The sequence below is a fragment of the Paludisphaera soli genome (assembly GCF_011064595.1).
In the GTDB taxonomy this organism is placed as follows: domain Bacteria; phylum Planctomycetota; class Planctomycetia; order Isosphaerales; family Isosphaeraceae; genus Paludisphaera; species Paludisphaera soli.
The window spans coordinates 519,044-576,714 of the sequence record NZ_JAALJI010000001.1 but is presented as its reverse complement, the minus strand read 5'-3'; the positions used below and the strand labels follow the sequence as shown (position 1 = coordinate 576,714).

Genomic DNA, 57,671 nt, shown 5'->3' with positions numbered 1-57,671 from the left:
GGTCTCGCCGGCCTGCGACTCGCTGAGGACGACCTTGATGAAGACCGCCGGGGCCTTCGCGGCCGGCGACGCGTCGGCGTCGACGACCTGGATCGGCAGGTTGAACAGCCGGAGCCCTTCGAGCTTCTCGCCCAGGCGGCGGGCCTCGCCCTGGACGGCGGCACCCTCGGCCTGGACGCTCAGGAAGACGCGGCCTTCGGTGAGGAGGGCGGGGTTCACCAGCTCGTCGCCGCCGGCCGAGTCGACGGCCTCGACGAACCGCGAGGCCAGGGCCAGCTCGTAGTCGTTGAGGAACTTGGCGTCGCGCGACGCCATGGTCTCGAACGGCACGTCGTCGCAGAGGTTCCACATGGAGGCCTGGGCGACACCCTGACTGGTCCCCAGCAGCGCCAGGCTGCGGAGGCCCTTGCGGATGCGGACGTCCTCCGTGTAGTCGTCCACGTCCATGAGGGTGAACTGGTCGCGCGGGGTCGGGGCGTCGACGCCGTAGTTGAGGCAGACGGCCGGCACGGTGACGTCCAGCGTCTCGCCGACGGGGACCGCGACCGACGGGCGGTCGGAGCCGTCGACGGGCATCGAGCGGAAGCCGGGGGCGCCGGAGCCCTGGAATCGGCCGAAGCTGCCCGGGCGGTTGGTGATCATGCCCAGGCCCATGCTCTGGAACCCGCGGCCGCCCTGGCCGAGGTTGCTGGAGGCGACCAGGCCCGGCGGGACGATCACGTTCAGCCGCTTGCTCGACGCGTTGCGGATGCTCAGGTGGACCTTGTCCTGCCCCTGGCCCCGCGCGGTCACGTCAAGCTCGCCGGCCTTGGCCGCCTTGAGGAGGTCGACCGTCTCGGTCGCCGAGGCCTCGGACGGGGCCGTGCTGGGCTCCGCCTCGTCGGTCGGCCGCGCGGCCGAGACCGGACTTGCCACGAACATCAAGCTGCTGGCCAGTCCCGCGGCCGCGAGGGCCCGGACCAGGTGAAGGCGTCGCCACGGCATGGGGTATCCCTTTCTGGACGAGGCCGCGGACGATGGGGGGCGTCCCCGCTCCCGGCCCTGCTTGCGTCATCGTTTGACCGGAATCCGTCGACCGAGTTCCGCGCGTCCGGGCCGTCATGGCCGCCTCTGGCAGAGACGCCCCCCGGCGCGCGGTTATTCGAACTCGTCACCTCAGATTCTTCGGCACGAGCGACGCCGGGCTTGGGACGAAATGGAGTCGGCGGAGACTTTCGACCGCCCCAGCGTCATTCCTCCACCAGCAGGAGGCACCAGAAGGGCGCATCCTCGGCGTCCCTGGCATAACCGATCCCGACGGCTTCGAACTCGCCCATCAGGGCCTCGTTCCGGCCCTCGTCCCCGGTCATCGCCGCGACGAACGAATCGGCCGTCGGCTCGCCGGCCGAGACGACCTGCATCAGGTTCTTGAAGGAGACGCCCGCGTCCTTCATGAGAGCGGCGAGGTCCGGGACCTCCCGTTCCTCGGCCGGCTTCCTCGACGACGCAGCCAGCCCGATCGCGAGCTTCCGGGCGACTTCGTCGAGCTTGCCGTCGGCCTTGAGCGGCTCCTTGCCGCCCTTCTCGCGGGCCTCGTTGATTTTGGTCAGGGCGTCGCGGGCGGCCTCGACGGGGTCGAGCCTGGGGATCGGCGTCCCGAAAACGACGCACCAATAGGGGCGGCCCTCGTCGTCGTCGACCTTCGCCGCGCCCATCTGGGTGAATTCGCCCAGGATGTTTTTCTTGTGGCCGGGGCTCTCCATCCAGGCTTCCATCACGGCGGGGACGTCGCGCTGCCACATCGCCACGTTCTCGCCGGTCTTGAGATAGTGGTAGCCGACGCGCCTCACCCGCTCGGAAGGGGTCGAGCCGTCGGCCCCCTCGTGGGTCATCTTGTCGTGATCGACCATGTCCTGGGCGTGGAGCCGGGCGGCCTCGTCGAGCTGATCGTCGAGGGTGAGCGGCGGGAGCTTCTCCGCGGCCCGCTCCTGGTTGTGGGCGTCCAGCAGGGTCTGGCGCAGGTCCGGGGCGGCCGGCTGCTCGGCCGGACTCGGGGCGGACGCGGCGACCGCCCCGATCCAGAGCGCGACGAACAGGAGGGTCGGCTTCGGCGCGGCGATTATCTTCATCTCGGACTTCCTTCCGGGGCGAACCGCCAGTTCGCATTGACGTGGGTGGATGAACCCCATTAATTTTGAAGGCCGCGGTTCGGCTTCGACGGTCCTGGCAAGTACGCGAGGGACTTTATGAGCTTAGGAGAAGGCGGCGAGAGCGAGATCGACGTCGAGACGATCCACGGCCGCAACTGGCCGAGCGTGACCCAGTTCTCGGTGTTCCTGGAGAATCGCGTCGGCCAGGTGCTGGAGGTGGTCCGCTCCTTCCACGGCAGCAAGGTCAAGATCGTCGGCCTGACGATCTCCGACTCCGCCGACTGCTCGATCCTGCGGCTGATCCTCAGCCACCCGGAGCAGGGCCGCGAGATCCTCTCGCTGAACAAGCACCCGTTCGCCGAGAACGAACTGGTGGCCGCCGAGCTGCCCTCGTCGTCGGCGTCTCTCGCCGACATGTGTCTGGCGCTCCTGCGGGCCGAGATCAACATCCACTACGCGTATCCGCTGATCCACCAGCCCCACGGCCGGCCGGCGGTCGCCATGCACATCGACAACAACGAGCAGGCCAGCCGTTCGTTGCACGAGATGGGCTTCGAGATCCTCTGCGAGGCCGACCTCTCGAACTGACCCGGCGATCGCGGACAGGTGGCCGGTTTCCGGCCACGTCGACGGTCAGGACGCGGACGGTCGCCGGGCCACGAACATCAGGTTGCTCGCCGCCCGGTTGATCGGCCAGGTCCGCTCCAGTATAGCGTTGCACGCCCAGACCAGCCCGTGGAGCCGGCCGTAAGCGTCCTTCGCGAGACGCGGGAAGCCATTGAGCATGGTCGGCACGACCAGTCGGCGATCCCAGGCCAGGACCTCGAAGCCGGCGGCCCGCAGCAGGCCGGAGGCCGAGGCGATCGTGTACAGCCGGTCGTGGGCGGTGTGGCCCAACCGGCGCTGCAAGGCCTCGGTGTAGCTGTAGCGATTCGGGAGGCAGGCGACCAGGAACGATCCCCCGGGCCGGAGGACCCGGAATACCTCGCGCAGCGAGTTCGCCTCGTCCTCGACGTGCTCCCAGACGCCGTTGCTGGTCACGACGTCGAAGCCGCCGTCGGGCTGATCCAGCCGGTAGGGGTGCCGGATCCTGGCATATTTCAGGCCGCTGTAGTCGTGGAACGGCCGGTAGAAGTCCGCTTCCACGTAGTCGCAGCCGTGGAGGTCGAGCGAGGCTCCGAACCGGCGGCGGTAGATGCAGGAATCGACGGCGTGGCGGCATCCCCATTCCAGGACGCGGTCGCCCGGCCGAATGCCCTTCGCCAGCCAGTCGATCACCGCGAGCCGTCGGCGAAGCGTCAACGGCATGGAGAAGTGGGCGTCGAGGTACGCCTGCTCCTCGGTATCGAGCCCGTTCGCGGCGACATGGGCCTTCTGCTCGGCCCAGAGAGCCCGGATCAGGTCGGCCTCGGCGCGGTGGTCGGCGGGGTTCGGCGAAGTCCCGCGTGCCGCCCGGCGATGGGTCCCCTTCGATCCGAGAGCGGTCATTCGGTCGTTCCTTCTCCGGTCCGGCGCACGGCGGGCCCGACGGGCGTCCAGGTGCCCGGGCGGTCGAATCGCGGGCGGAATCTAACCCGTCCGGCCCGTTCGGGCAAGGTGAACCGGCGCCGACATCAGCCCTTGGATCCCATCCAGGAGGCGGCCCGGCGGAGGGGAAGTCCCAGGACGTGGAACAGGGCGCGGACGTCGTCCACTTCGAAGGGAAGCGGGAGCATCGCGCGCGCCTCGGGGGATTTCTCCAGCACGCGATCGCGCAGCCAGGAATGGGCGGCTGTCAGGACGTCGTCGTGATCGAAGGCCAGGTCCCTCGCCTCGGCGACGGGTCGCCAGGCGGCCTCGTCCGCGTCGTCGCCCCCCTGGATCGGATAATCGCCGGCCGGCAGGACCGCGACGTGGGCCAGGGTGATCGTCCTCCCCCGGGGATCGCGGCCGGGCGCGGCGAAGAAGCCGAGCGGGGCGACCGCGCCGGGGACGACCAGGCCGGTCTCCTCCTCCAACTCGCGGCGCGCGCCGACCTCGGCGTCCTCGTCCATGTCGAGGAAGCCGCCGGGGATCGCCCATCGCCCCGCGTACGGGTCGTGCTTGCGGCGGATCAGGAGGGTCTGGAGCGCGTGTTCGCGCCAGGCGAAGACCACCAGGTCCGTCGTGACGGCCGGCCTCGGGTGCTTGTAGCAATAGGGGGCTGACATGATTCGCGGCCTTGTGCGACGATGACGATTCTGGGGGCGCGGACGGTTGGTCCCGGTCGAGGGTAGCATGGGCGACGAAACGATGCACGGCGGCTTCTGGACGGAGATCGACCCCGAGGAGCCCCGGATCGTCGCCCTGACCGACGCCCTCCGCGCGGCCGACGGCCCGGCCGACCTGGCCGGCGTCTGGCCCGAGGCCATGTGGTCGCGCCTGGTCGAGGACGGCGTCCTGCGCTGGTCCGTGCCGGCGGAGCAGGGGGGCGACGCCTGCCCCCGCCCGCTCGCCGTCCAGCGCTACGCGAGGCTGGCCGAGGCGAGCCTGACGGCCGTCTTCATCCTCTCGCAGCACGACGCGGCCGTCCGTCGCCTGGCGACGGTCGCCGACCGCCCGAAGGCCGCCGAATGGCTGGCGCGGATCGCCGCCGGTCGAGCGATGGCGACGGTCGGCATCTCGCAGCTCACCACCTCGCGACGGCTGGGCGCCAAGGCGCTCGTCGCGACCGAGATCGGCGAGGGCCGCTACCGCCTCGACGGCTCCATGCCCTGGGTGACCGGTGCCGAGCGCGCCGACGTCTTCGTCACCGGCGCGCTCCTGGAAGACGGCCGACAGCTCCTGATCACGCTCCCCGGCGACCGCCCCGGTTTGACCGTCCTGCCGGCGTTCGAGCTGGCGGCGCTGCAGGCCTCGCGCACGGCCGAGGTCGCGGTACAGGGGGTCGAGATCGACGCCGACGACGTGCTGATGGGTCCGACGACGGAGATCTCCACGCAGCCCGGGGCCGTCGGCACGGCCGGGCTGGAGACCTCGGCCCTGGCCCTCGGCCAGGCCGCCGCGGCGATCGGCGGGCTGGCCGCGCTGACCCCCGACCGCATCGACCTGGTCGACCCGGTCGACCTGCTCCGCGAGCAGTGGTCCCAGGCATGGGCGATCCTGATGACCTGCGCCCGAGGCGAGGGAGACGCCGCGACCGCCGCCTCGCTGCGCGCCCAGGCGAACGCCCTGGCCCTGCGCTCGACCCAGGCCCATCTGACGGCCCGGCGCGGCAGCGGCTTCCTCCGGACCGACCCCGCCCAGCGTTGGGCGCGTCAGGCCCTCTTCTTCCTCGTCTGGTCCTGCCCCTCGCCCATCGCCCAGGCCGCCATCCGCGACCTGGCGGGCCTCTGCCCGGCCTGAGCCGCGATCACCCCGGGAACTTGCAGAGCGAGGCGACGTAATCCCTGCCGCCGTCGGTGACCCAGCCGTCGAGCTGCGCCGCGTCCTTGAGCTGCTGGCCGCGGCGGCGGTCGACGGAGAGGAACGAGCAGGGGAGGTCCGGCAGCGAGGTCAGGTCGCTCCAGAGCTTCTCGAACTGGGCGACGGGGAGGACGTCCTCCTGGCCGTGGCCCCAGCGCCTCTTCACGTCCTTGATGGTGACGTAGGTCGGCACCCGCGCGGCCAGGTTGCGGACGGCGGCGGCGACCTTCTCGGGCGAGCGGCCCAGGTCGTCGCGCGACAGGTGGAGGGCCTGCAGGAGGCCGTCGATGCGGACCCAGGTCGTCATCGAGTTGTAATAGCGCAGGGCGAACTCCGAGTCCTCGCGCGGCTGCGCCAGCCCTTCCAGCAGCCGGAGCCGGCCGCCGACGCGCGCCAGGCCGCCGCCCCGGTCGTCGATCCGCCTCGGGATGACCTCGAACGCGAGGGTCGAACCGGCCTCGACGACCCGGCCCAGGATGCCGGGGTCGACGGTCGCCCCCAGGGTGTCGATGTTGTGGACCATCAGCCACTTGAGGTTCGGGTGGGCGACCAGGAGCTTCGCGAGCAGCCCGTTGCGCAGGAGGTTGGGGACCTCGTAGAAGTGCCCGGGCGGGTTGAAGCGCTGGAGCGGGACGTTGTCGGTGTAGTCCGCCCCCTCGCCCTGGGCCTTCGCCCAGTCGAGGATCGCGCGACGGCCGGCCTCGCGGACCTTCTGCTTGTTCTCGTCGAGGGTCTCGTGGGTCGACTCCTCCCAGAGGAACGTCAGGTCGCGGGCCATCGGCACGAGCCGCTGGCCGATCGACTGGCCTCGCGAAAGGTGGACGGGGCCGTCGTGGCCGTAGTTTCCGGTCGTCGCCAGCCGCTTCGCGATGGCCCCGTGGGTCAGGTAGCTCGTCGTGACGACGTGAGGGATCGTCGCCCCCAGGGCGTCCTGGACGGCCTTCGTCTTGGCGAGGTGGACCTCCAGGAAGGAGCGATGACGGCCCTCGAACAGGGCGAACGGATTGATCGCCTTGACCACCCCCGCGCCGCTGGTCCAGCGGCTGCCGACCCCCGCGGCCAGCGAGACCACCGCGACCTCGCCGTTGCGGATCACCCGCTCTCCCAGGGCGACGGCCGTCTTCGAGGGAGCGTCGTGGGCGTCGATCAGGTCGGAGTCGTCGACGTCGTGGATCTGCATGTCCACGGGCAGGCGGTTGCGGGCCAGGCCGATGCGGCCCCGGGCCATGTCCTCGCGGAGGGCCTCGTGCTGGACCGGGTCGAAGCCGTTCTCGCGGCGGATGGCCTCGGCCTCCTCGTTCCACCGGGTCGAGGTGTCGTCGACGCCGCTCCGGGTGACGGGGAACAGCTTGTTGATCATGGTGCGGAAGACGCGGAGCAGCTCGGGCGTCTCGTCGCTGCGGTTGGCGAAGGCGTCGACGTCGGCCTTGCGGAGCCTGTCGAGCCCCGCCGTCCCCTCGGCGATCATCCGGGGGATCTGGAGCGTGTAGTACCGCGCGGGCATCAGGGCGGATGCGTCGGATTCCAGGGTCGCCCAGGTGCCCCGGGGATTGATCCGGAAGTCGTAGACGACCGGCTCCATCGCGAACGGCAGGGCGTCGTCGAGCGACCGCTTGACGCGCCGCATGATCTCGCCGATGCGGGCCTTGAACTCCTCGTGGCGGGACGGGTCGACCATGAACGCCATGCCGCCGCCGGACATGCCGCCGAGCATCAGGAAGCCCCAGAAGTCCGCGCCCAGGGCCTCGCGGGCCTCGCGGATGATCCCCTCGGTGAAGGCGCTGGTGATCCAGGGGATGATCCCCTTGAGCGGGCCGTCCCAGTTGGCGGTGGTCCAGCCGCCGAGGGCCCGGACATCCGCCTTCTCGACGGACTCCACGACCCCTTCGAAGATCCGCAGCGCCTCGCGCCGAGCCTTCCATTCGGCCTCATCGCGGAGGAGGTACTTGGCCGTCACCATGTTGAGGATCGGCCCGACGTTCTGGGCCATGCCGCCGTGGACCAGGACCATGCTGGAGGCGAGCGCCTCGGCGAACGAGCCGCGCGGGCCGGCCGTATCGTCGGCGGACTCGGCCTTCGGCCGGACGTCGACCAGGCGGTGTTCGGGGAGCAGGCGGCCCCGGCTCACGCCCCACTCGGGGTCCGCTTCGCCGGCCGGGACGCCCATGATGAGCTTCACGCCGGGGAAGACGCCGCCGGAATCCTGCCAGCCGCCCCCCGAGCCCCCGAGCCACTCGCCCAGGATCGCGCGGGCGACCACGACGCGAGACTCCTCCAGCTCCAGCGCGCCGGTCAGGTTCGTCGTCTGGCCGGTCGCGCGCATGAGCATGGCGATCAGCGACGCGAGCAGGTTGGTGGAGACGGCCAGGCGCGAGCCCTTGGGGATGTCGTTGACCTTGCTGACGATCTCCAGCCCGTGGCCGGGACGGACGACCCGAGCGAGCAACTCGGCGAGCGACGCCGACGTCCCTTCGAGCGAGGGGGGGACCAGGCCCGAGGCGATCACGCCGGCCTTCACCAGCCCGAGATAGTCGTTGCCGAAGTTGAACAGCTCCTCCAGCGTCTCGACGTCCTTGGTGGCGTCTAGGTCGATGCTGGTCAGTCGGAGGATCGGCTCGGCGATGACGCGGAGGCGGCACTCGATCGGCGGCGTGGGGGCGTCGTCGCGGCCGTGGACGCCCAAATCCACCGAGATGTTCATCACCCGCGCCCCCTCGGGAAAGTCCATCCCGAGGAAGAAGATGTCCGACCAGCCGCTGTGCGAGAGGTCCAGCCGGACGGGGGTCCGCTCCAGCAGGATCGGGTGCAGGCCGTCGGCCGAGGAGCGGTCGAGCAGCCGCGCGTCCAGCTTGAGCGGGTGCTCGTCGACGCCCCCCACGCGGAACATCCAGCGGTTGCCGGAGCAGCTCCTCACCGACCGACGAACCTGGTCGGCCAGCGTCTGGAAGGCGATCTGGTCGTAGGCCTGGGCCAGCGCGCTGCAGATGGCGCCGTTGGGATGGTCGCGCTGGAGCGTCGCCCGGAACGAGGTCACGGCCTGCTCGTAGCGGCGCTCCATCAGGTCCATGTAGCCGTCGAACGGGATCAGGCCGCTGCGGCGGATGGACGGATCCTCCTGGACGTCGTATCGGTAGATTGCGTGCAGGAAGAGGGACGCCCTCACGCGTTCGTACAGGTTCTCGGCGCGTCGGCGGAAGCGTTCCAGCTCCTCGCAGGCCTGGAGCTTCTCGGCGAGGCTCGCGCCGGCGACGAGCGCGCGGGCCGAGCGGTCGCGGATCGCGGGGTCCGAGCCGGTGATGGTCTCGATGAGGGTGGAGCCGAGTGATGCCATGATCGTCCGCGGTTGACGGGTGGGAAATCGGGGGTGTCGCACGTCGACGAACGGTCGGGCGGCTCAGCGTGGGGAGGCCTGCTCGATCCGGGCGGCGGCGTCCAGCAAGACGGCCAGGATCCGGTCGCGGTCGACGCCGGACATCGCCAACGCGACCTGGGCCTCAATGGTCCCAAACTTGACCCCGAGGTTGAACCGCTGACCGCGCGTCTCCAGGGCCAGGTACTTCTCACGCCTCGCGAGCTGGTTGAGCGCCGAGGTCAGCTGGATCGCGCCGTGCTCGCGACGGTCGCCGACGGCCTCGTCGAGCAGCTCGAAGACCGTGGGCGTCAGGACGTGCATCCCGAAGAAGCAGAGGTAATGCCCGGCGCGGAGGCCGGGGACGTGCAGCCGAAGCTCGGCGAGGGTCGGATTCGGCTTCTCGATGATCTCGTCGATGGCGTAGACGTCGGGCCGGTCGGTCAGCCGGCGGCCCGTGAGCGTGCCGTACTGGTGGATCAGATGCTCCTGGGTCGCCTGCACGGCCGACACGGCGCACGACTCGGCCGTCGCCAGCTCGATGAGCTGGCGGGCGCATCGTCGCGGGTCGGACGAGAGGTACAAGTGGTCCCCCAGCAGCAGCAGGAACGGGTCGCCGCCGGCGAACTCGCGGGCGCACCAGACGGCGTGGCCGTAGCCCCGGGGCTCGTCCTGGACGGCGAAGGTCAGGCGCTCCTCCAGGTGCAACAGACGCTGGGCCTGATCGTCCGCCCAGTCGACGTCCCGGAAGGAAGTGCGGAGGTTCCTCGCGTAGTTGCGGAAGTGGTCGCGATAGACCGCTTCGTCGCCCGGGGCGCTGACGACGCAGATCTCCTCGATGCCGCTCTCCAGCGCCTCCTCGGCGATGATCTGGAGGACCGGCTTGGTCAGGCCGTCGCGGTCGACGATCGGCAGCATGGCCTTCTGGACGGTGTCCGACGCCGGATACTGGCGGGCGCCCCGGCCCGCGGCGGTGATGACTGCCTTCGAGATGAACACGTCCCTACCCCTATCGAGCCGGAAGACCCGCCCGGATCGTAATGAAAATCCGCCAGCCCTGGGACCGACGGTGCGTGCGGTCGCAGGGGGTCCCGACGGCGCGAACGGCCCGACGACCGCGAGCCCTCCCGACGGTTGCAGTCTAATCGTCGCGCGGACGCCCGGGAAAGCCGGTTGCCCCTTGCGCGACCACTTCCACCCCCTTCACCGGACCTCCTTCTCGGCCGTCCGAAAACCCGGGGGGCTGGCCCCTTGACTTCCGAACCCGGCGCCACTAACCTGTGACTATCTCAACGAGACGTGCTCGGGAACGATATCCCGCCGTCCTTGGGGATGTAGCTCAACTGGTTAGAGCACCGGCCTGTCACGCCGGAGGTTGCGGGTTCGAATCCCGTCATCCTCGCTTCCTTCCTCCCTTCGGGCTTTCGATGCCCGTCCTTTTCTCTTCCATCCTGAAGAGAGTCACTTGAAGCTTGGTGAAGCTCTCGATCGAGGGCTTTCCACCTTCACCTATTTGGGCTGCGAGCCCAATATGCTCCAGGTTTGCGCGACCTGCGCTTCGCGAATTGATCGACAGGATCCGCGCCGGCATGCCTCGGGTGGGCTTGATGCCGAGCGTTCGTCGGACGATAATTCAAACTTCGTCAGAACGAGCGCGACGTGCGGAGACGACGCGGGCCCATCGCAAGTACTGGGTCGGTCGCGGCTCTTCCTCTACAGAGGGGGCCGGCCGACGCGGGAGGATTCAAGCCAGAGATGTACGTACCAGCGAAGCTGTTCTTCACCAAGGGAGTCGGTACCCACCGCGAAAAATTGACCAGCTTCGAGCTGGCGCTCCGGGACGCCCAGATCGCCTGCTATAACCTGGTGCGGGTCTCCAGCATCTTCCCGCCGCGCTGCAAGGAAGTGACGATCGAGCAGGGGCTCAAGGAACTGAAGCCCGGCCAGATCGTCCACGTGGTCATCAGCGAGTGCGCCACAGCCGAGCCCAACCGGTTGGTCGCGGCGAGCGTCGGGGTGGCCATCCCCCGCGACCGCGACCAGTTCGGCTACCTGTCCGAGCACCACGCCTACGGCCAGACCGCCAAGACGGCCGCCGACTACGCCGAGGATCTCGCCGCCGAGATGCTCGCGACGATCCTCGGGGTGGAGTTCAACCCCAACAGCTCGTGGGACGAGAAGCGCGAACTCTGGAAGATCGCCGACGTCATCTACAAGACGAAGGAAGTCACCCAGACCGCCGTCGGCCACAAGGACGGCCTCTGGACGACCGTGATCGCCGCCTCCGTCCTCCTCCCCTGATCGACGCGCCTTCCCCGGCACCCGACCCCGCACAGGCCCACCGCCGTGATCAAGACGCGGGTCCTCCTCGTGGCTCCCGACGAGCCCGATCCCGACGCCCTCATCGAGGCCGCCGCCGTCCTGCTCGGCGGCGGCCTCGTCGCGTTCGCCACCGAGACCGTCTACGGGCTCGGAGCCGTGGCGACCGACGCCGACGCCGTCCGCGGGATCTTCGAAGCGAAGGGGCGGCCCTCCTTCAACCCGCTGATCGTCCACGTGGCCGACGTCGCCCAGGCCCGATCCTTAACGACCGAGTGGAGCGATCGGGCGGAATCCCTGGCCGGTCGCTACTGGCCCGGCCCGCTCACCCTCGTCGTCCGCCGCACGTCGGCGATCCCGGACGTCGTCACGGGCGGCGGCGAGACAGTGGGCCTGCGCGTCCCCGCGCCGACGGTCGCGCGACGACTCATCGAGCGGGTCGGCCTCCCCCTCGCCGCGCCGAGCGCCAATCGGTCGAACCGGATCTCGCCCACGACGGCCGAGCACGTCCTCGGCGACCTGGAGGGTCGCGTCCACCTGATCCTGGACAGCGGGCCGACCACCGTGGGGCTAGAGTCCACCGTCCTCGACCTGACGACCGACCCACCGGCCGTCCTGAGGCCGGGCCCGATCGGCCGGGATTCGCTGTCGGCCACCCTGCAAGGGCCGGTCGTCGCGGGCGGCCGAGCCGCGCGGGCCGACGAGGCCGATCTTCTGACGAGCCCGGGCCAGTTGTCGGTCCACTACGCCCCCCGGACGCGTGCCGTCCGGGTCGCGACGCTTGCCGACCTGGCCGAGATCGACTGGCCGCCGGCCTCGGGGCTCCTGGCGTTCGAGTCGATCCCGACCGACGCGACGCCGACGGGTGTGGCCCGATCGATCCATCCCCGGGCGGACTCCGCCTCGCGCGAGTTCTACCGGGCGCTTCACGATCTCGACGCCCGGCGGCTCGACCTGATCGTGGCCGTCGAGCCGCCGCCGGGCTTCGAGTGGGAGGCCGTCCGCGACAGGCTCTCGCGGGCGACCGTCCCGTATCAGAGGAAGAGCCGGCGCTGACCTTCGAGCAGGTCGTCCATCACGTCGCGTTGCGGCTCGGTGAGGCCGAGGTGGCGGTAGGCGGCCGAGGTGGCCACGCGCCCGCGGGGCGTCCGGACGACGAACTCGCGGCGGAGGAGGTACGGCTCGACCTCGTCGCGGATCGTGTCGACGGCCAGCGTCATCGTGGCCGCCAGGGCCTCGGCGCCGGTCGGCCCCCCCTTGAAGACGCGGATCAGGGTGTCGAGGTAGCGACGGTCCTGCTTGTCCATGCCCTCGGAGTCGATCTCCTGCATGTCGAGCGCGTCGCGGGCCACGCCCAGGTCGATGGCGCCGTCGGCGCGGGCGAGCGCGTAGTCGCGCACCCAGCGGAGCCGGGCGTTGGCGATCCGGGGCGTGCCCCGGCTGCGGCCGGCCAGCTCCCATGCGGCGTCGTCGCTGATCGTCGCGCGCATCTTGGCGGAGTTGATCGTGATGATCCTCGCCAGGTCGTCGGGGTCGTAGAATTCCAGGTGCTCGTGCATGTGGAACCGCTCGCGGAGCGGGGCCGAGAGCATGCCGCTGCGCGTCGTCGCGCCGATGATCGTGAACCGCTTGAGCGGCAGGTTGATCGTCCGGGCGGCCATCCCCTCGCCGAGGACGACGTCGACGCGGAAGTCCTCCATGACCGGGTAGATGAACTCCTCGACCGCGCGCGGGAGCCGGTGGATCTCGTCGATGAAGAGGATGGACCCTTCCGACGCGTTGGTCAGGTAGGGCATGACGTCCATCTTCTTGTCGAGCGACGCGCCGCTGGTGAGGTTCAGCTCGACGCCCAGCTCATTGTGGAGCACGCTCGCGAAGGTCGTCTTGCCCAGGCCGGGGGGGCCGTCGAACAGGATGTGGGGCAGGGGCTCGCCACGCTTCTTCGCGGCCGCCAGCGCGATCGAGAGCCGCTCGGCCACGGCACGCTGGCCGATGATCTCGGAGAGCCGCTGCGGTCGCAGCTTCTCCTCGACGGCGTCGGCCGGCGACGGGGGCGCGGCGGGTGCGGCCTCGGGCCTCGGCTCGCCGTCGTCGCCCGACTTTCCCTTGATCTTCACTTCTCTCGCCATGGCGTGGTCCCTCGTGTCGCCCGGGGCGGGGCCGGTGATCGGCTCAGTTCTTGTCCTGCTGGTAGATCGCTTCGATCATATCGGGCACCGACTTGAACTTCTTCTTGCCCGCGAGAGCCCGGTCGATGGCCGCGCGAGCCTGCATCTCCGTGTGGCCGACCGAGAGCAGCAGGGCGTAGACGTCGCTCACCACGTCGGGCTCGGCGTTCTCGGCCTTGCCGTTGGTCGGGGCGGGTGCCGACGCGGTGCCGTCGGGATTGACGATCAGGGCGAAGATGCCGACCTTCCGCCGCAGCTTGGCGACGATCCGTTCGGCCATCGCCTCGCCGATCCCCGGGAACGTGGCCAGCATCTTCACGTCCTGGTCCTGGATCGTCCGGGCGATCTCGCGGACCGGCCGGACCATCGCCCGCAAGGCCTTCCGCACCCCCACGCCGTCGACCGAGCAGAAGGTGTCGAAGAACTCGCGGTCGACCGTCGACAGGAAGCCGATCAGCCGGGGGTTCATCCGCCCGCCCATCGCCTGGCCCTCGATGAAGAACGTCGTGTGCAGGGTGACCGTCTCGCCCACCTTCCCCTGGACCTGACGCCGGGTGTGCTCCGGGATCAGGACCTCCAGCTCGAACGGGTCGACCGCCAGGGTCAGGCTCTCTTCGGCCACCGCGCGGAGAACGCCTCGGATTTGAGTGATCACCAGAGCCCCTCGCTCCCTCGAACGCCTGTGTGTTTTTGTTCAGTAATTGTAGACGGCCGCCGGCCGACGGGCAAGAGGATATCGCGAGTCCTGGAATCGGTCGCCGTCAGACTCGTCCCGACCGGCGCCGCGAGGCTCGATGCCAGGCCCTCCGCCTCACGCCTAGGGCCACCCGGTGGGGACGTCCCCCAGGGACGCGAGGTCCTCGGTCCCGTCGTGGCCTCCGCCCGGGCGCGAGCCTCGGTGCCTTCGACGAGACGACCGGCGGACGCACCGAACGGCGCGGCCAGGAGTCGCGCGTCGTCCGGGCCCGACCTCGGTGCGCGCGGACCGGCTCCGAAGGCGATCGTCGGATGCGCGCGGGCTCGACGCTCGTGATCGCCGTCCATCACCACCGCCTCTGGGCGTGTCGCAGCGCGCGAGGCGACGAGCCGCGCGAGCGCCGCGAGCCGGACCCTGGCGAGGCGGCGCGCATCCGTCGCGCGACCTCGGTCGGCCCCCACGAGGGACATGGAGCAAGTGGTCGACCATCGCGTCGAAGGCCGGCGAACGACGGACGGAGCGGAGGGCGCGCCGCCCCCGCGCGGGGCCTCGTCGCGCTCGTCGCGTCGTCACATGGCAGGGCCGGACCAACATCGATACGAGTCCTCTCGACCTCCGCACGCGCGATGATTCGCCCTCCGAGGGGGCTTCGATCGCCTCTTCGCGCGTCGGACGATTTCGAGGCCCTCCAACAGCGCCTCTCAGGCGGTCGCGGCGCGCGGCTGCGTGGGCGCGAGAACGCGTCGACCCTGGAAAACATCGGGCGAAACCGTGATCCATCGACGTTCCAACGTACAAGCTCCTGTTAACAAGGTGATTTCCGAACGTGCGAGCGAACCATGATGCGAAAGGTGCGAGAGGCGGAAAAACCCGAAAAATTCCACGAAAAAGGGCGATTTCGGAGGATCTTCCCCTTCCACTAGTTCAAAGATTTGGTATGAATTGGCGCAGGGACCGCTCAATGAGAGATGGTCCGTCACGAGTTCATGTCCGACGACGAGGTGCCCCGATGGCCACGAAGAAAGCGACACCGAAGAGCAGCGCGCCCAAGGCCGCTCCGAAGAAGGCCGCCGCCCCCAAGAAGGCCGAGAAGGCCATGGCCCCCAAGGCCGCCGCCCCCGCCGCCCCGAAGAAGGCCGCCGCCCCCAAGGCCGCCGCGGTCAAGAAGGCCGCCCCGAAGAAGGCCCCCGCCGTCAAGCTGACCGACTCCCAGGCGAACCTGCTCAAGGAGATCAGCGGGGCGGGCGAGACCGGCCACATCGCCACCAAGAAGATCCAGAAGCAGCTCGACTCGCTGCAGGCGAAGAAGCTCATCAAGAAGGGCAAGAAGGAAGGCGACTTCTTCAAGTACCACGTGACGAAGATCGGCGAGAAGCACCTCTCCACGCAGTCCAGCGGGTCCGCCTCGGGCGCCTCGGCCTGAACGAAGGCCGAGTTCGGACCGCAGCGGAGAGTATGGGCCGAGTCCGCGTCGGAACGGGCTACGGCCCTTTTTGCTGCGCCGAGCCCGACCGCACCGGAGGCGGTGGGGCCGGGGCGAAGACGACCTTGGCGGGACTCGCGATCCCCGCTATGATCCCCGCGACTCGCCTCCCCGCGCGGTCCCGGCGTACCGGCCGGCACGTCTCCGACCCACGACCTTCGGCCAAGGATGGTTCCTCGACCATGGACGATCGAGCACTCTGGAACGGCGCGACGCGACGCGCGGCGGCCCGATGGGTCCTCGCCCTGGCCGCGTGCGCGACGGGCTGCAGCACGTACGTGGGCACCACCGCGCGGAGCTTCCTCGGCCACGTCCGCGACAACCCGGACCCCAACGTCCGCTACGTCGCCTACACCAAGCTGGCCTCGAAGGACGCCTACGACACCGACGACGAGCGTCGCGAGGCGGTCGCGACCCTGGTCGAGAAGTACGAGAAGGGGAACGAGCCCCTCGCCATCCGCGCCATCATCTGCCGGACCCTCGGCGAGCTGGGCGACCCCGCCGCCCGCGAGGTCCTGCTGAAGGCGGTCCACCACCAGGACCCGGTCGTGAAGATCGAGGCCTGTCGCGCGCTCGGCAAGGTCGGGCTGCCGGAGGACGCCACGGTGCTGGCCCAGACGATGACGCTCGACAACCTCGAGGACGCGCGGATCGCCGCCATCGAGGCGCTGGCCGACCTCGGGACCCGCGACCCTCGGATCTTCAAGGTGCTGCTCGACGCGATGGAGCACGACGACCCGGCCATCCGCCTGGCGTCGCTCAACGCCCTCCGGAAGATCACGTCGAAGGACCTCGGCACGGACGTCGCCGCCTGGCGTCGCGAGATGGAGCCGATGATCGCCGCCATGCCTGCGGACCTGGTCCCCCCCGCGTCGGTGACCGCCGCCGCCGACGAGGCCGCCGCCGGATCCGCCGCGGCGAGGACCGCGATCGCGCGCTGATCTGCCGAGACGGCGGCCGTCGCCCTCGACGATCGACGTCTGGGATGGCCTCGCGGCGGGACGTTCCGGCATAATCGAATCACGACGCGAACCCTCGCTCGATCCTGGAGGTCGAGAGGGGGCGCCCCGTCCCGGTTCGTCCGAGGACGACCGGCGGCCCTCCCCACGCGTCGGCATTCGAGAGCCCAGATGGACAGTCATACGCTCGAGCTGCTAGGCGTCTCCAAGATCCGCGCGCTGGTCGCCGCGCGAGCGGCCTGCTCGCTCGGCAAGGAGGCGGCGAGGGGCCTGGAGCCCTCCGGCGACGTCCGCGAGATCCACGCCCGCCAGGCCGTCGCCACCGAGATGGTCGAGGCGATCCGCTCCGGCCTCCGCCCCCCGCTCGGCGGCCTCCACGACATCCGGCCGCTCGTGCGCCGGGCCCAGGTCGGCGCGATGCTCGAGGCCGAGGAACTGGCCGAGGTCGCGGAGACGCTGCGCGCGATCGTCGGGCTGGCCGCCTGGCTCGAACGCATGGGGGACAACTTCCCCCGGCTCGGCGGCATGCGGGCCGACGTCGGCGAGTTCTCGGCCGCGACGAGCGCCATCGAGGGCTGCCTCGACAACCGCGCCAAGGTGCTCGACACCGCGAGCCGAAGGCTCTCGGCGATCCGCCAGGAGATGCAACAGGTCGAGGAGCGGATCCAGGAGAAGCTCCGCTCGATGCTCCGCTCTCCCGAGATCAAGCGGGCCCTGCGCTACTCGAATTTCACGATGGTCGGCCATCACTACGTCCTCCCCGTGGCCAAGGAGCATCGCGGGGAGATCCCCGGCTCGGTGCAGCGCAGCAGCGCCAGCAACGAGACGGTCTACATCGAGCCGACCGCGATCGCCGAAAAGTCCGCGCAGCTCTCCTACCTCCGCGCCCGCGAGACGAAGGAGATCCGTCGCATCCTGAGATGGCTCAGCGCGCAGGTCGGCCTCGTCGCCGACCCCTTGCTCCGCACGCTGGCCGTCATGGCGGAGCTGGACCTCATCTACGCGAAAGCCCGCCTCAGCATCGACTACCAGATGCGGGCTCCCGAGATGAACGAGGAACGCCGGCTCGTCCTCAGGCGGGCGAGGCACCCGCTGCTCGAAGCGATCCTGCGTCGCGACCCGGCCCTGCTGCTGGCCGAGCCTACCCCCGCGCCGGTCTCTCCAGAGCCCGACGCGGGGACCCCCGAAACCCCGACGCCGCCCCCCCTCCCCGAGACCCCGCGCGAGACCGAGGTCGTCCCGATCGACGTCCATCTCGGGCTGCGGTTTCAGATCCTGGTCATCACGGGCCCGAACACGGGGGGAAAGACCGTCGCCCTGAAGACGGTCGGACTGCTGGCGGTGATGGCCCAGATGGGACTGCACGTCCCGGTCGCCGAGGGGACGCAGTTGCCGATCTTCGACGAGGTGCTCGCGGACATCGGCGACGAGCAGAGTTTGGAGCAATCGCTCTCGACGTTCTCCTCGCACGTCCGGCGGATCTCCGAGATCCTCGGCAAGGCCACGGAGCGGTCCCTGGTGCTCCTGGACGAGATGGGGGCGGGCACCGACCCGGCCGAGGGCGCGGCGCTCGGGAGGGCCCTACTGGACGAGCTGGACTCGATCGGCGGGCTGGCGATGGTCACGACGCATATCGGCGACCTGAAGACCTACGCGCTGTCCAACCCTCGCGCCGAGAACGCGGCGGTCGAGTTCGACGTGGAGACGCTCCGGCCCCGGTACCACGTCCACATCGGCGACGTGGGGCAGTCGAACGCCCTGAAGATCGCGCGGCGGCTGAGCATGCCGGAGCACCTCGTCGCCCGGGCCGAGCGTTATCTGGACCAGGCGCAGGGCTCGACGGTCCCGGAATGGGACCTGATCGCCCGGATGAAGCGCGAAGCGGAGGCGGCCCGGCAGGACGCCATCGCCGCCCAGGCCGAGGCCGAGCGGACGCGCGACGCCCTGGCCGAGCGGCTCCAGTCGCTCCAGCTCGAAGGCCGCCGCGAGGAGGACCTCGCCGAGGCCCGGGCCCGGCTGAAGCCCGGCGACAAGGTCGTCGTCCCCCGAATGGGCTACGACCGCCCGGGCCGGATCGTCAAGATCGACGCGCGCAAGCGCAGCGCCACCGTCGCGATCGGCCACATGACCTGGGACGTCGCCGTCGACGAGCTGCTGCCGCAGGACGCCTCGGGCCCGGCCGGGCTCGGCAAGCCCGCGCGGATCAAGGGGCCCCGGCTCGAGGATTTCGAGGGCTGAGCGGACGGACCTCACCGCGCACTCGGGCGGGGGGAGGTCCGTCGGAGGGATCGGGTAAGTTCACTCGCCCGACTGCGCCGGCGTGGACTTCGGCGACCTGAGGAAGAGGACGCCGAGCGGCGGGACCTTGAGCGAGATGTGGAACGGCCGGCCCGCGTGAGGCTCGCGGACGGCCCACGCGCCGCCGTGGTTGCCGACGTTCGAACCGCCGTAGACCTCGGAATCGGTGTTCAGCAGTTCGCGATAGAATCCGCCCGTGGGGACGCCCACGCGGTAGTCGTAGCGGACGACCGGGGTGAAGTTGCAGACGACCACGATCGACTCCTCCGCGTCCTTGCCGCGACGGAGGAAGGCGATCACGCTGTTCTCCCAGTCGTGCAGCTCGAGCCACTCGTAGCCCAGCCAGTCGAAGTCGATCTGGTGGAGAGCCGGCTCGTTCTTGTACAGGGAGTTAAGGTCCGTGACGAGCTGCGACACCCCCTGGTGGTCCTTCCACTGCAGGAGGTGCCAGTCGATGCTCTCGTCGTGGTCCCACTCGCGCCACTGGGCGATCTCGTCGCCCATGAAGAGCAGCTTCTTGCCCGGGTGGCCGTACATGTAGCCGTAGAGCAGGCGAAGGTTGGCGAACTTCTGCCAGAGGTCGCCGGGCATCTTGTCGAGGAGCGACTTCTTGCCGTGGACGACCTCGTCGTGCGAGAGCGGAAGGATGAAGTTCTCGGTGAAGGCGTAGATCATGCTGAACGTAAGCGCGCCGTGCTCGTACTTGCGATGGACGGGGTCCTTCGCCATGTAGCGAAGGGTGTCGTTCATCCATCCCATGTTCCACTTGAGGCTGAAGCCCAGGCCGCCCAGGTAGGTCGGCCGCGAGACGCCGGACCAGCTCGTGGACTCCTCGGCCATGGTCAGGATGCCGGGATGCTCGCGGTGGCAGATCTCGTTGAGGGTCTTGAGAAAGTCGATGGCCTCGAGGTTCTCGTTGCCGCCGAAGATGTTCGGGACCCACTCGCCGGGGTTGCGGGAGTAGTCGAGGTACAGCATGGAGGCCACGGCGTCGACGCGGAGGCCGTCGATGTGGTAGCGGTCCAGCCAGAAGAGGGCGTTGCCGAGGAGGTAGTTGCGGACCTCGGGCCGCCCGTAGTTGAAGATCTTGGTTCCCCAGTCGCGATGCTCGCCGAGGCGGGGGTCGGCGTGCTCGTACAGGTGGGTGCCGTCGAAGTAGCCCAGGCCGTGGAGGTCGGTCGGGAAGTGGGCGGGCACCCAGTCGAGGATCACGCCGTAGCCGTGCTGGTGCAGATGGTCGACGAAGTGCGCGAAGTCGTCCGGCGTGCCGTGCCGCGCCGTGGGGGCGAAGTAGCCGATCGGCTGGTATCCCCAGCTGCCGTCGAACGGATGCTCCGTGATCGGCAGCAGCTCGACGTGCGTGAAGTGGGTCTTATCCAGGTACTCGACCAGCTGCTCGGCCAGCTCGCGGTAGCTGAGGAAGCCGTTCTCCTTCTCCCGGGAGCGCTTCCAGGAGCCGAGGTGGACCTCGTAGAAGGACATCGGCTTGTCGAGCGCCTGGCGTTCGGCGCGACGGGCCATCCACTCCTTGTCGCCCCAGGAGAAGCGGTCGATGTCCCAGACGACCGAGGCCGTCTTGGGCCGCATTTCGGAGGCCAGGCCGTACGGGTCGGCCTTCTGGACCGTGTAGCCGTGGTTGCGGCTCTTGATCTCGAACTTGTAGACCTCTCCCTCGCAGAGGTCGGGGATGAACAACTCCCAGATGCCGGTGGCGCCCCGGCTCCGCATCAGGTGACGACGCCCGTCCCAGTGGTTGAAGTTGCCGACGACGCTCACGCGCTGGGCGTTCGGAGCCCAGACCGCGAACAGGACGCCCCGGAACCCCTGGTGAGTGATGAGGTGGGCACCCATCTTCTCATAGTTGTGGAGGTGCGTGCCCTCGCCGAGAAGGTGCAGGTCGAAGTCGGTGAGGATCGGCTCGAAGGCGTAGGGGTCGACGGACTCCCAGGAATGACCCTCGTGGTTCTCGATGCGGAGGCGATACGGGAAGGGGCCGGAACGGTCGGGGAAGACGACCTCGAAGAAGCCGTCGGCGTGGGTCTTCTCCATCGGAAAGAGCTTGCCGGGCTCGCCGCGCGAGAGGTCGACGACGCCGGCCTTGCGGGCCTCCGGCAGGAACGCGCGGATCGTCCAGGCCTGGGAGCCGTCGGCCGCGACGAGGGGATGGGGGCCGATGACCAGGAAGGGGTTCCAGTGGCCGGCCTGGGTGATTAGGTCCAGGTCCGCCTGGGAGACCGTCGAATGCTGCCGTGTCATCAGGGCCATGGTTCGCGACTCGCTCTCTTACGATGTTGGATCCGCCGACGACCGCGCGGCGCCACCCCGTCCGTTTCGACTTCTCTCTTACTTAGCCGGCCGCTCGGCGGCATGCAACCGGGCGTCCCCGGCGGACCGCGCGAAACGAGGACGAGTCGCGCGGAACCTCCGGCGGGTGTGGTCATCCCAGGTCGAGCATCCTCTGGAGCGAAGTCCGTGCCCAACGCTTCACGTCCTCGGGGACCTGCACCCGATTGACCGGCGTGCCCCGCGTCAGGTTGTCCAGGCACCACGCCAGGTGGGGCAGGTCGATGCGGTACATGGTCGAGCACATGCAGACCATGGGCGAGAGGAAATGCACCGCCTTGTCGGGGTGCTCGGCGGCTAGCCGGTTGACCAGGTGCAGCTCCGTCCCGACCGCCCACGAGGATCCGGCCGGGGCCTCGGCGATCGTTTTGAGGATGTACTCGGTGGAGCCGACGAGGTCGGCGGCCTCCACCACCTCCATCGAGCACTCCGGATGCACGAGGATCTGGATGCCCGGGTGCTGCTTGCGGAACTGGGCGACGTGCGCCGGCTTGAACATCTGGTGGACCGAGCAGTGGCCGCGCCAGAGGATGACTCGGCTGTCCTCGATGGCCTGGGGAGAGTTCCCGCCCAGTTCGCGGCGGGGGTCCCACACGGGCATCTGCTCCAGGGGGACGCCCATCGCGCGGGCCGTGTTCCGCCCCAGGTGCTGGTCGGGGAAGAAGAGGGCCCGGCGGCGGTTGGCGAAGGCCCAGTCGAGTACCTTGCGCGCGTTCGAGCTGGTGCAGACGATGCCGCCGTGGCGGCCGCAGAACGCCTTCAATTCGGCCGTCGAGTTGATGTACGTGACCGGCGTGACGTCCTCGACGTCGATCAGCTCGGCGAGGTCGGACCAGGCGGCCTCCACGGAGTCCAGGTCGGCCATGTCGGCCATGCTGCAGCCGGCGGTCATGTCGGGCAGGTGGACCGTGACGTCGTCCCGCGAGAGGATGTCCGCGGTCTCGGCCATGAAGTGGACGCCGCAGAAGACGATGGCCCGGCAGTCGCGGCTCTCGGCCGCGAGCTGGCTCAGCTTGAGGCTGTCGCCGCGCAGGTCCGCGTGGCGGATCACCTCGTCCTGCTGGTAGTGATGGCCGAGGATCAGCAGCTCGTCCCCGAGCCGGCGACGGACCTCCTCGATGCGCGCATCGAGTTCGGCGTCGGGGGCGTGGCGGTAGTCCTCGAAGGGGAGGCTCGCGGCGTCGAGGAGGGGCGTGGTGGCGCTCATGGCGGCTTGGGGAATCTCCTGGAGAGGGGCCGGAGCCTGACGCTCGGGCCGGGTTCGTGATCCTCGGGAGGGCCGGACGCCCCGTCCAATTTCGGGCCTCGGCATTGACCGCCCCGGGTATTATATCCGACTATCGAAAAATAGAAGCGTCGCGACCGGTCCTCGGGCGACGCCGATCGGGCGGTGTCACAAGCGTGCGATCGCGACGGCCCGGATCGGGGGGGCGGGGATCGTCGAGGACCGTCGGCGTTCGCCGCGAAGGGACAACGACCGTGGAGCCCGAGGCGACAATCCTGGTCGTCGACCCCGTCGAACCCGAACGAGGGCGTCTCTGCGCCACCCTCGAGAACGGGGGCTACACGGTCCACCAGGCCCCCCGGACGGCCGACGCCGTCGATGAGGCGCTCCGCATCCGTCCGCACCTCATCGTGTTGGGCCGCAACCTCGCCGAGTCCGAGGAGATCGCCCTCTGTCGAGCGATCCGGGGCGAAGGGGCGATCGCCGGAACTCCGGTCCTCATCATGAGCTCCGCCCAGGCCGATTCGGCCGTGCTCGCCGGCCTGGACGCCGGGGCCGACGATTACGTGCTCTACGACTCCGCCCCCGAGCTGATCCTGGCGCGCGTCCGCCGCCTGATCCAGTACCACAAGATGGCCGGGCTGGCGATGCTGGATCGACAGCTCGTCCAGGTCGGCCGCCTGCTCGCCGGGATCGTCCACGAGATCCGCGGGCCGCTTTCGGTCATCCGGGGCAGCGCCGAGCTGCTGCGACTGAGCCTGTTGGACCGGCCCGACGACGCCCAGTGGGTCGACTCGATCCTCCGGGGCTCCAGCCTGCTCCAGCTCCGGCTGGAGCACCTCATGGGGGCCGTGCGACGGGGTCCGGTGCAGATGCAGCCGATCGACGTCCCGTCCTTGCTCACCGAGACGGTCGACCTGTTCGTGCGCGGCCTCCCCCCCTACCCGCGCCGGGTGATCGTGAAGGCCGACTGCTCCGACTCCTTCCAGGTGAACGGCGACGCCGGCCGGCTGATGCAGGTGCTGTTCGACCTGCTGACCAACGCTTACCAGGCGATCACCGCCTCCGGGCGCGACGGCCGGGTCGTCGTGAAGACGGACTCCATCCGCGAGGACGGCCGCGACTGGGTCAAGCTCGACGTGGTCGATGACGGCCCCGGCGTGCCAGACACCTACCTGCGGCGGATCTTCGAGCCCTTCTTCACCACCCGCGAAGGGGGGAGCGGCTACGGCCTGTACCTGGCCTCCGAGATCGTCCGCGACCTGGGAGGGCGGCTCGCCGCGACCAACAACGCCGACGGCGGGGCCTGCTTCTCGGTCCTCCTCCCGCTCGACTCCGCGGCCGGGGCCGAGACGGCGGCGACCTGACGGCTCACGCGAGATCCTCGTCTTCCGCAGCCTGATAGAGCCGGAGGTTCATGAAGTCGCGGGTCTGCCGCGCGATGGCTTCCTCGGCGGGTAGCCGCTCCATCGAGCTGGCCCCGTAGAAGCCGTCGAGCCCCGGCACGCGTTCGAGGACGTAGCGGGCGTCGTCCGGCATGGCGATCGGCCCGCCGTGGCAGAGGACGAAGACGTCCGGGCGGACGGCGCGCGCAGCGGCGACGATCGCGCCGACCTCGCCCACGCAGTCGTCGAGCGAGCGGGCGGTCCGCGCCCCGATGGTCCCCTTGGTCGTCAGCCCCATGTGGGCCACGATCACGTCGGCGCCGGCCTCGGTCAGCCTGCGGGCCTGATCGGGGTCGAAGGCGTAGGGGGTCGTGAGCAGGTCCATCTCATGGGCGCGGCGGATGCACTCGATCTCCAGGTCGAAGCCCATGCCGGTCTCTTCGAGGTTGGCCCGGAACACGCCGTCGATCAGGCCGACGGTCGGGAAGTTCTGGACGCCGGCGAACCCCAGGGCTTTCAGCTCGCCGAGGAAATGGTCGAGGAGCAGGAACGGGTCGCTGCCGCAGACGCCCGCGACGACCGGCGTGCGCGTGACGGCGGTCAGGACCTCGTGCGCCATCTCCTTCACGATCGCGTTGGCGTTGCCGTAGGGCATGAGGCCCGCCAGCGACCCCCTCCCGGCCATCCGGAACCGGCCGGAGTTGTAGATCACGATCAGGTCGATCCCGCCGGCCTCCTCGCACTTGGCGCTCAGGCCCGTCCCGGCCCCCCCGCCGACGATCGGCCGGCCGTCGGCCACCTTCTTGCGAAACCGCTCCAGGATCGTCGCCCTCGACTCGGCCATCCTCATGCCTCCGATCGTCCTCGAATCCGGCCCGACGCCTCGACGAACGCCTCGACCAGCGCCCGCGCGAATTCCGGGTCGTTGATGTGCAGCGGCAGGCGGCGGATCGTCCGATCCGGACTCGGCTCGACGGCCGACTCGATCGCGTCGAAGAGCGACGCGTCGGCTTCCGGGTCGTGGAACGCCTCGCCGGGGGCGTCGAGGCCCGAGAGGCCGCCTTCCGGGATCAGGAGCGCGACCGGCGTCCGCCAGCGGTTGAGCTTCGCTCCGATCCAGGCGCCCATGCGGCGGTTCTCGTCGGGGGTCGTCCGCATCAGGGTGATCTGATCGTTGTGGCTGTGGAGCAGGCGGCCGCGATAGCGTTCGGGGACGGTCGCAAGCCCGCCGAAGTTCACCATGTCGAGCGCCCCGAGGCTCAGCACGCAGGGGACGCCCGCCGCGATCTGGGCCTCGAATCGGTCCTCGGTGCAGGGGAAGATCCCCCCCATCAGGTGGTCGGCGACCTCCGTCGTGGTGACGTCGAGCACGCCCCGAATCAGGCCGGAGGCGACCAGATGCTCCATCGCCCGGCCGCCGGCCCCGGTGGCGTGGAAGGCGAGGGCGTCGTAGCCGAGGGCTTCGAGCCGCTCGCGGGCGGCGGTCACGCAGGGGGTGGTCAGGCCGAACATCGTCATCCCGAGCGCGGGGCGGTCGGACCGGGCCGGCTGCGCGTCGCGAACCATGCCCGCCATGGCGTGCGCGGCGTTGGCGAGGATCGTGCGAGAGACCACGTTGAGGCCCGCCACGTCAACGACCGGATACATCAAGCAGAGGTCGCTGCTGCCGACGTAGGCCGAGACGTCGCCGCTCGCGACCGTGGAGACCATGAGCTTGGGGAGTCCGATCGGCAGGGCCCGCATCGCCGGCGTGATGAGCGCCGTGCCCCCGCTCCCGCCGATCCCGATCACCCCGGCGACCCGCCCGCTCGCGTGCTCCGTCGCCAGGAAGCTCGTGAGCGCCTTCGAGGCGGCCGAGATCGCCTCGCCCCGGGTCCGGGTCGCGGACCCCTCCGATTCGGAGCGGGTGCCGGCGATCTCGCGGAGCGATACGTCGGCCGGCGCCTGCGGGTCGCCCAGCGTCCCCACGTCCACGGTGCGGACGACGACGCCCGCCGCGCGGAGGCGGTCGGCGACGTGGAGCAATTCGAGCCCCTTGGTGTCCATCGTGGCGATCGCGTAGACGGCCGGGCCCATGGCGTGGTCCCTTCGTCGTGGTGGTTCGGCCTCGGCCGCTTCGGGTTCAACCAACAATGGCGGGGGCCGGGCCGCGCGTCAAGACGCGGGCGGGGGGGCTTCCAGGGAAGCCGCCAGGCGGCGCAGGCCTTCCTCGATGCCGACGTGGGGCGCGTAGCCCAGGTCGCGACGGGCGGCGTCGAGGTTATACCAGTGGGCGGTGGAAAGCTCATGGGCCAGGAACCGAGTCATCCTCGGCTCGCCGGGCAAGCGGAACGTCCGGTAGAAGGCCTCCAGGGTCCTCCCCAGGGCGATCGCCAGGCCGCGCGGGACGGTCCGACGCACGTGGGGCAGGTGGGCGATCTCCAGGAAACGGTCGACCATGTCCCAGAGCGGGACCGGCTGCCCCTGGGCGATGAAGTAGACCTTGCCGGCGATCGCCGATCCCACGTCGAGCCGGTCGCCGGCCAGCAGATGCGCGGCGGCCGCGTTATCGATGTAGGTCAGGTCGATGAGCGGATTCCGGCGGCCTATGCGGAAGAGGCGGTTGGCCCGGGCGCGGGCGTAGATCCGGGGCAGGATGTTGTTGTCGCCCGGCCCCCAGATCAGGTGGGGGCGGAGCACGACGGTCGCCAACCCGGCGTCGTTCGACTTCAGGACGAGCTTCTCGGCGATCGCCTTGGTCTCGGGGTAGGCGGCTTCGTAATGATCGGGGTAGGGGACCGACTCGTCGACCCCTTCCAAATCGGTGCCGTGGAAGACGACGCTGGGCGAGCTGGTGTGGATCAGCTTGCGGACGCCGAACCGACGACAGGCCGCGACCACGTTCTGGGTCCCGACCACGTTCGACCGGCGATACTCGTGCTTCGGGCCCCACAGCCCCGCCTTGGCGGCGACGTGGAAGACGGCGTCGCAGCCCTCGACGGCGCGGTCGACGACATCGGCCTCGGCCACGTCTCCCTGCACCTGATCGACCCCGAGCGCGTCGAGCTTCTCGTAGCAGCGGCGGTTGAGGGTGCGGACGGCCTGGCCGCGATCCCGGAGCATCGCCACGACGGCGGAGCCCAGGAAGCCGCCGCCGCCGGTCACCAGGACCGGTCGAGAGGGATCGAGAGTCATGACGCATTCCCCGCGGCCCATGCCGCCAGCTTCTCGCGGAAGATCTTCGAGTTGTGACGGATGTCGACCGGGAACGACGGATGGAACAGGATCGTGCGGATCTTCCGGGTGTGGTCGTACTTCGCCGCGAGGGCCAGCAACTCGTCGCGCACCCGGGCCCGATCGCGGCGGCCGAGCTTTCGCGCCGGCTCGACGCAGAGGACCGGGACCTTCCCCGAGGGGCCGTCGACCCCGACGAGCGCCGTGCGGGCGACGTCGGGGTGGGCGTTGAAGACCCCCTCGCAGCAGATCGTGAAGAGGGTCTCGTCGGCCAGGACGACGCGATGCGACTTGCGGCCGCAGAACCAGATCCGGCCGGATTCGTCGAGGTAGCCGACGTCCCCCATGCGGTGGTGGAACGTGCCTCGGGCCGGGTCGGCGATCTTGGCCAGGGCCGTGGCCTCGGGCCGGCCGAAGTATTCGCGGGTCACGACCGGGCCGGAGACGACGACCTCGCCGATCGAGCCCCTGGGGAGTTCCAGGTCGTCGCTCCAGGTCGCGATCGGTTCGTCGCTGATGCGGACGATCCGGACCGCGACGCCGCGGGGGAGGCCGACGCAGACGCCCCGGCCCTCCTCCGTCGCGCGGCGGGTCTCGCCCAGGATCTCGTCACTTCCGATGGAGGCGACGGGCAGGGACTCGGTCGCGCCGTAGGGCGTGAAGATCTGCGTGGGGGATTCAAGCAACTGGGCGAACGTCTCCAGCACGCGGGGAGAAGACGGCGCGCCGGCCGTGACGACCCGCCGCAGCGTCGGCAGCTTCATCCCCTTCGCCACGCCCGCCGGCCCGACCCGCTTGAGCAGGGCCGGCGAGCCGAAGAGGTTCGTGGGTCCGAAGTCGTCGATCGCTTCGAACAAGCTCTCGGGATCGACCTTCGCCGGCCGGGTCGGGTCCATCCGGGGGACGACCGAGGTCATGCCGAGCGCGGGGGCGAAGAGGGCGAACAGGGGGAACGTGCAGAGGTCGATCTCGCCGGGCTCGATGCCGTAGAGGTCGCGGAAGCAGGCGACCTGGGCCTCGAAGATCGGGTGCGTGTAGACCGCCCCTTTGGGCGGCCCGGTGCTGCCGCTGGTGAACAGCACGGCCGCCGGCTCGGCCGGGCCGACGCCTCGCATCACCGGCCACGGCGCGCGGCCGTCGGCGATCGCCCGGAGGCCCTTGACGCGCAGGGCGTCGAGGGAACGCGCGGCGAACCCCGGCAGGCGTCCGCCCCGCCCCGCGAGCAGGGTCCGGCGCACCGTCCGCTTCCCCCAGCCCAGCACCCGACGCGCGGCCAGGGCCTTGGCGATCCCGATGAACAGCTCCGGCTCGGCCTCGTCCATGCAGCGGCCCAGGCTCTTGAGCCCCATCCCGGGGTCGATCAAAACCGGGACGACGCCGGCCTTGAACAGCCCGAACACGAGCGAGAAGAAATCCAGGCCGGGGGGGACCATGACGGCCGCGCGGGTCCCCCGCGACTCGCCGTCGGCGATCAGCCCGGCGGCGACGGCGTCGCTGTCGCGGTCGAGCTGGGCGAACGTGAAATGCGCGTAGCGCATCCGGCCCGCGTCGCCGCGGCCCTGGGGGACGACGACCGCCGCGCGGTGGGGCTGGAGGGCCGCGAGGGTGTGCAGGTGGGATGCGATGTTGGGCGGGGCCGCCTCGGATTCCGTCTCAACTCTCGCGTCCATCGGCTGGTCTCTCGGTCGGCTTCGGGGCGGGTGCGTCGAGGAAGCGCCGGATCATCGGGATCAGCGCGTCGGCCTCGTCCTCCAGGACGTAGTGCCCGGCGTTCGGGAAGCGGTGGACCTCGGCGTCGGGGAACCGCCGCTCCCATTCTTGCAGGAACGGCTCGTCGAAGACGAAGTCCTTCATGCCCCAGCCGACGAACTTCGGGACGTGGGCCAGGAGCGGGAGTCGATCCTCGACCCACGTGACGAGGTCGTAAGCCCGATCGCCGGGACGGAGGGGGATGTCCTGGACGAATCGATGGATGGCGATGCGGTTGGCCCAGCCGTCGTAGGGGGCGGCGTAGGCGTCGCGGAGGGGGCGCGGCATCCGCTCGTTCTTGCAGCCGATCCAGGCCGTGCCCCTGACGAATGCGTTCAGGCCCCGGACCGCAGGCGCGCCCAGGGGCGATCGGCAGAGATGGAGGGCCCAGGGGAACGTCTTGTCGCGCGGCATATGGAAGCCGGCCGTGTTCATCACGACCATCTTCGCGATCCGCTCGGGGTGCCTCGCGGCGTAGGCGGTCCCGATCATGCCCCCCCAGTCGTGGAGCACAAGGGAGATGTTCTCGCGAACGCCCAGGTGATCCAGCAGCCGCTCCAGGTCGTCGACGCGGCTCTCCAGCGTGTAGCGGTAGCGCTCGTCGTCGGGCTTGTCGGAGAGCCCGCAGCCGATGTGGTCGGGGACGATCGCCCGATGAGTCGGGACGAGCGCCTCGACCAGGCGGCGGTAGTAGAACGACCACGTCGGGTTGCCGTGGACCATGACGACCGGGGGCCCGTCCCCCTCGTCGAGATAGTGCTGGCGGAGGCCGTCGCGCTCCCAGTCGCGGCCCGGGTGGGCGGCGAGGAATGCGGACAGCTCGGGACTTCCCCTGCGGATCGAGGCGGTGGTCATCCCGGTCACCATTCCAGACCCAGCATGAGGCAGTTCAGCCCGCTGCCGATCCCCAGGAACGCCGTCCTGTCGCCGGGGCGGAGGACCTGGCGGTCTTCGGCGATCGCGGCCGTCAGGGGGAGCGAGACGGTGCCCATGTTCCCGAGGTAGGCGAAGGTCGAGAAGTCCCGGTCCAGCGGCATCCCGATCGCCTTCAGGATCAGCTCGCGGTGCGACCCGCCGACTTGATGGCTGATGATGCGGTCCACCTTCTCCTCAACCCACCCCACGCTCTTGAGGAACGCGCGCCAGGTCTTCACGCCCAACTCGACGCCGTGCTTGAGGACGGCCGCCGAATCGGTCGAGGTGAACGCCCGGAGCAGGCCCGGCGCGGCCGAGCCGGCCTCCTCGACGCCCCAGCGGCAGAGGTCGTAAAATTCGGGGGCGGCCAGGACCGACCCGCCCACGAGCCGCCGCCGCTTCGAGCGCGAGACCGAGCCGTGGGTCAGGAGCACCGCCACGGCGCCCGACCCGCCGGTGAGCGTCGCCAGGGCTTCCTTGAAGTAATCCATCGTCGGATTCTCAAGCATCCGGCCGATCATCACCTCGTTGATCTCGCGGGCCGTCTCGCAGGCCACGACGAGCCCGGCGCGGATCTGGCCCAGCTCGATCCGGTTGGCCACGTCGATCATCCCGTCGATCACGCCGAGGCAGGCGTTGCTCAGGTCGTGGACGACCGCCCCCGGCGCGACGGCCAGCTTCGCGGCGACGCGGCAGGCGGTCGCCGGCTCGTAGTTCTCGCGGCAGACGCCGCCGTAGACCACGGCCTCGACCTGATCGGCGGGCAGGTCGGCGGCCTCCAGCGCCCGCTCGGCCGCGACGATTGCGCCGTCGGAGACGCGGTGGCCCTCCTCCCACCAGCGACGCTCGACGATGCCGGTGAGGGCCTCGAGCTGGCCGACCTCCAAGTGGAGCTTGTCGTAGACCGGCGCGAGCCGCTCCTCCAGCTCCGCCGACGAGACGACCACCGGGGCGACCTCGTAGCCCAAGGCCTCCACATAGACGTTCTGATACTTCATCGATGCCATCAGGGCCGTCACCGCCGGGCTGGAAGGGGGGTCGATCACTCGGGGCGCGCGTCGAGGGTGTAGCCGGTCATCTGATAGATGACCTTGCCGTCGACGGAGAGGAGTCCGTCGGCCGTCACCCGGCGGCGCGCGTCGTCGACGCCGGTGATCCACGCCTGGGTCGTCACGAGGCGGCTGGCGGGCGTGATCTGGCCCCGGTAGGTCCAGCCGTGCTCCGCGCCGAGGCCCGGCGAGTCGAACGCGACGCGCGCGTCGACAGCCCAGCGCGCCTCTGCAAAGACTTTAAGGAGTTGCAGGAGCGATTCCAAGCCCAATGAACCGGGCCATACCGGATCGTCCAGGAAATGGGCCTCGAAGAACCAGGCCGACGGATCCACGTCCGTCTCCCCGGCCACGAAGCCCAGCCCGTGCGGCCCTCCGGCCGTCGTCAGCGCCGTGATCCGGTCCACCATCCACCAGCGACGATCGGGGAAGGGCGCCCGGTCGGGCGTCGGGAACGGCTCGAAGACGGCGGCCTCCTCGGCCGACGGGGCGTAGGTCTTCGCCTCGCGGACCCCCACCTGGTTGGCCAGCGCCTCGAGGCGGAAGAAGCCGAAGTAGGTCTCGCACTCGAAGACGACGCCATCGCGATCGCGCATGACGACGTCGAAGTGCTGGATGATCATCCCGCCCGAGTGGCTGATCTTCGTGACGCGCGCCGTGGTGCGCAGCATGCCGGTGTTTCGGTCGATGACCCGATGCTGCCGGGCCTTGCCGCCGAGGTTCCGGTACTTCAGCGGCTCGTCGCTCAGGAGGGCGGAGCCCATGAAGGCCGAGAGGAACCCGCAGGGCTGCAGGGCGGCCTCGGCCAGCACGGCGTACGGCATGTGGGGCTGGCGATCGGCCTCGAAGTACCAGGCGTCGGGCGGCACGAGGTACTCGAACTCGCCCGTCGTCCCTTCCTGCTGCTCCCAGGGCGTCCCCCGGACGATGGTAGCCCGGTCGAGGAACTGGTAGGGCGGGCGCGGCAGCCGGGCGATGAACCGATCCTCGTCGAAAGGCCGGTAGCGGTCGCCGAAGCAGGCCGAGGGGGGGCCGTCCACGAACGCGTGGATCTGCGCCGCGTCGTAGACGAGGCCCGCGTCGCCCGCGGGTCGGGCCTGCTCCCAGAGCGCTTCGAGCTCGCGGCGATCGGTCCCCGCGAGTCGGAGGCCCATGTCGGTGAACTCGACGATCGGCCTGCCGTCGGCGTACATCAGGGCGTCGGCGATCGCGAACGGTTCGGGGTCGTAGCCCAGCTCCTTGATCGTCACCTCGTAGGTCACGACCCGCGTCGATTCCGTCACCTGGCCCCGGCATCGCAGCCGGTTGGCGACGCCCGTCTTCGGCTCGAAGCGGACGCGGTCGGCGTCGCCGACCCAGCCCAGCCGGGTCAGGAAGATGCGGAGCGTGTGCAGGCAGCATTCGTACATCAGCGTCCCGGGCATCACGCGGTCGTCCACGAAGTGGCAGACCATGAACCAATCGTCGGGGCGGACGTCGGCCTCGGCGCGGATCAGGCCGAGGCCGAATCGGCCCCCCTTAGGTTCCAGCGTCTCGACACGATGCACGAGGGTCATCCGCCCTCCCGGCAGCGGCAGCGGCCGAGGGAGGTCGAGCCGGTCGAAAGGCGGGCCGAACGCCGAGCCGAGGTCGCCCGCGCGAAGCGCGTCGACCTGGGCGCGATCGAGCGTGCAGGACGCCGGCGGGGCCAGCTCGCGCCAGTCGTCGGGACGGACGCCGGGGCGGGGCTTCGCGTCGAGAGGCCGGGGGACGATCCCCTTGCCCGCGGCCAACTCCTCCGCCGAGAAGAAGCCGGCGCAGCCGTCGCGCATCGTCAGCAACGGCCGGCCGTCGACGGTCCCCTCGAACTCGAACCGGAAGAGATGGGTCTCCCCCTGTCGGAAGAAGCTGGTGATCTTGATGTCGTAGTTGATGACCTCTCCCGGCGCGGGCAGCTCCGAATGGAACGTCACCGTCGCGTCGAGCAGGCGGTAGACCGCCAGGCCCTTGGTGATGAGGTCGATCCCCATCCAGCCCGAGAGGAACAGGTCGGCCTGTCCCGACTCGATCGCGATGCACGGGGCGATCCGCCCGCCGTCGAGGTACCAGCCGTCGTGCAGGACGTCGTGCTCGGTCACGACCCGGCCGCTGCCGAGCGTGAACGGCGTCCCCTCGATGGTCAGGATCCTGTCGACGAGCATCAAGGGCTCATCCGGCAGGCGGACGCGCGTCGGATAGGAATCGGCCTCGGCGTAGCGCGGGCCGAGCACCGCCCCGATGGAGCCGACCGCGTACTCCAGGCACTCGTCGCGGTCGAGGGCCACGTCGGGCCGCCGTCGAGCCGGCGGCGGGGCGGCCTCCTCGACTCGGGGCGGCTCGGAGGCTTCAAGCGCCAGGCCCACGGGCCCGCCGCCTTCGCCGATCGCGTCGAGCGTGACGGCCACCTGCCGGGCCATCGCCTCGGCGTAGGAGTTCGAGAGTCGCAGGAAGACCCCGTGCGCGTCGGCCGACGCCTGCTGGGTCTCCAGAAAGCTGCGTGCGAGCGGGGAGAGGCTCGGGGGCGCGAAGGTCGGTTGGGCCATGACGGGTGCGAGCCTCGCGGCGGGGAGCGGCTGCGGGGGGGGTATGGGGGCGGTGCGTTCGGGAATGGGGTCGCGTCGGGGCTCGGGGCGCCGCGCGGGGGCCGGAGGCTCGGGGTATCGGATCGGCGGGACCCGGCGCTCGATGACGATCTCACGCGCCTTGTCTCCCGCCGCCCGGACGGCCGGCTCCGGCTCGCGGCCGTAGAGGAAATCCAGGTCGACGGGGACGCCGGCAGCGATCAGCGAGCCCAGGGCCCGCAGGACGGAGCGCAGGGCGTCGCCTTCGGCCTCGTCGGCGGAAACGGCCAGGTGCGGCCGGTCGGCGAGGATTCGGCCGACGAGCCGCGTGCAGCCCGCGCCGGGGCCCATCTCCAGGAAGACGCGGACGCCGTGCTCATACGCCTTCTCGACGACTTTCGGGTAATCGATCATCCGCGAGGCCTGGGCCGTGATCGCGGCGGTGGCCGTGCCGTGATCGGGGTGGTAGCCGCTCCCCCAAACGCCGCTGTAGAAGGTCACGTCCGGGACGGGCGAGGTCTTCAGCTCGTGGAGGGCCCGGTAGGCCGGCTCCACGTCGAGACCGATCGGACAGTGGACCGTGCTGACCGTCGGCAGCGGCAGGAACGGGCAGCGGAGGGATTCGACGACCCGTCGCACGGCGTCGCCCCGGCCGCCGACCACCACCTCGTCCTCGGCGTTGCGGATCAGGACGTAAACGCGCTCTTCGTCGCCGATCGCCTGTTCCACCTGCTCTCGGGAGCGCGGGACGATCGCGGCGACCCAGTCGACGGACTCCTCGTCCGACAAGTCCCAGACGCGACGCGCGGCGAGGCAGGGGCCGGCCAGTTCGGTCGAGAACAGGGGCGATTCTCGGAGCCTCCGGGTCATGGCATCGCGGTCGGCCCAGGCGCCGAGCGCGACGAGCGCCGCCGACTCGCCCAGGCTGTAGCCGACCGCCGCACTCGGCCGCACCCCGAGCTTGAGGAAGAGCGCGGTCATCAGGGCTCCGGCCGAGATCTGCCCCAGGATGGGCGGCCGGTGGTCCTCGCAACGGACGCTCTGGGGGCCGTCCCACCAGACCTCGGGGACGATCTGCTCGCGGACCGTCGCGAAGCGGTCCTCCAGTTCGTGGACCAGTTCCGGCCAGGTCGCCGACAGCTCGGCCCCCATCCCCGGGTAGGCCGCGCCGAGGCCCGGGTAGGTGAACGCCACCCGAGGAGGCTCGTCCCAACTTGCTGCGGGCTCGATCACTTCGACGCCGCCGCCTCGCGGCCGAGCGATCGAACGGCCCCGGTCCAGGTCGTCCCGCACCTCGGCGACCGCGCGAGCCAGGGAGGCTGCGTCGGCGGCGATCAGGGCGAGGCCGCGCCCGTTCGCTCCCTTCTCGCGTAACTCCCGCCACCAGCCCGAGGCCAGGGCCTCCACCGGCCGGTCGCCGCGCGAGCGGAGCCATCCGGCCAGATCTCCGAGCCTCGCCCGTCGCTCCGCGTCGTCGCCGCCGAACACCGGGAAGAGCGCCAGCCGAGCGGGGCCGAGCGGGCGGACACTCTCCTCGGCCCCGGCCCCCTCGCCCCACAAGACGGCCGTCCGCCGCGCCTCGTCGAGCCCCCGCGAGCGGACCCACACGACGCGAGGCCCGTCCTCGCGGTCGCGGACCCACGAGCGCGGGCCCGACGACCCGACTTCGCCCTCGACGTCCGACCATCGCCCGGTCGGGGGGGCGATCCCCCGATCGATCGCCAGGACGGCCGAGGCGACCGCGGCCAGCCCTTCGGCCGCCCCGGTCCATCCCAGGGCCGCGCGCGGGACGTCGATCGTCAGCGCCGGACCGTGCGAGCCGGCCGGCTCGCCCAGCACGGCGAGGACCCGATCGCCGTCGCGGAGGGCGTCGGCGTGACGTTTGAGCACCAACGCGACGGCGCACTCGCCGGTTGCGAGGTCCTCTCCCAGGCCGGCCTCGATGGCGAGCCTGCGGGCGGCTAGGGTCGTGCGGGGATCGGCCGCGAGATCCACGGCGCCGACGACGGCCGAGTCCAGTTCCCCTCGGGCGAGCCAGTCGGCGGCCACGCGCAGGGCGTCGAGGCCCGATCCCTCGTCGCTGGAGATGCTGAAGCTGGGGCCGCCGAATCGGAACTCCCGCGCGACCCGGCTGGCGACCAGGCCGCCGAGCGAGCCCATCGTCCGGTTGGCCGTGAGCGCCGGCTGGACCGCGTCGCACGCGTCAGCGATCCAGGCTGACAGCTCGGTCTCGGACAGTCCCCAGCCCTGTTCGACGTTCCACGCGGGCGCCCGCGACGCGAGCCACCAGCGGAGATGAAAGTTGGTCGTGTTCGGGTCGAGGCCCAGACCGACGATCACCCCGGATCGGAGGCCCGGTTCGGGCGGCCCGCCGGCGTCGGCGATCGCGTCGGCCGCGACCTGCAGCAGGACCGACTGCTGGAGTAGCATGTCTTCCAGTTCGAGCGGCGGGATGCGGAAACGGCCCAGCCGGAGGCGCAGGGCGTCGATCGCGCCGTCGTCTTCTTCGGAAGCCGGGACGCGGCCCAGGACGCGGTGCTGGAACGCATCTCCTCCGGGCTCCCGGCCATGGCGGGCCGCGAGGCCCACCACGGCGATCGGGACGGCCGAGGCCGACCCGGAGGCAGGCTCGATCGTCCCGGCCCCCGCGCCTACCCATTCCTCGATCAGGGCGTGGGCGTTGATCCCGCCGAAGCCGAAACCGCTGACCGCCGCGCGTCGGGGGCGGCCGGAATCGGGCTCGGGCCAGGGCTCGGCCGTCGGGAGGATGCGGAACGGGCTCCCCTCCAGGACGACCCGGGGCGAGGCCGCGCGGTGGTTGGCGGTGGGGGGCTTGGTGCGATTTCGGAACGCCAGGATCACCTTGAGCAACCCGGCCGCGCCGGCGGCCGTCAGCGTGTGCCCCACGTTCGACTTGACCGAGCCGAGGACGCAACGGCCCGCCTCGGGGGCGTCGGGCAGCTCGGCCCAGAGGGTGCGCAGGCTCTCGAACTCGACGGCGTCGCCGACGGGAGTGCCGGTCGCGTGGCATTCGATCAGGTCGACGTCGTCGGGCGACCAGACGGCCTGGTCATAGGCCGCGCGCATCGCCCGGATCTGGCCCTCGCTGCTGGGGGCGAGCAGGTCGCCGGCGATGTCGTTCGAGACGCCGACCCCGCGGATCACTCCGAGGATCGCGTCCCCCTGGCGTATCGCGTCTTCGAGACGCTTGAGCACGAACAGGCCGGCCCCTTCGCCGACGATCAGGCCGTCCCCCTCGGCGTCGAACGGAGCCGATCGGCCCCGAGGCGAGAGCGCGCGAAGCTGGGAGAAGCCCATCTGGGTGTACAGGGCGTCGGGGCGCGAGACGCCGCCGGCGAGCATCGCGTCGGCCCGGCCCGACGTCAGTTCGTCGCAGGCCAGCTTGAGCGCGTAGAGCGACGACGCGCAGGCCGCGTCCAGCGTGTAGGCGACCCCGCCCAGCCCCAGCGCGTCGGCCACGAGCCGCGCCGGGGCCCCGGCGGGGAACGCGTTGCGGGGCTCGAAATCGGCCGGTCCCGACGGCTCGACGCCGAGCGACTCCTCGATCCGCCGGCCGATCGTCGCGCGGGTCATGGCCGAGGTGGTCTCGGTCGGGAGGACGAGATGGCCGAAGACGACGCCGACCCGCGAGCGGTCGAGCCCTTCGGTCCTCGCCGATCGCCAGGCCCGGGTCGCGGTGCGTAACGCCAGCCGGAACGTCGGGTCGAGCCGTGCGACCAGGGCCGGGTCGACGGCGAGGCCCGTGCAATCGACCTCGAGCGCTTCGTCGTCCAGGAATCCGCCGCGCGTGGTGTAGACGCGGTCGGGCCGGCCGACGGACGGGTCGAACGCCCGGTCGGCGTCGAGCAGCCAACGGCCGGCGGGGACCTCGGACGAGGCGTCGCGGCCCTCGGAGACGAGCCGCCAGAAGGCGTCCGGATCGCGGGCCCCCGGGAACGCCGCGTCGAGGCCCACGATCGCGATCGACATGCCGGTTCCTGGTCGCATGGTCATCGCGGGTTCGCGGCCGCCCGGGGATGCGGCAGCCGATTGCGCCGGAAGGCCTGGTTCAGGGCGGGGTCGATGACGCACTCGTAGCCTTCGATCCGGGCGACCAGCCCGCCGTCGGCGTCGAGGAACTCCACGTCCGCCGTCGCGCGATGGTCGCTCGCCTGATGCACGGCCAGGACGACGCGAACCCCATCGGTGGGGAATCGGCGGCGGAACTGGCGATACGAGCCGACCGCGGTCGGCAGCGAATTGGCCTCCCGCGTCCAGCGGCTCCAGAGGATCATCAGCTGGAACGCCGCGTCGACGGCCAGCGGGTCGGTGAGCCACTCGCGACGGAGGGGCTTCGCGACCCACTTAGCCGGCGAAGGCGCCGTGGAGACCCAGGCGGCGATCATTCGGTCGTCGCAGCCCTCCAACCTCTCGACCGCCTGCATCGCCGGGCCGTGGAAGAGGATCTGTTCGTAGATGCCCTCGCGATCGGCGTCCAGATCGGTTCGCGTAGGCTTGTTCAGGGCCGGCATCCCCTCGGAGTGGTGGTCGACCAGCGAGACGAGGGCCCGGGCATGGACGATCTCGCGTCCCTGGCCGAGCGACCCGCGCATCTCCACCGGGACGACCAGCGATCCGCCGCGACGCTCTCCCTTCCCCGCCCGCAGCGACACCGGCGCGGGATGATGGTCGCGGAGCACGACCCCCTTGAACAGCCGGAGGTCGTCCAGCCCTTCGACGACCAGGCCCGGGTGCCGGTGCACGGCGGCCTCGCAGAGCCATTCCATGATCAGAGACATCGGCAGGACCGCGTGGCCGTCGATCACGTGGGATCGGAGGACCGGGAACGCCTGGACGTCGACGAGCCTCTCGAAGGCCGGGCGCAGGTCGGCGTCGAATCCGTCGGCCTGCACCAGGTCCTCATCGCGAGCCTCGGCCGGCGAGGAGGGCGACGGCCCCGACGCGCCCCGGGGCGGGTCGGCCAGGACCACGACCTCGACGGGGTTCTCGCGCGACTCCTGGATCTCGCGGGCGACGAGTTCGGCCCCCTCGGCCATGGGGATCAGGCCCACGCCCTCGCTTTCGAAGACCCCGCGGAGCGAAGGGGTGACCATGCCCCCTTCCCAGGGGCCCCAGTTGAACGCGACGACCCGGCAGTCCGGCAGTCGTCTCGCCTGGACCTGGGCCCACTTGTTGAGCACCTCGTTGGCCGCCGCATATGCCACCTGGCCCAGGCGGCCGAAGCGCGCCGTGGAGGATGAGAAGAGGACGAGGGTCCGAAGCCCCGCCGGATCGATCGCTTCGAAGACGGCGGCCAGGCCCTCGATCTTGGTGTCGTAGACCAGGTCGAACTGGGCGTCGGTCTGGTCCTCGATGCGGCGATCGGCCAGGACGCCGGCGGCGTGGAAGAGGCCCCGCACCGGCCCGTGGACTTCGGCGACGCGATCGATCGCTCGCCGGACCGCCGCGCGATCGCGGACGTCGACCGCCTCGTAGATCGCCTCCCCGCCGGCGTCGCGGACCCTCCTCAGGGTCTCCTCGATCTCGCGACGCGCGAGCACCTCGCGGGCCTGTTCGTTGACCTTCTGCGGAGTCGTCGGTTCGTGGGCGTTCCGGAGGATCGCCGCTCGTACGGCCGCCTCGTCGGCCGCCCCGGAGAGCCAGGAGGGCTCGGGCCCGTTCGGGGCCGCGGTCCGGCCGAGGAGCAGGAGCGTCGGCCGATAGGAGCGAGCCAGGGCGACGGCCGCCTCGGCGGCGATGCCCCGCGCCCCGCCGGTGATCACGACCAGATCGCCGCGATCCAGGACCGGCCGGCGGCGGTGGTTCCCCGACGTCCATTCGGCCCGCTCGAGCGCCAGCTCCACGACCCCGGACGCCGAAATCCCGACCTCGACCGGGCCGCGCCGCGTCAATTCGTCGACGAGCCGCGCCGCGGCGAGATCGACGTCCGCAAGATCGCCCGCCAGATCCAGGGCCTTGCAGCTCACCTCGGGCCACTCGTGGGCGGCGGTCTTCGCGAGGCCCGCGAGGCCGCCGGCGACCGGGTCGATCGCCGGGTCGAGCCCGTCGAGCCCGAATCGCCCGTCGAGCCGCGATACGGTCAGCAAGGCGGAGGGCGTGCGTCCCCGCAGCCGAGGACCGACGGCCCGGATTAGTCGGAACGCCCGCTTCAAAGCGGTCGAGTCCAGGCCCGCAAGCGGCGCCGCGACGATCAAGGCGTCCGGCGCACCGGAGGGAAGGCCCGCGCCCGCCTCGTCGGCCTCGACGACCCGCGTCTGGAATCCGCGCTCGTCGAGCGCGGCCTGGATCGCCGGCGTCAGGGCCGAGCCTTCGTCCGTGATCCAGACCTCCGCCCCCGGCGCGAAGGCGAGGGTCTCGCGGCGGTCCGGCTCGGGCAGGGCGCGAGGCCGCGGCGTCAACCGTTCGAGGCGGACCTGCGCGGGCGCGACTTTCGCGGGCAGGTCGACGGCCGGAGTTGCGGCCGGGGCCGGTGCCGGGGCGGCGGCCCCCGCGCCGAGGAAGGCGACGATGTCGCGGAGCGAGTGGATCGAGCCCAGCTGGTCGGGCCCGATCGCCGGGGCCTCCGGCAGCCGGTCCTGCAGCGCCGACAGGATCTCGACCCGCTTGATCGAGTCGATCCCCAGGTCGGCGTCCAGCCGCATGTCCAGCTCCAGCATCTCCGCCGGATACCCCGTCTTCTCCGACACCACCGCCAGCAGAACCCCCGACACGTCAGGCCCGGCCGAAGCCGGGACGACGGCCGGTGCCGGTGCCGGGGCGGCGGGCCCCGCGCCGAGGAAGGCGACGATGTCGCGGAGCGAGTGGATCGAGCCCAGCTGGTCGGGCCCGATCGCCGGGGCCTCCGGCAGCCGGTCCTGCAGCGCCGACAGGATCTCGACCCGCTTGATCGAGTCGATCCCCAGGTCGGCGTCCAGCCGCATGTCCAGCTCCAGCATCTCCGCCGGATACCCCGTCTTCTCCGACACCACCGCCAGCAGAACCCCCGACACCGGCGAGGCGTCCACCGTCGCCCGTTCGGGGGCGGCTGGGAGCGGGGCGGGGGCGGGCGCGAAGGCCCGGGGCGCAGGCCGGACGGCCTCGACCTTCGGAGGTTCGGGACGGGGTGCGACGGCGCTCCTGGGCGCGACGACCGGGGCTGGAGGGGGGGCCGGGGCCGCGGCCTCGACGGCGCGAGGCGGGGCGACCGAGGCGGCCACCGACGCCGGCGCGCCGGCGGCCAGGCGGAGCTGCTGCTCCAGCAGCGTCTGGAAGGTCCGCTGGGCGGTTTCCTGGCCTTCCAGGAACTGCTGATGCAGGCGAGCCGTCTGCTGGGCCAGTTGCTGGAGAGCGACCAGGTGATCCTGGGTCTGCTGGAGCGCCGAGTCGACGCCGGGAGAGGGGGCCGAGTGTCGATCCGGACGCCGGGGCTCGACGGCGAACGTCGGGGCCAGATCGTGGGCGTGTCCGTTGCCGTTGCCGTTCGTCGAGGCGGCGGGGAGACGGTCGGGGGCGTTCATGGGGCGCTCGAAGGTGGGGCGTGGCGGGGTTTTCCGGGCCGCCGGCGGCTCCGCGGGCGGCGCGTTCCTCGGCGACGTGCGGTCGACGGGCCTCGGAGTCGCCGTCGCGACCGGCTCGGGGCGGGGGGCGGGCTTTGATTCGGTCCGGGCGGGCTCCGGCTTGCGTCGGGGAGCCGGGTGGGCGCCGCAGACCAGCACGGTGAGGCCGGCGCGCTTACCGGCCGGAGCCGAAGGGGCGAATCCTTCGTCCCACCGGGCGAGGTCGACGGGACGACCGGAAGCGGCGACGGTCGCGAGCGCCGTGGCCAGGCCCACGAGGCCGTTCGCCTCGTCGCGGGGCGAGTCGACGGCCGCGGCGACGTGCTCCTTGCCGGTCAGGATCGAGGCGACGAGCGAGCTGAGCCTGGCATCCGGCCCGACCTCGAGGAAAACCCTCGCCCCGTCGCGATGCATCGCCTCGATCATCGCGACGAACTCGACGGGCCGGGCGAGCTGTCCCGCGAGGAGGTCGCGGGCCCCGTCGGGCGCGGCCGGGTACGGTTCGCCGGTCGAGTTGGCGAAGGTGGGCGAGGCCGGCTCCGCGAACGTCTCGCCCGCGAGGGCCTCGCGGAACGGCCGGCTCGCTTCGGAGACGAAGCGGCTGTGGAAGGCGGCCGACACCGGGAGCCGCTTGGCGCCGATCCGGGCCGCGCGGAGCACCTCCTCGGCCCGCTCGATCTCGGCCTCGGGGCCGGAGAGCACGCACTGGAGCGGGGAGTTCTTGTTGGCGATCACGACGTCGAGCGCGTGCTCGCGGAGGATCGCGTCGAGCTGGTCGGCAGCCGCGAAGGCGGCCAGCATCGCGCCGGCGTCGCGGCCGTCGCGGCGGCCCATCAGCGTCCCGCGTTCGGCGGCGAGCCGCAGCATCGTCGGGGCGTCGATCCGCCCCGAGGCGTGGAGCGCGGACAGCTCGCCGAAGCTGTGGCCGGCGGTCATGTCGGCCTTCACCCCGAAGTCTTCCAGGATGCCGAGCAGGCCCAGCGAGATCGCCCCGATGGCCGGCTGGGCGACCCGGGTGTCGCGAAGGGCCTCGTCGTCGCGTCGCCGGGCCTCGTCGGAGAAGCTCGGTGGAGGATAGATCCGGCCGCTGAGGCGATCGCCCAGCCGCGAGGCGGTCTCGCGGTCGGCCGACTCGAGCGCGGCGAGCATCCGGGGGAACCGGCAGGCCAGGTCGCGACCCATCCCGACGTACTGCGATCCCTGCCCGGGGAAGAGGAAGGCCAGCTTCCCGGCGGGTTCGCCGCGACCCACGAGGACGCGCTTCGAGGGGCGGGCGGACGCGCCGGCGAGGCGTTCCCTGGCCTCGGCGATCAGGGCGGCCGGGGGCGTCTCTCCGCGACGCGCCACGACCAGGAGCCGAAGCGGGCGGTCGACGCGGAACGCCGAGCGGCTGCGCGCGCCTTCGGAACGGACGTCGGCCCAGGACGTCCCGTGGTTCCAGCCTGGGAGGGCTTCGCCCAGGCTCGCGGCGTCGTCGGCGGAGTAGGCGAGGAGCTGCACGTCGCCGCCCCAATCGACGGCCGGGCGATCGGGCCGGGCCTCCTCCAACACGCAGTGGAAATTGCTGCCGCCGAAACCGAAGGCGCTCACGGCCGCGCGTCGAGGGGAGCTGGCGGCGCCCACCCAGGGTCGGCTGTCGGTGTTGACGTAGAACGGCGAGTCCTCGGCCTCCAGGAGGTCGATCGGCCGCTCGACCTTGATGGTCGGCGGCAGGACCTTATGGTGCAACGCCAGGGCCGCCTTCACGAGCCCCGCCGCGCCCGCCGCCGCCTTGGTGTGGCCGATCTGGGACTTCACCGAGCCCAGGGCGCACGACCGGGCCGCCGCCCCCGCGCCCCGGAAGACCTCCTCCAGCGCCTGGACCTCGATGCCGTCGCCGACGCGGGTCCCCGTGCCGTGGGCCTCGATCAGGCCGATGGTCTCCGGCGCGATCCCGGCCTGCTCGTAGGCCCGCCGCAGCGCCTTGACCTGCCCGGCCGCCTTGGGGGCGTAGATCGCCTGGCCGCCGCCGTCGCTGGACGAGCCCATGGATCGGATCACGGCGTAGATCCGGTCGCCGTCGCGCTCAGCGTCGGCCAGCCGCTTCAGCACCAGCATCCCCAGCCCTTCGCCCAGGATCGTGCCGTCGCCGTCGGCGGCGAAGGGCTTCGCGTCGCCCGTCGGCGAGAGCGCCGGGGTCTTGCTGAAGCACATGTACATGAAGATGTCGTTGAAGGTGTCGAGCCCGCCGGACAGGGCGACGTCGCAGCGGCCCGAGGCCAGCTCGTGCAGCGCCAGGTTCACCGCGCCGAGCGAGCTGGCGCAGGCGGCGTCCACCACGCAGTTCGAGCCGCCGAGGTCCAGCCTGTTGGCGATCCGCCCGGCCGCGACGTTCCCCAGAAGGCCGGGGAACGAGGCCTCCTGCCAGCCGACGTAGGAGTCGGCGATCCGCCGGACGACGTCCTCGGCCGTGCCGGATTCGACCCCCGCCTCGGCCAGCGCGCGTCGCCAGATCGGGTGTCCGAGCCGCGCGCCCAGGGGGATGACCAACTCCAGCGTCCCGGTCACGCCCAGGATGACGCTGGCGCGATCGCGGGCCAGCTCGCGGCCCCCCGCGCCGTAACCGGCGTCCTCGAGCGCCTTCCGAGCCACGAGGAGCCCCAGGAGCTGGGTCGTGTCGGTCGCCTCCACGGCGTTCGGCGCCACGCCGAAATCCAGCAGCGGGAAGTCGACCGGCGAGAGGAAGCCGCCCCGATGCGCGTAGGTGCGGTCGGCCGCCTTGGGGTCGGCGTCGAAGTAGTCCTCGGGACGCCAGTGGGTCTCCGGGACGTCGACGATGGCGTCCAGGCGGTCGCGGATGTTGGACCAGAAGCGCTCCAGGTCTTCCGCCATCGGGAACAGGCAACCCATCCCGATGATGGCCACCGGGACGGGAGGCGGGGGATCGGCCTGATTCAAGTCACTTCCCTTTCGAGCGTCGATGCGGGCCGGGTGGGAGGTCTCGGTCGTCCGGGCGCTTCAGTGGGGGCGAGGTCGACCCACCATGTTAAAGATCCGATCCCATCTTCTCAATCTCATCACGCGGCCGGGGGGCCAATCGGGGGGAACCGTCGGGGGGGACGACGCCTTGCATGGCCGCCGTCCGGGCCCGCAGCAGGACGGCCGCGTTGTGGAGGATGTTCAAGGCGACGTCTGCCGCGCGGCGATTCTCGGGCTTCTCCAGGAACGTGCCCCGCGTCCAGTCGTTGAAGGCCGCCATGGCCGGCCCGCACCAGATCTGGTAGTCGACCACTCGCGAGGGCTCGCCGACGTTGGCCCAGTGCGACGACTGGCCCAGATACCAGCGGAAGACCAGGGCCATTTTGTACTTGGCGTCGGCCTCGGCCTTGGCGATCTGGGTAGGGTCGCGGCGGGCGAAGAACGCCCGGGTCTGCTCCCAGACATCGGGCAGGGGGGTGCGGAAGATGGTCTTCTCCAGCGTCGCCCGGTCGGCGTCGGGGATCGACTCCAGCCGGTCGTAAGCCCGATAGTACTCGTAGAGCTTGGCGGCCCGCATGGCGAACATGGTCCCTCGCTTGAGGACCTGCACCTTGACCCCCATCTCGAACATGTCGGCGGCGGGCGCCATCGCGATGTCGGCCTGCTGGGCCTGGGCGAGCATCGTTCTGACGACGTCGGACGTGCCGGCCTCGACGCAGGCCTGATTGACCGACCCGGTCACCAGGTATCCCGCGCCCATCGCCAGGGCCCCCGCCGCGGCCCAGGGGGTCGAGATCCCCCCCGCGGCGCCGACCCGCAGGGGCCGATCGTAGCCGTGCTGCGCGGCGAGTCGATCGCGGAGGGCCAGGAACGTCGGCAGGAGGACGACCAGGGGTTGGTTGTCGGTGTGGCCGCCGGAATCGGCCTCGGCCGTGAGGTCCTCGGCCATCGGGATGGTCTCGGCCATCGCGGCCTGGTCGGCGTCGATCGCACCCTGCTCCACGAGCGCCCGCAGGATCTTCTCGGGCGGCGGGGCCAGGAAGCGCTGGGCGACCTCGACGCGGGAAGCCTTGGCGATGAGCCGATTCGGGGCGACCACGCGGCCCCGCTCGTCGCGGTGGATCCCCGAGACGCGATAGCGGACCACCGTCGGCGTCAGGCTCAAGAAGGCGGAAGCCTCCACCAGCCGGACTTTCCTTCGAAGGTAGAGGTCCACCACAGCCGACTCGATCGCCGGCTCGTGCGGGCTGTGGATCAAGTTGAAGCCGTATGGGGCTTTATCCCCCAAAGAGCCCTGGATTCGGTCGACGGCCTTTTCGACGGCGTCCAGGCCAAGCCCGGCGGCCCCGAAAATCCCGAGCATGCCGGCCCGGCCCATCGCCTCGACGAGTTCGACCGAGGCGATCCCGTTGGCCATCGCGCCGGCGATGCAGGCGTAGCGGACGCCGTGGGCCGCGCGGAACGAGGCGTCGCCGAGGCGGTCGATCGGAAAGGGGGGGACGAACGCGGCGCGGTCGTTTGAGTCGCGCCCCGGAGCCTCGACGATCCGGGGGGACCCGTCGTCCTCGATCGCGACGTGCAGGCCCCGGCCGACCCGGCCGAGCGCCTCCTCCCAAGCCTCGCGAACTGTCTCGACGCGCTGCACGATCCTGCTCCGCCTTCCGCGATGCGACGCCACGTCGGCCGGGCCGAACGCCGGCCGGGGGCCGTCGCGAGGGCCCGCGTCCGGATGGGGCGGCGTTCCTCGCGGGCCGTCGTCTGGGCACGTCCGCATCATCAAGGAAACGAGCAGATATACCACCGCGCGGGACGCGACGACAGGGGACATTCGCCGCCTTGATGGCTGGTGGGACGTCTCCCTATACGACCGCGGGCCCGTCGAATCTCGCCTCGACGGGCCCACATGGCGTCTTAAACCGATCTGGCCGGCAAAGCGGAGGTCTCGACGTCGCTCAGACTTCGGCCTCCCGCGCGATCGCGGACGGCACCCGGAGGTTGAAGTGCGGGGCCGGGTACAGCGGGGTGGGCTCGGCCGCGATCGCCTCGTTCAGGATGAACGGGGCCGGGCCGCGATGGACGCTCTGGGCGACGGCCTGGAAGCCCGCCCGGTCGAGGATCTCGCGGAACCGCCTCGCGGAGGCGTGGTGGACGTTCCCCTCGCGGTACGTCACGCAGACGTCGTAGATGAACCAGCCCCAGGGGGCGTCCCGGTAGCCGTCGATGAGGAGCAACCGGCCCCCGGGCTTGAGGACGCGGTGCATCTCGGCCGCCGCCCCCTCCTGATTCGGGTAGTGGTGGAAGCTGTTGGCGCAGGTGACGAAGTCGAACGACCCGGACGCGAAGGGGAGCCTCTCGCTGTCCCCCTGCACGGGGTGGACCGCTTCCGACAACGCCCGCCAGCGATGAGCCCCCTGCGTCAGCATGCCGGAGACGAGGTCGACCCCGACCACCCGCGACTCGGGCAAAGCCGTGCGGACCCGCGAGGCGAAGACCCCCGTGCCGCATCCCACGTCCAGGATCGAGATCGGCCGGCCCTCGGCGACCGCCCCGATCCGGCGGATCAAGGCGCGATGCGAGGGGCCGAAGAGGAGCCACTGCAGCACGCTGCGATCATAGCTCTCGCTCCAGCGGCCGAACTCCTCCGTCGCCTGCTTCTTGTCGTACGCCACCTCGGCCTCCCGCCGTGCCCGGCTCGTGTGCGAGTTGTTCGTCATCCCTGATGGGCGCCGGGCGGCCGACTCCCCGCCGGCCGCCTCGCGCTACGTGGCGCCCGGCGTTCTACCCCGGACCCGAAATCGCCGCAACCCGGAATCCTCGCCGGAAGCGACTCCGAACGTGACGGCGGCCCGCGAGTCAGGCTCGCTTGATCCCGGCCCACACGCCCGGTAAGATAAATTGTGCAGAATAAGGTGCGAAAAATCCTCGTCGGGCGAGGTCCCCTCCCGTGTCCAGGCCGGCCGTCTATCTCGACAACCACTCGACCACCAAGCCCGACCCCCGGGTGGTCGAGGCCATGATGCCTTATCTCACCGAGATTTACGGCAATGCGGCGAGCGTCTCCCACCGATTCGGCTGGGACGCCGCCGAGGCCCTGGATCGGGCCCGGGAGCAGGTCGCGACGGCCCTGGGGGCCGAGTCGCGCGAGATCGTCTTCACCTCAGGCGCGACCGAGTCCAACAACCTGGCGATCAAGGGGGCCCTGCCGGCGCTCCGGCGTCGCGGCGACCACCTGGTCGCGACGACCGTCGAGCACAAGTCGGTCCTGGACGTGGTCCAGAGGCTGGAGCGCGAGGAGCGCTGGAAGCTCACGCTCGTCCCTTGCGACGAGTTCGGACGCGTGGACGTCGAGGCCGTCCGCGAGGCCCTACGCCCCGAAACCGTACTCGTCTCGGTCATCGCGGCCAACAACGAGGTGGGGACGATCAACCCGATCCGGGAGATCGGCTCACTTTGTCACGACCGCGGCGTCCTCTTCCACACCGACGCCACCCAGGCGGTGGGGAAGCTCGACCTCGACGTTCGGGCGGACCACATCGACCTGCTGAGCCTCTCGGGCCATAAACTCTACGGACCCAAGGGCGTCGGCGTTCTGTACGTCCGTCGCCGCGATCCCCAGGTGCGGCTCCGGCCGTTGTTCGACGGCGGCGGCCATGAGCGTGGGCTGAGGAGCGGCACGCCGGCCGTCCCCTTGATCGTGGGGCTCGGCGTCGCACTGGAGTTGGCGATTCGCGAGAGGGAAACCGATCTGCCTCGGATCCGGGGGCTCCGCGATCGCCTGGAGGCGGGGATCCGCGAGCGTGTGAAGGACGTGACGCTCAACGGCCATCCGGCCGCACGGCTCGACGGAAACCTCAACCTCAGCTTCGCCTACGTTGACGGAGAGGCCCTCATGCTGGCGATGCGCGACGTGGCCGTCAGCTCGGGCGCGGCCTGCACCTCGGCCGAGCCCGAGCCCAGCCACGTCCTGCGGGCTATGGGCCGCGACGACGATTCGGCGCGGGCCAGCCTCCGGTTCGGCGTCGGTCGGTTCAACACCGCCGACGAGATCGATTTCGCCGTCGAGGCGGTGGCGAGGGCCGTGGCCGAGCTTCGGGTACACAGCGCCGCGTGGTCGGCTTCGACGCCTCGCGAGTTCGGCGAACAACATTGAAGTTGACTTCGTGGTATGATTCCCCATGCGGAACCATGCCGCTTCCGAGTGGTTTCCCAGACGTTCCGGGCGAGTCGAAAGATTAAAGGAGATCGTGCGATGGGCGTGACGCTGACCGAGAAGGCGGCCGACGAAGTCAAGAAGATCATCACCGACCAGAGCCTTCCCGAGGGGACCGTGCTCCGCATCGGCGTCCAGGGCGGCGGCTGCAGCGGCTTTTCCTACAGCCTGAACTTCGACACCGACACGAGCGAGCGCGACCGCGTCGCCGATTACTTCGGCGTCAAGCTCGCGATCGACAAGAAGTTCGACCCCTACCTCGACGGCACCGTCCTCGACTTCTACGACGGCCTGGAGAAGCGCGGGTTCGTCTTCAACAACCCCAACGTAGTCAAGAGCTGCGGCTGCGGCTCCTCGTTCCAGGTCTGATCGGAGCGGAACGGTCGGATCATGAATCGGAGCGGCGACGCGGGCGGGCCTCGGGCCCGCTCGCGTCATTTCCGGGCCTTCGTCCGGCCCGAGCTGCGATCACCAGCTCCAGCCTTCTCGGAGCGATCCGTCCACGACGCATCGGGCCGGCCATCGGCCCTGGTAGAGGTCGACGATGCATCGGGCGGCCGTCTCGGCCATCTCCTCGATCGCCAGGGCGTCGACGCCGCCGACGTGCGGCGTCAGGATCAGGTTCGGGGCGCCCAGCAGCGGACAGCTCGGTCCCGGCGGTTCCTGCTGGAAGACATCCACCCCGGCCCCGGCGAGGCGCCCCGAATCCAGGGCCGCACGGAGGTCGGCGTCGACCACGAGTCCGCCCCGAGCGGTGTTGATCAGGTACGCCCCCGGCTTCATCGCGGCCAGAAATCCGGCGTCGACCAGCCCCCGGGTCGCGTCGGTCAGCGGGACGTGCAAGCTGACCACGTCCGAGACGGCCAGCAGCTGCTCCGGCGTCACCCGAGCGATCTCGTGGCGGACGTCGAACTCGTTCGGCGGCGCGAGGTCGTGGGCCGCGACCCGCATCCCGAAGGCCCGCGCGCGTACCGCAACCGCGCGGGCGATCCGCCCCGATCCATACATCCCCAGCGTGCGTCCTCGGATCGGGACGCCCTCACGGCGCTCCCAGCCGCCGGCGTGGAGCACGCGGCTGTTCCGCTCGAGGTCGCGCGTCAGGGCGAGCAGCAGGGCGAAAACGTGCTCGGCGACGCTCTCGTGGTTCACCCCCGGCGTGATCGTGACCACGACCCCGCGTTCGCGCGCGGCGGCGAGGTCGATCCCATCGTGGCCGACGCCCGTCCTCGCCGCGACGCGGAGCCGCGGGGCGTGGTCCAGGACGTCGGCGGTCAGCCGTTCCACCCCGACGATCATGGCCTCGACGCGAGGGAGGGCCCGACGGAGTTCGTCGGCGGTCAAGGCGTTGCCTCCCTCGGCATCGACGGGGTCGAGGCCGGCCTCGATCAGGATGTCGCGGAATCGGCCGGCCCGGCCGCGGAGCATGGGCTGACAGATCAGGACGGAGGGCATGGCGGGAGCTCGTGACAGGGCGGGCGGCGCGGCCCGGGGGCGCCCCGGCCGGTGCGTGCCGTCTCTCTCGGCGTGGAGAGGGGGGCGTCGGCCGGGCGAATTCAAGTCTCCGGCCTGGAATCGTCGACGCTTAGTGGACCAGGATAACGATCTTCGAGATCAGAAGAAGAATGAGACTCTTCGGTACGGCGATCGCAACAACCTTGGGGCCGTCGCCGTCTGTTCAAGATCTGGACGCTCGGATATCTTCGTAATCGTGAGGTGGGACGCCCGAGGCGGTGCGAGCCCGGTCGCCTTCGACCTTTCCCGCGATCGGCCCCAGGAACGCAGACCTCAGGTCTCGGGTGGACGCAAGGCATGGGGGTTCTCAAGTTCAAGCTCCCCTCGAATGAGGCGGCCGGTCGACTGGCGAGCCAGCGTCGCGTGTACACGACGGGCCTCGATCGGACCCCGGGGCGACTGAGCCTGGACTTCCGCAACGGCCTGATGACCTGCACGAGCGACTCCAGCGAGAGCGGCCGACTGTTCACCCCCTGGCCGATCGCGGGTTTCGGCTCGCCCGTCGTCGGCACCGCGACCCTGGGCGAACGTCCCGGCCCCTACGTCCTCGCCCTGGAACTGGCCCGAGGTCGGCTGAACGACGTCCGCAATCAGGCGGCCGACTGGACCCAACTCGGCCTCCGCACCGACTCGTCGCTCGGCGACCTGCTGCGGACCTCGCGTCGCGCTTTCGTCCGCGCGGCGCTCGCCGCCGACGACCCCGTCGCCTGCTCCGCGGCGGCCCAGGAGAGCCTGGAGGCGTCGAGCCGGGCCGGCGACCTGCTGACCGAGACCTACACCGCCCAAGTGCTCCAGAACCGGCTGGCGGTCTCCGGCCGGCTGGCGACCGGCCTGGGCTGCGTCCTGCCCGGCGACCCCGATAAGGCGGGCGGGCCGTCGAAGCTCATCGCCGGGCTGAACACGGGCCAGGCCGCGGCCTCCTGGCGCGAGACGGCCCCTTCCGAGGGGAAGTATCGCTGGGACCTGCTCGACGCCCAGGTCGCCTGGTGTCGCAAGCACCGCCTGAACGTCGAGGCCGGCCCGCTGATCGAATTCCGCGCCGGGACCTTCCCGGACTGGATCTGGCTCTGGGACGGCGACGTCGACACGATCAGCAGCTTCGTCGCCGATTACGTCCGCCAGGTCGTGACCCGCTACAAGGGCAAGGTGGGGGTCTGGCACGTGGCCGGCCGGCCGGCCGGCCACGAAGTCCTCGGGCTCGGCGAGGAAGACCAGATCCGCATCACCGCCCGTGCGCTGCAGGTCGCCCGCCAGGCCGACCCCGCGGCCCAACTCTGCCTGGACGTCGACCGTCCCTGGATGGAATGGATGAGCACGAGCCGGTTCCAGCTCGGCCCGCTCCACCTGTGCGACTACCTGATCCGCTCCGACGTGGGGATTTCGAGCATCGGCCTGGAGATCGCCCCGGGCTACTCGAACCCCGGCGGCGACGCCCGCGACCTGTTCGATTTCTCGCGACTCCTCGACCTGTATTCGCTGCTGAACGTCCCGCTGAACGTCACGCTCGTCGCGCCTTCGTCCGCCGCCCCGGACCCGCAGGCCGACCCCAACGTCAAGGTCGAGACCTGGCAATGGCCCGAGCCGCCGACCGAGGCCTCGCAGGCCGACTGGGCCGCGCGTTGGGCCTCGCTGGCGATCGCCAAGCCCTTCGTGCGGGCCGTAAACTGGCTCCAGCCCTCGGATGCAACGCCCCACCTCTACCCCCATGGCGGGCTCCATCGTCTCGACGGCTCGCCCAAGCCGGCCGCGGCCCGGCTCCGCACGCTCCGAGACGACCTCCTGACGTGAGCCTCCTCCCAGAGCCCCCGACAATCCGGTCGGGCCCACGGAATCGGCTCCGATTGGGTTCGTTCGCGAGCCCATGATCCGCCTTAACCGTATTACGTGAAACCGTTTGCGCACCGGCGGGATTGGCTTCGTTCGGCGCTTTTCCCCCATAAGTCGCGTGTCCCGGTCGGCCGCGTCGCCCGATCCCGCGCGCAACAGCCCTTACCTGGACGATGTACCGGAACCGAAGTCGGGGAGGGGAAAATCCGGAGATGCTGAGGATCGCACCGGGAGACCGGTCGGAGGGTCGAAAACGCGTTGCCAGGCGGACTTCGAGGCGGTATAGTGGTCGATTCGCGACCTCCTCCGCCCGTGGACCCGACGAGTCATGTTCGACGACCTGCAAAAGCGCCTCTCCTCTGCCTTCAAGCGGTTCCGCGTCAGCGGCGTCTTGACCGAGGCCAACATGAAGGAAGGCCTGCGCGAGGTGCGCACGGCCCTGCTGGAAGCCGACGTGAATTTCAACGTCGTCCAGGACTTCATGGCGCGCATCCAGGAGCAGGCGGTCGGCGCCGAGGTCATCAAGAAGGTCCGGCCCGAGCAGCAGCTCGTCAAGATCGTCCACGACGAGATGATCGCGACGATGGGCCCGTCCGACCCGACGATCCGGTTCGAGAAGACCGGGCCGACCGTCATCATGCTCTGCGGCCTCCAGGGGTCGGGCAAGACGACCACCTCGGGCAAGCTGGCGCGACTCCTGCTCTCGCAGGAACGGCGGCCGATGCTCGTCGCGGCCGACCTCCAGCGGCCGGCGGCCGTCGAGCAGCTCAAGGTCGTGGGCGAGCAGGTGGGCGTCCCCGTCTTCTCCGAGGTCGGGGTCGACCCGGTCAAGCTCTGCCAGAACGCCGTGATCGAGGCCAACCGCAAGGGCTGCGACACGATCATCCTGGACACCGCCGGCCGGCTCCACGTCGACGACGAGCTGATGGCGGAGCTGGTCCAGATCGAGAAGAAGGTCCGGCCCCACCACGTCTACTTCGTTTGCGACGCGATGACCGGCCAGGACGCCGTCGCGTCGGCCGCCGCGTTCAACAAGGCCCTGGAGCTGGACGGCGTCATCCTCACCAAGCTCGACGGCGACGCCCGCGGCGGCGCCGCGCTCTCGGTCCGCAAGGTGACCGGCGTCCCCGTCAAGTTCGTCGGCAAGGGGGAGAAGCTCGACAAGCTCGAGCCCTTCGACCCGGAGCGGCTCGTCGGCCAGATGCTGGGCATGGGCGACATCGTCGGCCTCGTCGAGGCCGCGCAGGCCACGGTCGACGCCGAGGAAGCCCGGATCCAGCAAGAGAAGATGGCGAAGGGGAAGTTCGACCTTGAGGACTTCCGCAAGCAGATCATCCAGATCAAGAAGATGGGCTCGGTCCAGGACGTGATGGGGATGTTCCCCGGCATGGGCCAGATGACCGAGAGCCTGGGGAACATCGACGCCGACTCCGAGATCCGCCGGATCCAGGGCATCATCGACAGCATGACCCCCCGCGAGCGGAGCCGGCCCGACCTGATCGACATCGGCCGCCGCCGCCGGATCGCCGCCGGGGCCGGCGTCGAGCCGTCGGACGTCTCCGGGCTGGTCAAGCAGTTCGACGCGATGGCCTCGTTCGTCAAGCAGATGTCGCAGATGAGCATGCTCGACAAGATCAAGGCCATGACAGGCCTGGGTCGGGCCGCGGCCAGCAACCCGATGGCCAAGCTGATGACCCCCAAGGTCGGCACCGGCAAGCGGCTCTCCCCCAAGGAGCGCGAGAAGCTCCGCAAGCAACGCGAGAAGGAAGACCGCAAGAAGCGTCGCGAGCAGCGCGACCAACCCGGGGCCTGAGCCGAAACGGCCCGAAGGCCCCGCCCCCCCCGCACACGAGGAAGCAACCCGCCCCGGCCCGCCCTTGCCGACTTCGAGCACGGCGACCCCCGGGGCACATCCCGCAGGACCCTGCATCACCCGACCCCGCCCCTCGCCGGCCGTTCCGGCGGGGCCCGTTCGGGCGACCTTTGGATTTTCGAGAGGAGACCGCGAGTGGTTCGTATCCGCATGAAGTCGATGGGACGCAGGCACAGGCCGTTCTTCCGGATCTGCGCCATGGACGCCCGCAGCCCGCGCGACGGCCGCTCGATCGAGGAGCTGGGCCACTACGACCCGATGTCGCGGAACCCCGAGACCCAGACGGTCCTGAACGCCGACCGCATCCGCTACTGGCTGAGCGTCGGCGCGCAGCCCTCGGACAAGGTCGCGGCGATCCTCCGCCGGCACAAGGTGGTGAAGCCGGCCCCGGGCGAGCCGTGGGCCCAGCCCAAGCCCGTCGTGACGCCCGAGCCGGCCGCCGAGGCCGCCCCGCAAGCCTCCGCCTCCTGACCCCCGAAACGGGCCGGACCATGCCACCCGCCTCGCCTCCGCCGCTCCGGATCGACGTCCTCACGCTCTTCCCCGGCCTGTTCGAGGGATTCCTGCGCGAGAGCATCGTCGGCCGGGCGCTCGCCAAGGATCTCGTCGAGATCCGGTTGTGGGACATCCGCGACTGGGCCGAGGGAAGGCACAAGCAGGTGGACGACCGGCCGTTCGGGGGAGGCCCCGGGATGGTGCTGATGGCCCCCCCCGTGGTCGCCGCGGTCGAGGCCGTCCGGGCCGCCGCCGAGCCGCCGGGCGAGCTGATCGTCCTCTCCCCCCAGGGGAGGAGGTTCGACCAGTCCCGGGCCGCCGAGCTGGCCGGAACCGGGCGTCTGACGCTGGTATGCGGGAGGTACGAGGGGTTCGACGAGCGGATCATCGAGGTCCTCGAGCCCGAGCTGCTGTCCGTCGGGGACTTCGTCCTCTCGGGCGGCGAGCCGGCCGCGATGATCGTGATCGACGCGGTCGTCCGCCTGGTCCCCGGGGTCCTCGGCGACGCCGAGAGCGCCGTCGACGAATCCTTCGGGCCCGACGGCGGACTGGAATACCCCCACTACACCCGCCCCCGCGAGTTCCGCGGGCTGGCCGTCCCGGAAGTCCTGCTGAGCGGAGACCACTCGGCCATCGCCCGCTGGCGTCGCGAGCACCGTCGCTGACCGACGCCCCCGAGCCGAGACGATCGCGAAACACCCACAACGAAGAAAGCACGTCGCACGCCGGCCCGCCGGATGGGCCGCTCGAAAGGTCACAGTCATGCAGAATCGATTCCTCACCGCGGTCGAGCAGGGCAGCATGAAAGAGAAGCTGCCCAAGTTCGAGATCGGCGACACGGTGGACGTCCACGTCCGCATCCTGGAAGGCGACAAGGAGCGCATCCAGATCTTCAACGGCGTGGTGATCGCCCGCTCCGGCGGCGGCACCCGCGAGATGTTCGTCGTCCGCCGGATCGTCCAGGGCGAGGGCGTGGAGCGGAAGTTCCCGATCCACTCGCCCCGGATCGCCGACATCGTCGTCAAGCGGTCGGGCAAGGTCCGCCGGGCCAAGCTCTACTTCCTCCGCGAGCGCTCGGGCAAGGCCGTCCGCCTCAAGGAGCGCTTCAACACCGGTGCCGCGCTGGCCGACGCCAAGGCCGCCAAGGCCGAGCGCAAGGCCGCCAAGGTGGCCGCCAAGGCCGCCAAGGCCGACGCCAAGGCCGCCGCGAAGGCCGAAGCCGGCAAGTGACCTGACCCCCGCGCCGCGGCCGTCCCACCCCGGGCGGCCGCGGCGATCCCCCTCGAATCGGAGACCCACGCCGCGATGCCCGAGCGCGTCGTCCTGGCCATGAGCGGAGGAGTCGACAGCTCCGTCGCCGCCCAATTGCTGAAGGCCGACGGTTACGACGTCGTGGGCCTCTTCATGCGCACCGGCTCGCACGGCGAGTCGGAGGAGCGTCGCGCCAAGACCTGCTGCAGCGTGGCCGACGCGCTCGACGCCCGTCGCGTCGCCGACCGACTGGACGTGCCGTTCTACGTCCTCGACTTCGAGGAGGATTTCGGCCGGATCCAGGACTACTTCGCCGACGAGTACCTGGCGGGGAGGACCCCCAACCCCTGCGTGATGTGCAACATCTGGCTCAAGTTCGGCCGGCTCTGGGAGTACGGCAAGCAGGTCGGGGCCGACTACGTCGCCACCGGCCACTACGCTCGGATCGACCGGGCCCCCGACGGCTCCCCCCGCGTCGGCCGCGGCCGCGACCTCGACAAGGACCAGTCCTACGTCCTCTCCGGCCTCGCCCCCGAGCTGCTGGAGCGGATCAAGTTCCCGATCGGCGCGATGGCCAAGGCCGACGTCCGCGCCCTGGCGAAGGAGCACCGGCTCCCGGTCCACGACAAGCCCGAGAGCCAGGAGATCTGCTTCGTCCCCGACGACGACTACCTGGGGTTCGTGCGCGATCGCCGGCCCGACCGGGAGACGGCCGGGACCCTCGTCGACGAGCACGGCGCCGTGCTGGGCGAGCATTCCGGATTCGAGAAATTCACGATCGGCCAGCGCCGGGGCCTGGGCGTCGCCTTCGGCGAGCCCCGCTACGTCGTCCAGATCGAGCCGGCGACCAAGACGGTCACCGTGGGCCGGCGCGAGGCGCTCGCCCGCACGGGGCTCGAAGCCTCCCGGTTCAACTGGCAAGGTCCCGAGCCCGAAGGTCCCGCGCCCTGCCTGGCCCAGATCCGGGCGCGACACCGGGCCGTTCCCGCGACGGTCGAGCCGCTGGGGGAGGGCCGGGTCCGGGTCCGTTTCGAAGTCCCGCAGCCCGCCGTCGCCCCCGGGCAGGTCGTCACGCTCTACCAGGACGACCTCGTGTTGGGCGGGGGCTGGATCGATCGCGCCGTCGCCGACTGACCGCCTCTCGCCTCGCGTCGAAGGATGCACGCTCCGCATGAGCCGAATCAGCCTTATCGTCCCCGGGACCCGCGACGAGCCGTTCCGCAACGGCGAGCTGGCGACGTACCAGCGCCTGCTGCTCGAGCAGCCGGGGATCGACGGCGTCGAGGTCGTCTGGGCGGGAGCCGCGCCCGGTGAGCATGCGGTGCTGGGCCTGCACCCGCTCGTCCAGGTCGTCGACGAGGCCGCCACGCACGTCAGCCTGCTGCGGCGCGGGCTGATCGCCGCGACCGGGGACGTCCTGGTTATCCTCGACCCGACCCGCGAGTACGGCGCCGAGGCCGTGCTCGACGTCCTGGAGCCGATCCGATCGGGCGAGGCCGACGTCGTGGTGGGCGTGCCACGATCCACCCGCGGCCTGCTGAGCCGGGGGGGCGTGCGGGGGCGGACGCTGAGGATCCTGGGCCGGATGGCCCTGGGCACCTCGGACGGGCTCTCGGGGCTCGCCGCCCTCCACCGATCCGCGGTCCGATCGCTGGTGATGGAGAACCGACACGTCTCCGGCTCCCGCATCCTCCTGGACGTGCTGACCTGGTGCTCGGGGAGCCTGCTGGACGTGCCGGTGAACACCGGCCGCAACGACCAGCGACGGCTGGACGCGATCGGCCTGGACGACCTCCGGCAGCTCAAGCGGGTGCTCGACCATCGCTTCGGCACGCTCTCGCGGCTGGTCCAGTTCTGCCTGGTCGGCGCCTCCGGCATGTTCGTCGACCTGTCGCTCTACGCCATCTTCCAGTGGCTGTTCGCGATGGCCGGATTCGGGGCCCCGCACGACCCGTCGCAGGGGTTCGCCTGGCCGCTGTTCATCTCCGGCTCGCTCTCGATCTGGGCCGCGCTCACCTGGAACTTCCTGCTCAACCGCCGCCTCACGTTCAATGACATGCGGTCGGGCTCGATCCCCCGGCAGTATTTCACCTACGCCCTCGGGAACGCGTTGGGGATCGTGGTGAGCCTGACGCTGAGGCTCTGGCTGCCGAGCCGGATCGCGTTCTTCGCGAGCCACCGCCTCGCCGCGGCCGTGGTGGGGATCGTTGTAGCGACGGCCATCAGCTTCTCGATGTCGCGCTGGGTCGTCTTCCGCCGCCGCCCCGGAATCCCCGCCAGGCCTCCGGAAGAGTCGACCTCGGACGCGTCCGATCAGGAGACCGCGCTGGTCTGATCGGGATCGAGCCGGAGGTCCCCCGCCGGCCTCATCGCCGCCAGGGTCGCGAGGCGAAGGCCGCGATCAGGGCGATGGCCGGGGTGATGGGGGCGCGCATTCGCAGGTCGGTCCAGTAGAACGCGTGCACGGCCGTCAGGCCGAGGATCAGGCAAGGGGCGACGATCCCCGGCCAGCGTCGGAACGTCCGGGCGGCCAGCCCCAGGCCGAAAGCGAGCCAGAGCGGGGCCGTCCAGGCCAGCGTCAAGGCCCTCGCGCGGCCGCCGTAGACTCCCGCCGCGGGCGTCGGGCTCCAGAACGTCGCCACCCTGGCGAGGCAGGCGCGGGCGAAGGTCCAGGGATCGCGACGGGCCAGCGCGACGACCTCGTCC

General features: G+C 70.8%; 38 protein-coding genes, 1 tRNA gene and 1 pseudogene (2 of these 40 running past the window's edge). 18 read left to right on the top strand and 22 right to left on the bottom strand.

Annotated elements, in window-relative coordinates; all coding sequences use genetic code 11:
• Both G6O68_RS02075 and G6O68_RS02070 read right to left on the bottom strand, forming a co-directional pair.
• Nucleotides 1-984 carry the 5' portion of a hypothetical protein gene (locus G6O68_RS02075; protein WP_165244249.1) on the bottom strand. Its footprint begins 369 nt before the window's first position, so only the first 984 of its 1,353 coding nucleotides appear in the window; it begins with the start codon at nucleotides 982-984; its stop codon lies beyond the left edge, outside the window.
• Nucleotides 985-1,229: 245 nt separating this feature from the next.
• On the bottom strand, nucleotides 1,230-2,108 hold the full coding sequence (locus G6O68_RS02070) for a CAP domain-containing protein (RefSeq protein WP_165244247.1): 879 nt from the start codon (nucleotides 2,106-2,108) through the stop codon (nucleotides 1,230-1,232).
• A 117-nt stretch (nucleotides 2,109-2,225) separates the two neighbouring features.
• On the opposite strand from G6O68_RS02070, the gene G6O68_RS02065 reads away from it, so the two are divergent.
• Complete coding sequence (locus G6O68_RS02065) at nucleotides 2,226-2,717, top strand: acetolactate synthase (RefSeq protein WP_165244245.1); 492 nt, start codon at nucleotides 2,226-2,228, stop codon at nucleotides 2,715-2,717.
• A gap of 45 nt (nucleotides 2,718-2,762) precedes the next feature.
• Here G6O68_RS02065 and G6O68_RS02060 read toward each other — a convergent pair whose 3' ends face one another.
• The gene (locus tag G6O68_RS02060) at nucleotides 2,763-3,617 is read right to left on the bottom strand and encodes a methyltransferase domain-containing protein (protein WP_165244243.1); all 855 of its coding nucleotides are present in this window, start codon (nucleotides 3,615-3,617) and stop codon (nucleotides 2,763-2,765) included.
• A 125-nt stretch (nucleotides 3,618-3,742) separates the two neighbouring features.
• A complete protein-coding gene (locus tag G6O68_RS02055) occupies nucleotides 3,743-4,318 on the bottom strand; it encodes an NUDIX domain-containing protein (RefSeq protein WP_165244241.1) in 576 nt (191 codons plus the stop codon).
• A gap of 67 nt (nucleotides 4,319-4,385) precedes the next feature.
• Here G6O68_RS02055 and G6O68_RS02050 point away from each other — a divergent pair, with 67 nt between their 5' ends.
• Nucleotides 4,386-5,492 carry an acyl-CoA dehydrogenase family protein gene (locus G6O68_RS02050; RefSeq protein WP_165244239.1) on the top strand — a complete coding sequence of 369 codons (1,107 nt, stop codon included), beginning with the start codon at nucleotides 4,386-4,388 and terminating at the stop codon, nucleotides 5,490-5,492.
• Between the two features lie 7 nt (nucleotides 5,493-5,499).
• Here G6O68_RS02050 and G6O68_RS02045 read toward each other — a convergent pair whose 3' ends face one another.
• Nucleotides 5,500-8,883 (bottom strand): UTP--glucose-1-phosphate uridylyltransferase, encoded by a 3,384-nt coding sequence (locus tag G6O68_RS02045; RefSeq protein ID WP_165244237.1) that lies wholly within the window; start codon nucleotides 8,881-8,883, stop codon nucleotides 5,500-5,502.
• A 63-nt stretch (nucleotides 8,884-8,946) separates the two neighbouring features.
• Nucleotides 8,947-9,900 carry a sugar phosphate nucleotidyltransferase gene (locus G6O68_RS02040; protein WP_165244235.1) on the bottom strand — a complete coding sequence of 318 codons (954 nt, stop codon included), beginning with the start codon at nucleotides 9,898-9,900 and terminating at the stop codon, nucleotides 8,947-8,949.
• A 329-nt stretch (nucleotides 9,901-10,229) separates the two neighbouring features.
• Between G6O68_RS02040 and G6O68_RS02035 the strand changes: the two genes are divergently transcribed.
• The 3 genes from G6O68_RS02035 (at nucleotide 10,230) to G6O68_RS02025 (ending at nucleotide 12,276) form a co-directional block, all read left to right on the top strand.
• A tRNA-Asp gene (locus G6O68_RS02035) sits at nucleotides 10,230-10,303 on the top strand.
• A gap of 353 nt (nucleotides 10,304-10,656) precedes the next feature.
• On the top strand, nucleotides 10,657-11,202 hold the full coding sequence (locus G6O68_RS02030) for a pyruvoyl-dependent arginine decarboxylase (RefSeq protein ID WP_165244233.1): 546 nt from the start codon (nucleotides 10,657-10,659) through the stop codon (nucleotides 11,200-11,202).
• Nucleotides 11,203-11,247: 45 nt separating this feature from the next.
• Complete coding sequence (locus G6O68_RS02025) at nucleotides 11,248-12,276, top strand: L-threonylcarbamoyladenylate synthase (protein ID WP_206107992.1); 1,029 nt, start codon at nucleotides 11,248-11,250, stop codon at nucleotides 12,274-12,276.
• Here the strand turns inward: G6O68_RS02025 and ruvB are convergent.
• Together ruvB and ruvA are read right to left on the bottom strand one after the other, a co-directional pair.
• Complete coding sequence (ruvB, locus tag G6O68_RS02020; protein WP_165244231.1) at nucleotides 12,255-13,349, bottom strand: Holliday junction branch migration DNA helicase RuvB; 1,095 nt, start codon at nucleotides 13,347-13,349, stop codon at nucleotides 12,255-12,257. The two genes, G6O68_RS02025 and ruvB, sit on opposite strands and share 22 nt — an antisense overlap.
• Nucleotides 13,350-13,392: 43 nt before the next feature.
• Complete coding sequence (gene ruvA / locus G6O68_RS02015; RefSeq protein ID WP_165244229.1) at nucleotides 13,393-14,043, bottom strand: Holliday junction branch migration protein RuvA; 651 nt, start codon at nucleotides 14,041-14,043, stop codon at nucleotides 13,393-13,395.
• Nucleotides 14,044-15,094: 1,051 nt separating this feature from the next.
• On the opposite strand from ruvA, the gene G6O68_RS02010 reads away from it, so the two are divergent.
• From G6O68_RS02010 to G6O68_RS02000, 3 genes are all read left to right on the top strand, one after another.
• Nucleotides 15,095-15,508 (top strand): hypothetical protein, encoded by a 414-nt coding sequence (locus G6O68_RS02010; protein ID WP_165244227.1) that lies wholly within the window; start codon nucleotides 15,095-15,097, stop codon nucleotides 15,506-15,508.
• Between the two features lie 242 nt (nucleotides 15,509-15,750).
• The gene (locus G6O68_RS02005) at nucleotides 15,751-16,509 is read left to right on the top strand and encodes a HEAT repeat domain-containing protein (RefSeq protein WP_165244225.1); all 759 of its coding nucleotides are present in this window, start codon (nucleotides 15,751-15,753) and stop codon (nucleotides 16,507-16,509) included.
• Nucleotides 16,510-16,698: 189 nt separating this feature from the next.
• Nucleotides 16,699-18,765 carry an endonuclease MutS2 gene (locus G6O68_RS02000; protein ID WP_165244223.1) on the top strand — a complete coding sequence of 689 codons (2,067 nt, stop codon included), beginning with the start codon at nucleotides 16,699-16,701 and terminating at the stop codon, nucleotides 18,763-18,765.
• 60 nt (nucleotides 18,766-18,825) lie between these two features.
• Here G6O68_RS02000 and glgB read toward each other — a convergent pair whose 3' ends face one another.
• Both glgB and nadA read right to left on the bottom strand, forming a co-directional pair.
• On the bottom strand, nucleotides 18,826-21,090 hold the full coding sequence (glgB, locus tag G6O68_RS01995; protein ID WP_165244220.1) for a 1,4-alpha-glucan branching protein GlgB: 2,265 nt from the start codon (nucleotides 21,088-21,090) through the stop codon (nucleotides 18,826-18,828).
• 172 nt (nucleotides 21,091-21,262) lie between these two features.
• Nucleotides 21,263-22,375, bottom strand: a complete 1,113-nt coding sequence (gene nadA / locus G6O68_RS01990; RefSeq protein WP_165244218.1) for a quinolinate synthase NadA — start codon at nucleotides 22,373-22,375, stop codon at nucleotides 21,263-21,265.
• Nucleotides 22,376-22,647: 272 nt separating this feature from the next.
• On the opposite strand from nadA, the gene G6O68_RS01985 reads away from it, so the two are divergent.
• Nucleotides 22,648-23,760 carry a sensor histidine kinase gene (locus tag G6O68_RS01985; protein ID WP_165244216.1) on the top strand — a complete coding sequence of 371 codons (1,113 nt, stop codon included), beginning with the start codon at nucleotides 22,648-22,650 and terminating at the stop codon, nucleotides 23,758-23,760.
• Nucleotides 23,761-23,764: 4 nt separating this feature from the next.
• Here the strand turns inward: G6O68_RS01985 and G6O68_RS01980 are convergent, their stop codons facing one another.
• The 10 genes from G6O68_RS01980 to G6O68_RS01935 all read right to left on the bottom strand — a co-directional run bounded on the left by G6O68_RS01980 (nucleotide 23,765) and on the right by G6O68_RS01935 (nucleotide 46,466).
• Entirely contained in the window at nucleotides 23,765-24,622 is an 858-nt protein-coding gene (locus tag G6O68_RS01980) for a phosphoenolpyruvate hydrolase family protein (RefSeq protein WP_165244214.1), read from the bottom strand.
• A gap of 2 nt (nucleotides 24,623-24,624) precedes the next feature.
• Nucleotides 24,625-25,854, bottom strand: a complete 1,230-nt coding sequence (locus tag G6O68_RS01975; RefSeq protein ID WP_165244212.1) for a Tm-1-like ATP-binding domain-containing protein — start codon at nucleotides 25,852-25,854, stop codon at nucleotides 24,625-24,627.
• A gap of 78 nt (nucleotides 25,855-25,932) precedes the next feature.
• Nucleotides 25,933-26,952 (bottom strand): NAD-dependent epimerase/dehydratase family protein, encoded by a 1,020-nt coding sequence (locus tag G6O68_RS01970; RefSeq protein WP_165244210.1) that lies wholly within the window; start codon nucleotides 26,950-26,952, stop codon nucleotides 25,933-25,935.
• Entirely contained in the window at nucleotides 26,949-28,661 is a 1,713-nt protein-coding gene (locus tag G6O68_RS01965) for a fatty acid CoA ligase family protein (RefSeq protein ID WP_165244208.1), read from the bottom strand. Before G6O68_RS01965 ends, G6O68_RS01970 begins: the two co-directional genes overlap by 4 nt.
• Nucleotides 28,645-29,595, bottom strand: a complete 951-nt coding sequence (locus tag G6O68_RS01960) for an alpha/beta fold hydrolase (protein WP_165244206.1) — start codon at nucleotides 29,593-29,595, stop codon at nucleotides 28,645-28,647. The genes G6O68_RS01965 and G6O68_RS01960 overlap by 17 nt, the downstream gene beginning before the upstream one ends.
• Before the next feature lie 5 nt (nucleotides 29,596-29,600).
• Nucleotides 29,601-30,653, bottom strand: coding sequence for a 3-oxoacyl-ACP synthase III (locus G6O68_RS01955; RefSeq protein WP_165244633.1), 1,053 nt, complete (start codon nucleotides 30,651-30,653; stop codon nucleotides 29,601-29,603).
• Nucleotides 30,654-30,697: 44 nt separating this feature from the next.
• Nucleotides 30,698-37,273: a type I polyketide synthase gene (locus tag G6O68_RS01950; protein WP_165244204.1), complete on the bottom strand. Its 6,576-nt coding sequence runs from the start codon at nucleotides 37,271-37,273 to the stop codon at nucleotides 30,698-30,700.
• A gap of 20 nt (nucleotides 37,274-37,293) precedes the next feature.
• On the bottom strand, nucleotides 37,294-43,776 hold the full coding sequence (locus G6O68_RS01945) for a type I polyketide synthase (protein WP_206107989.1): 6,483 nt from the start codon (nucleotides 43,774-43,776) through the stop codon (nucleotides 37,294-37,296).
• Between the two features lie 88 nt (nucleotides 43,777-43,864).
• Entirely contained in the window at nucleotides 43,865-45,571 is a 1,707-nt protein-coding gene (locus tag G6O68_RS01940; RefSeq protein WP_165244629.1) for a PfaD family polyunsaturated fatty acid/polyketide biosynthesis protein, read from the bottom strand.
• A 178-nt stretch (nucleotides 45,572-45,749) separates the two neighbouring features.
• Entirely contained in the window at nucleotides 45,750-46,466 is a 717-nt protein-coding gene (locus tag G6O68_RS01935) for a class I SAM-dependent methyltransferase (protein WP_206107988.1), read from the bottom strand.
• Nucleotides 46,467-46,741: 275 nt separating this feature from the next.
• Here G6O68_RS01935 and G6O68_RS01930 point away from each other — a divergent pair, with 275 nt between their 5' ends.
• Both G6O68_RS01930 and G6O68_RS01925 read left to right on the top strand, forming a co-directional pair.
• Nucleotides 46,742-47,947, top strand: coding sequence for a cysteine desulfurase family protein (locus tag G6O68_RS01930; protein ID WP_165244200.1), 1,206 nt, complete (start codon nucleotides 46,742-46,744; stop codon nucleotides 47,945-47,947).
• Between the two features lie 99 nt (nucleotides 47,948-48,046).
• Nucleotides 48,047-48,376 carry a HesB/IscA family protein gene (locus G6O68_RS01925; RefSeq protein WP_165244198.1) on the top strand — a complete coding sequence of 110 codons (330 nt, stop codon included), beginning with the start codon at nucleotides 48,047-48,049 and terminating at the stop codon, nucleotides 48,374-48,376.
• Nucleotides 48,377-48,475: 99 nt separating this feature from the next.
• Here the strand turns inward: G6O68_RS01925 and G6O68_RS01920 are convergent, their stop codons facing one another.
• Nucleotides 48,476-49,459 (bottom strand): phosphoglycerate dehydrogenase, encoded by a 984-nt coding sequence (locus G6O68_RS01920; protein WP_165244196.1) that lies wholly within the window; start codon nucleotides 49,457-49,459, stop codon nucleotides 48,476-48,478.
• Between the two features lie 357 nt (nucleotides 49,460-49,816).
• Here G6O68_RS01920 and G6O68_RS01915 point away from each other — a divergent pair, with 357 nt between their 5' ends.
• From G6O68_RS01915 to G6O68_RS01885, 7 genes and pseudogenes are all read left to right on the top strand, one after another.
• A complete protein-coding gene (locus G6O68_RS01915; RefSeq protein WP_165244194.1) occupies nucleotides 49,817-51,307 on the top strand; it encodes an endo-1,4-beta-xylanase in 1,491 nt (496 codons plus the stop codon).
• Between the two features lie 367 nt (nucleotides 51,308-51,674).
• A complete protein-coding gene (gene ffh / locus G6O68_RS01910) occupies nucleotides 51,675-53,159 on the top strand; it encodes a signal recognition particle protein (RefSeq protein WP_165244192.1) in 1,485 nt (494 codons plus the stop codon).
• A gap of 195 nt (nucleotides 53,160-53,354) precedes the next feature.
• Nucleotides 53,355-53,690 carry a 30S ribosomal protein S16 gene (rpsP, locus tag G6O68_RS01905; RefSeq protein ID WP_240910949.1) on the top strand — a complete coding sequence of 112 codons (336 nt, stop codon included), beginning with the start codon at nucleotides 53,355-53,357 and terminating at the stop codon, nucleotides 53,688-53,690.
• Between the two features lie 20 nt (nucleotides 53,691-53,710).
• Entirely contained in the window at nucleotides 53,711-54,379 is a 669-nt protein-coding gene (gene trmD / locus G6O68_RS01900; protein WP_165244190.1) for a tRNA (guanosine(37)-N1)-methyltransferase TrmD, read from the top strand.
• A 97-nt stretch (nucleotides 54,380-54,476) separates the two neighbouring features.
• Nucleotides 54,477-54,818 (top strand): annotated as a pseudogene (rplS, locus tag G6O68_RS01895) (50S ribosomal protein L19); the annotation flags it as partial.
• Between the two features lie 201 nt (nucleotides 54,819-55,019).
• Nucleotides 55,020-56,099 (top strand): tRNA 2-thiouridine(34) synthase MnmA, encoded by a 1,080-nt coding sequence (mnmA, locus tag G6O68_RS01890; protein ID WP_165244186.1) that lies wholly within the window; start codon nucleotides 55,020-55,022, stop codon nucleotides 56,097-56,099.
• A gap of 37 nt (nucleotides 56,100-56,136) precedes the next feature.
• Nucleotides 56,137-57,300 carry a GtrA family protein gene (locus G6O68_RS01885; RefSeq protein ID WP_165244184.1) on the top strand — a complete coding sequence of 388 codons (1,164 nt, stop codon included), beginning with the start codon at nucleotides 56,137-56,139 and terminating at the stop codon, nucleotides 57,298-57,300.
• 31 nt (nucleotides 57,301-57,331) lie between these two features.
• On the opposite strand, the gene G6O68_RS01880 is transcribed toward G6O68_RS01885, so the two are convergent.
• Nucleotides 57,332-57,671: the 3' portion of a phospholipid carrier-dependent glycosyltransferase gene (locus G6O68_RS01880; protein ID WP_165244182.1), read on the bottom strand. Its footprint extends 869 nt past the window's final position; the window shows 340 of its 1,209 coding nt (coding positions 870-1,209); its start codon lies beyond the right edge, outside the window; its stop codon occupies nucleotides 57,332-57,334.

Coding starts and splice junctions, on each gene's coding strand:
- G6O68_RS02070 (WP_165244247.1), bottom strand. CDS start 2,108: ATGAAGATAATCGCCGCGCCGAAGCCGACCCTCCTGTTCGTCGCGCTC.
- G6O68_RS02065 (WP_165244245.1), top strand. CDS start 2,226: ATGAGCTTAGGAGAAGGCGGCGAGAGCGAGATCGACGTCGAGACGATC.
- G6O68_RS02060 (WP_165244243.1), bottom strand. CDS start 3,617: ATGACCGCTCTCGGATCGAAGGGGACCCATCGCCGGGCGGCACGCGGG.
- G6O68_RS02055 (WP_165244241.1), bottom strand. CDS start 4,318: ATGTCAGCCCCCTATTGCTACAAGCACCCGAGGCCGGCCGTCACGACG.
- G6O68_RS02050 (WP_165244239.1), top strand. CDS start 4,386: ATGGGCGACGAAACGATGCACGGCGGCTTCTGGACGGAGATCGACCCC.
- G6O68_RS02045 (WP_165244237.1), bottom strand. CDS start 8,883: ATGGCATCACTCGGCTCCACCCTCATCGAGACCATCACCGGCTCGGAC.
- G6O68_RS02030 (WP_165244233.1), top strand. CDS start 10,657: ATGTACGTACCAGCGAAGCTGTTCTTCACCAAGGGAGTCGGTACCCAC.
- ruvB (WP_165244231.1), bottom strand. CDS start 13,349: ATGGCGAGAGAAGTGAAGATCAAGGGAAAGTCGGGCGACGACGGCGAG.
- G6O68_RS02010 (WP_165244227.1), top strand. CDS start 15,095: ATGGCCACGAAGAAAGCGACACCGAAGAGCAGCGCGCCCAAGGCCGCT.
- G6O68_RS02005 (WP_165244225.1), top strand. CDS start 15,751: ATGGACGATCGAGCACTCTGGAACGGCGCGACGCGACGCGCGGCGGCC.
- G6O68_RS02000 (WP_165244223.1), top strand. CDS start 16,699: ATGGACAGTCATACGCTCGAGCTGCTAGGCGTCTCCAAGATCCGCGCG.
- glgB (WP_165244220.1), bottom strand. CDS start 21,090: ATGGCCCTGATGACACGGCAGCATTCGACGGTCTCCCAGGCGGACCTG.
- nadA (WP_165244218.1), bottom strand. CDS start 22,375: ATGAGCGCCACCACGCCCCTCCTCGACGCCGCGAGCCTCCCCTTCGAG.
- G6O68_RS01980 (WP_165244214.1), bottom strand. CDS start 24,622: ATGGCCGAGTCGAGGGCGACGATCCTGGAGCGGTTTCGCAAGAAGGTG.
- G6O68_RS01975 (WP_165244212.1), bottom strand. CDS start 25,854: ATGGGCCCGGCCGTCTACGCGATCGCCACGATGGACACCAAGGGGCTC.
- G6O68_RS01970 (WP_165244210.1), bottom strand. CDS start 26,952: ATGACTCTCGATCCCTCTCGACCGGTCCTGGTGACCGGCGGCGGCGGC.
- G6O68_RS01965 (WP_165244208.1), bottom strand. CDS start 28,661: ATGGACGCGAGAGTTGAGACGGAATCCGAGGCGGCCCCGCCCAACATC.
- G6O68_RS01960 (WP_165244206.1), bottom strand. CDS start 29,595: ATGACCACCGCCTCGATCCGCAGGGGAAGTCCCGAGCTGTCCGCATTC.
- G6O68_RS01955 (WP_165244633.1), bottom strand. CDS start 30,653: ATGAAGTATCAGAACGTCTATGTGGAGGCCTTGGGCTACGAGGTCGCC.
- G6O68_RS01950 (WP_165244204.1), bottom strand. CDS start 37,273: ATGTCGATCGCGATCGTGGGCCTCGACGCGGCGTTCCCGGGGGCCCGC.
- G6O68_RS01940 (WP_165244629.1), bottom strand. CDS start 45,571: ATGCGGACGTGCCCAGACGACGGCCCGCGAGGAACGCCGCCCCATCCG.
- G6O68_RS01925 (WP_165244198.1), top strand. CDS start 48,047: ATGGGCGTGACGCTGACCGAGAAGGCGGCCGACGAAGTCAAGAAGATC.
- G6O68_RS01920 (WP_165244196.1), bottom strand. CDS start 49,459: ATGCCCTCCGTCCTGATCTGTCAGCCCATGCTCCGCGGCCGGGCCGGC.
- G6O68_RS01915 (WP_165244194.1), top strand. CDS start 49,817: ATGGGGGTTCTCAAGTTCAAGCTCCCCTCGAATGAGGCGGCCGGTCGA.
- ffh (WP_165244192.1), top strand. CDS start 51,675: ATGTTCGACGACCTGCAAAAGCGCCTCTCCTCTGCCTTCAAGCGGTTC.
- trmD (WP_165244190.1), top strand. CDS start 53,711: ATGCCACCCGCCTCGCCTCCGCCGCTCCGGATCGACGTCCTCACGCTC.
- mnmA (WP_165244186.1), top strand. CDS start 55,020: ATGCCCGAGCGCGTCGTCCTGGCCATGAGCGGAGGAGTCGACAGCTCC.
- G6O68_RS01885 (WP_165244184.1), top strand. CDS start 56,137: ATGAGCCGAATCAGCCTTATCGTCCCCGGGACCCGCGACGAGCCGTTC.